This is a genomic window from Alteromonas marina, from assembly GCF_000808575.1.
Taxonomy (GTDB): domain Bacteria; phylum Pseudomonadota; class Gammaproteobacteria; order Enterobacterales; family Alteromonadaceae; genus Alteromonas; species Alteromonas marina_A.
Map to the genome: position 1 here is coordinate 57,672 of NZ_JWLW01000006.1, position 57,671 is coordinate 115,342.

Here is a 57,671-nt window from a genome sequence, read left to right on the forward strand (position 1 = left end):
ATCGCTAACTTTTTGCAACGCACATCGCGACAGCGCGACTATTCGGCCCGTGCCAACGGCTCCACCATTAAAGAACTCGACATCTTAGCTGACGCCGTTAATGTGATGCTGTTCCGTATGCAAGAATACATGCAAAAGCAACGGCAGGCTGAAGAGCAACATAGAAAACTCAATGCCAGCCTAGAAGATATGGTAAGTCAACGAACAACCGCCCTTAAGGATGCAAATCAGGAACTTATTCAAACGCTCGAAAAGCTACATCAGTTCCAGCGTCAAATCGTGCAGAACGAAAAGATGGCTTCTCTCGGTGACATGGTTGCCGGTGTCGCCCATGAAGTTAATACGCCAATAGGCTTAGGCGTAACTGCATCAACCATGATGTTAGACAGGTTAGCGGTTATTCATAAGGACTTTGAAAATAAAACGCTGAAAGCCAGTGCAATGAAACGCTTTTTGGATGAAAGTAACGAAAACCTCAACATTATTTACCGCAATTTGAACAGAGCAGCCGAACTTATTAGCAGTTTTAAGCAGGTTGCTGTAGATCAAACCTCAGAATCTAGTCGAAGTTTTTGCGTTGTACAGCTAGTTAATGAGATACTATTGTCATTGCAGCCTCGACTCAAAAAATTAAAACACAACATCAACGTAGATTGCGACCCTACCCTTAGCGTTGAAACGAAGGCTGGCCCAATAAATCAAATCTTGATTAATTTAATCATGAATTCGGTTATTCATGGGTTTGAAACCATGGATGAAGGCACAATTGATATTCGTGCCGAAATGGTGAGTAGCAATAAGCTCAAGCTTGTTTATACCGATAACGGAAAAGGCATTTCCCCAGAAATTCGCAAACGGATATTTGACCCCTTTGTCACCACAAAGCGCGGGCAAGGCGGTTCCGGATTGGGAATGCACTTGGTATACAACTTAGTAACGCAAGCCCTTAATGGTTCAATATCGATCACCAGTGAGGAAGGCAACGGCGTAGAATTTGTAATTATCTTCCCCGTTGTTAATGCGAAAACGTCAGAATAGTTGTATAAAGTATGAACTTTTCTTGATTTTTATTGGCTAACCCCAATACCTTAACAGTAAGAATATTCACAAGTTGCTTGCAATCAAGTACATGAATATTAAAATTTAACCAGTTAGTTGCTTAAATCGTATTTTAGAAAGAGTGTAGAACACCATGCAGACGCCAAATGTGTTAATTGTTGAAGATGAGGTGGTAACCCGTACCACGCTTAAGAGTTTATTTGAAGCGGAAGGGTATAATGTGTTTGAGGCCGAGAACGGTGATCAAATGCATGATTTCTTCGAGAATCACGCTATCAATTTGGTTATCATGGACATTAACCTACCGGGTAAAAATGGCCTTATTTTGGCACGTGAAGTACGTGACCGTAAAAACGTTGGGCTTATTTTCTTAACGGGTCGTGATAACGACGTTGACCGTATTCTAGGTCTTGAAATTGGCGCAGACGATTATCTGACTAAGCCTTTCAACCCTCGTGAATTGACTATTCGCGCGCGCAACTTACTGTCTCGTACTACAAACTCTTCAGAAGATGACGATTTACCAAGCCGTGTAAGCTTCAACGGCTGGACGCTTGACGGTGATAGCCGTTCATTGATTTCACCTAGCGGGAAAGAGTTCCGCCTACCACGCAGTGAATTCCGCGCTCTTCACCTTTTCTTAAGCAATCCAGGTAAGATCCTTACCCGTGAGCAGCTAATAATGGAAATGACGGGGCGTGAACTTCGTCCGAATGACCGTACGGTTGACGTAACGATTCGTCGTATTCGTAAGCACTTCGAATCAGATCCTTCAGATGAAGAATTGATTGTAACCATTCACGGTGAAGGTTACCGTTTCTGCGGTCAGGTTGACGGCTAAGACGTCGCCTGAACGAGTTTTGAATTAATGAAAAGCCGCTACTGTGTAGCGGCTTTTTTTATATGTAAACAATTCATCCCAATGACGGCATAACTAAGCTATGCCGTGAAATGTCACTTGAGATATCGAGAGCTAAATGATCTACTTCACACTGAGGATTAGCTGTCAGTAGCGCTAAAGCAAACTGAGTAGCGGTATTGCTTCTCTTCCAACAAGAATGCTTTATGTGTACTTGGGCTCCATGAATCATCGCCGCCTACGCCCATGTGAGCATGATCAATGTACACAAACACACAATCTTGAGGTGTTAAATCACAGGCGTGTTTTGCCTCGTCTAGCTGTGCTTGTCCATATTCGCTCACGTTAAAATAGAACTGTCCTTTTGCTTTCAGGCCGCTAACCTCAAGTTGTGTACAGCCACAGCGCAAGCCGTTGTCCGTTGGGAATATGTAGCACGTTTGCATCTCTTCTATAGGTAAGGTGTAGCGACCATAACGCGCTGCCGCTTTTCTGTCAGGGTAGTTCTCAAATGGCCCTAGTCCCTGCCAGGTAATCGACGTTGGCTTATCGGCTACAGGCACTGCCGTTTGTATACCAATTCGCGGCATAGGTGGTAAACCGTCATCCAAGAGCACTTCAACGTCTACCGATAGCTTGGCCTGTACATTTATGGTGTAAACCCACTTGGTTGCCGCTACCAGCTTTTCTGAATGGTGATAGTCAAATAACGATGTTATACGCACGTCTTGCGCGCCCTGCTCAACGTCTACGCCCGTGCAAGTGCGTGTCCACTTGCCAATTCCAGCACGACGCCAGCGAGACTCCCACGCATTTGGGTCTGGATTATCAACTTCGCTTACCCCAATGTCGTTATCTAGCGGCGCTCTGAAGAAGTTATCTTCTAGCGGCGCGGCAAGTGTTTCCTCCGCGCCTTGAAGCCACGAGGTTAATAGCCCGCTCTCACTATTAAAGCTAAATACGTTATTTTGCGCATGTACCTGCAACATCCCATCCTGAGCTTCAATTGATAGCTCACTAGTGCCGCTTGTTGTTTCGTTATCATTAAGAGAAAACGATACTATTCCACGCTTGTTGACTAGCGCTAACTGGGCGGTGTCCATAACATGCCCTGCTTTAGCCCACGAACAGTCATTCGCTAGTACCACATCAATATTTAAGTGGTAGTCAGCGCCTGCTTTAAACGTAATATCTGGGCTAAGACTGAGCGTTTGTGCTTGTTGTGGCGCTATGTCGATTTCGCATTCGCCCTTCGCCTCAGCAATCGGTTGTCCATTTTCTAGCACTTGCCAACGTAACAACTCGTTATCTGTGCGTCTAAATAAGTAATCGCTGCTTGCTGTAAGCTCAAACTTGTTGTCTTTCTCAACCAACGAAAAGCTTAAGTGCTGCTGACAATATTTAGCTTCTAATAAGTGCGGATGTGGCGTTCTGTCTGGAAATAACAGACCGTTTATACAGAATTGTCTGTCGTTTTCAGTATCGCCGAAGTCTCCGCCGTAAGCCCAGTATGCTTCGCCGCTATTAGTGTGCTTTACTAACCCTTGATCTACCCAGTCCCAAATAAAGCCACCTTGAAGGCGAGGATAAGCCTTAAACGCTTTCCAGTATTCATCAAAGCTACCCAAGCTATTGCCCATAGCATGCGCATATTCGCATAGAATAACGGGGCGGTTTTCCCCCGGCATCGACAACCATTTTTTAATGGCCCACTTAGGCACTGCATCGTCTTTAATGTCGGTATCAACCCGTGCGTACATTGGCGCAATAATGTCGGTAGCCGAAGTATCAGCGCCGCCGCCTTCGTACTGTACAGGGCGCGATGGGTCAAATGACTTTGCCCAGCCATACATTGCATCGTGGGTAGGGCCGTGACCAGACTCATTCCCCAACGACCAAATAATGATGCTGGGGTGGTTTTTGTCTCGCTCGACCATTTGCGTAAAGCGCGCCATGTAAGCGCCGGCCCAGAGCGGGTCGCGAGAAAGCCTTCCCATTGGGAACATACCGTGGGTTTCGATGTTAGCTTCATCCACCACATAAAGCCCGTATTCATCACAAAGCTCATACCAACGAGGGTGATTTGGATAATGAGCGGTACGTACGGCATTGAAGTTGTTTTGCTTTAACAACTTAATGTCTTCAAGCATGTCATCTTCATTGATTGCATGCCCTTTTGTTTGATGGTGTTCGTGACGGTTAACCCCACGAATTAGCACGGCTTTACCATTTACCAGTAACTGGCCGTTTTTCATTTCAATGTTTCTAAAGCCAACGTTATAGGCCTCAACATCAACGGCATTGCCATTCTCATCAATAAGTGAGACTACGATGCGGTACAGATTCGGTGTTTCAGCAGTCCAGTGTTTAGGTTCATTCACATGAAGCGTTTGAAAAACTACATCATCCCAACCGCCCTTTTCATCAATACGCTTATTGTTAGTGCCGGTAATGACTTGCTCGGTAACAGCGTTATCGCCATCAAAAAGCTGGATACCCACTTTGTAAGTAGAAGGCGCATTGATGGCGGTACGTACGGTTACTACTGCGTCGCGATAGCATGCGTCAAGGCTTGGCGTAACAAACACATCCTGAATGTGATGCTGAGGTTTGGTGACAAGATTTACGTCGCGGAAGATACCGCTAAGCCACCACATGTCCTGATCTTCTAAGTAGCTGCCGTCTGACCATCGGATCACCATTACCGCTAGTCGGTTTTCACCTTCGACCAAGTAGCCAGACAAATCGAATTCAGCCGGTAGTCGACTATCTTGGGAATAGCCCACATACTCGCCGTTGCACCACAAGTGAAACGCGCTATTTACCCCTTCAAAAACAATATGATTGCGCTGTTTTAACTCATCCTTGGTAACGTTGAACGTTGTTCGGTAGCAACCCGTTGGATTCTCGCTGGGTACCACTGGAGGGTTCACCGCGAAGGGATATTTAACGTTACAGTAAATCGGTTTGTCGTGACCTTGCAGCTGCCAATTAGAAGGTACCGCGATAGGCTGCCAATTAGCAGATTCATCATCACTTAATGTTTTAGAAAGCAGGCTTTCAGGTACGTTTGCTGGTGCCTCAAATAAACGGAAATCCCACTGACCGTTTAAACTACGCTTTTGCGCATTGGTATTGTGCAATGCGTCTTTTAGCGTTTTATATCCGTGATGTGGACTGTGGGCATTGATGCGATTCCTCTGAAATACAACCGGGTTTTGCCAATCGTTTTGAGCCACTACTTGCGCAACATTAAGCATGTCATATCCTTTACTTTTTCGTTAAGCGCAATGTAGCTAACTTTCATTAAATCCTTTATGCTCTAATCTTTCATATATTTATCCAAAACTATCATTTCACATTTATGCAACTTAGCTTTAGAGACATTGTAGACATAGGCCCCAAGTGCCTTGAACGCTTTATTGATAGTAGTAATGCGCCTGAAATCAGCGACCTGGAGATTGAACTAGCAGGATGCTCTAACTTATCAGGTGACTATACGGTAGGTCGCGTTTCGCCTCCTAACCACACCTTGTTTTACAGCATTCATGGACAAGGAAAATTTCGTGTCCCGTCAGGCGAGATGCAATTGGATGAAGGACAGCTAATTATTTTACCCGCTGGGCAAAGTTTTGAAGTCACAATAGTCAGTGAGCAATGGGATATAATTTGGGTCAACCTGGCAGACTCCGAACGCTGGACACCATTTAATAAGCTAGGTGCTGTGATAGTGGATAATGCCATGCTGGAAGGACTGCATCATGCAATGGAACTTTTGTATTTAGAGCGTGACGTCGAGAATCGAAATTCGGCGATGCAAGTTGTGTCTCGCTACCTGTACCGTATTATTGATGCGCCTTTGAGTGACGTACATACTCACGATGAGAAAGAACGACGCCAAGTAAGCAGACTACACAGCCTCTTTTCTGCGGTTGAAAAACAGCTTCAGTTTGATTGGGATATGGAAAGCTTAAGTGAGAAAGCGCATTATTCTGCCCCTCACCTTCATAGGCTGTGCTTACAAGTATTTGGGAGAAGCCCCAAACAGCACGTTATCCATTTGCGTATGACACGAGCCAAAAGCTTATTACTAAGCACGCAGTGGCCCGTATCTTATATCGCCAGTTATGTAGGCTACGCAAATGTATTTACGTTCTCGAAACGCTTTAAGAAGTCCACCGGGCTGTCTCCTTCAGCGTTTCGAGAAAGCGTAAACTAGCTGCCTGCTATCTTCATTTGGTCAATAAGCACAGAACCGGTCTGTACACTACCTCGCACATCTTTTTCAGCGCCAATTGCCACAATGCCTTTAAACATATCTTTCAGATTGCCAGCAATCGTTACCTCGTGAACTGGGTATTGGATGATGCCATTTTCAACCCAGTATCCCGCTGCGCCGCGCGAGTAATCGCCCGTCACACCGTTAACGCCCTGCCCCATCAGTTCGGTTACGAACAAACCTGTGCCCATTTCTTTAAGCAGCTCGGCGTCGCTATGACCCGTATCACCTACTAGCCAGTTATGAATACCACCAGCGTGGCCATTCGAGCGGGTGTTTAGTTTGCGTGACGAGTAGGTGGTATAAAGGTATGTAGCCAATTTACCCGCATCTACAATGGTCATGTCAGAACATGCCACGCCTTCGTTATCGAAGCTTGAGCTTGCTAAGCCGCCTTTAATAAACGGACGCTCTTCAATATTAAGCCATTCTGGGAAAACTTGTTTACCCAAGCTATCTAGCAAGAAGCTAGAGCGACGATAAAGGCTGCCGCCGCTGATAGCTCCAACGTAATGGCCAAATAAGCTAGATGCAATGTCACGGTGTAAAAGCACAGGCACGTTTGCCGTGTTGATTTTACGGGCGCCTAAACGGTCTACGGTAGCTTTAGCGGCTTCAATACCCACTGCACTTGCTGATTGCAGCAAAGACGCATTACGACTTACTGTGTAAGCGTAATCGCGCTGCATATCGTTATCTTGTGCGCCAATAACCATACAGCTTAGTGAATAACGACTGCTAGGATAACCGGCGTTAATTCCATGGGTGTTGCCGTAAACGCGCATACCTAGATTTGCGTTATACGACGCGCCATCTGAATTTGTAATGCGCGAGTCGTAATTCATTGCCGCCGTTTCGGCTTCAATAGCAGTTTTAATGGCCTTTTCAGTATCTAACTCTTCAGGGTGATACAGGTCTAAATCAGGGAATTCAGTGGCGATAAGGTCGGCATCGGCCAAACCTGTACAAGGATCTTCACTGGTATAGCGAGCAATATCTACGGCTTTTTCTACCGCGAGTGTTAGCGCCGCTTTGCTCAGATCTGCGGTAGACGCACTCCCCTTTCGCTTGCCTACGTATACGCTTATACCTAAGCCGCCGTCGTTGGTAAATTCAACGTTTTCAACTTCTTGCATACGTGACGAAACGGCGATGCCCTGCACTTTAGACATGCTGGCTTCGGCTTGTGTTGCGCCTTTAGAAAGGGCTAATTTCAGTACATCATCTACGACATTTTGAATGTCGGCTAACTGCTGCTCAATTTGCATAGTAAGTTTCGCTGTCTTAATTCGACTGTGATAGTTACAATTTAGCTAAAGTGTAACACTAATGAGTTTGAAATGAGTGATCAGAAATACAATTCTCCTGAAGATCCTTACTTCGAAGATGCGCAAGCAGATGAGTTCGAAGAGGAAGAATTAATCAGTAAAACTGAGCTGAAGCGTCAAGCCAAAGAACTTCACAAGCTAGGTGAAACCTTAGTTAACCTGACCGATGCTCACATAGCGACGATTCCAATGGATGAAGAGCTTGCTGACGCCGTAGCTATTGCGCGCAAAGTGAATAAGAAAAAAGACGGTTACCGCCGTCAGCTTCAGTTTATCGGCAAAGCTTTACGTCAAAGAGATACCGCCCCTATTGAAGAGGCGTTGGCTAAAATTACACATCAGCATCAGGCGAGCAATGCGGCCTTTCATGCACTAGAAAAAGCCCGTGAAGCCGTGATTGAAAAGGGCGACCCCGCTATTCAAAAGCTGATTGAAGCGCACCCTGAACTTGACCGCCAAAAGCTGCGCCAATTTCACCGCCAAATTAAGAAAGAGCGTGAAAAGAATGCGCCGCCTAAAGCATTCAGAGAGCTGTTTCAGTATTTGAAAGACGTTATTCACGAAGATTAATGGTCTACACTTCATTGATTCTCAACGTAAGTGCGTTATTCACCTGCAAAAAGGGGGAGTATGAAAATATTCTCTAACCCTAACGCAACACTGAAAAGCAAGTACGGTCAGTATCAAATTGCTGTGCTTGGTAGTATTGTTGGCGTGTCTGCTGAAGGCATTGCCGATGGCTCAGCCATTGAACGCTATGCGCGGGATATGATGGATGTGATTAACAGCTTTGGTGGCAGTCATTGGGCATTTTTAGGTTTTTTACACGGCTCCGCCCTTATGACGAAAGCCGGCGAAAAAGAACTGCAACGTTCAGTTGAGTGGCGTGCGAAGCATGGAATGGCGCTTGGAGCCTTAGTTATTGGCGATACTAGGGTACAACCTATAGTAAGAGCGCAATTTCAGAGAGTTTATGATAATGCAGGCCTTGAGCTGGGTATTTTTACCAACGAAGAAGATGCTATTGAGTGGTTGAACGAAAAAGGATTTGAAAGCTAGCCATGACTTATACCTGTTAGCATACAAAAAAGGTTGGAGCCTAGGCCCAACCTTTTTTAATTTTCCAGTATACAGGTTTGAGCTGAATTAAGCCGTACCACCCACGGTCAACTCGTCAATTTTAAGCGTGGGCTGACCTACACCCACCGGCACGCTTTGACCGTCTTTACCACATACACCAACGCCTTTATCTAGGGCAGTGTCATTTCCAATCATTGAGATTTTTTGCATAACCTCTGGACCGTTACCAATTAAGGTAGCCCCTTTTACTGGAGCGGTAATTTTACCGTTTTCAATTAAGTAGGCTTCCGCGCTAGAAAATACAAATTTTCCTGACGTAATGTCTACTTGTCCGCCAGCAAAGTTCGGCGCGTAAATACCTTTGTCGATAGACGCGATAATCTCCTGCGGATCATGTTGGCCTTCCAACATATAAGTATTCGTCATGCGGGGCATAGGCAAGTGCGCATAGGATTCACGACGACCGTTACCGGTAGGCGCAACGCCCATAAGCTTGGCGTTATGTTTATCCTGCATATAACCTTTCAAGATACCATCTTCAATAAGCACGTTGTGCGCTGTTGGTGTGCCTTCATCGTCTACCGACAACGAGCCACGACGGTCGTTTAATGTGCCATCGTCAACAACCGTCACGCCTTTTGCAGCAACGCGCTGACCAATACGGCCACTAAATGTTGATGCACCCTTACGGTTAAAGTCGCCTTCAAGACCGTGCCCTACCGCTTCGTGAAGTAATACGCCAGGCCAACCGTTACCTAATACTACAGGCATAGCGCCTGCCGGTGACGCCACAGCCTGCATGTTTACGCGTGCCATGTGGAGGGCATCTTCTGCCAACGTCTCGTAATACGGTTTGCCGTTTTCGTCTTGTTTAAAGAACGAGTAGGCATAACGACCACCAGCTCCAGCTGAACCACGTTCACGTCTATCGCCTTGTTCTAGCAATACCGAGCAGTTCAAGCGCACTAGCGGGCGAATATCAGTAGCTAACGTACCGTCACTGCCGGCAACTAAAATTTCTTCATACACGCCGCTTAAGCTCACCACTACCTGATTGGCAGACGGCTCTTGTTTGCGGATATAGGCATCTACTGCTTTTAAAAGCGAAATTTTCTCAGCGTCTTGCATCGCAAGAATAGGGTTATTTTCGCTGTATCGCGCTTGCACTGGTTTTTGTCCAAGCGAAGCAACTTGTTGTGACCCGCCGCTTGGCGCAATACCGCGGGCCGCTTTACACGCTTTAGTCAACGCTTCTTCGCTTATTTCGTCGGAATAAGCGAACCCTGTTTTCTCGCCGCTAATTGCACGCACGCCTACGCCGCGCTCTATGTTATAGCTGCCTTCTTTAATAATGCCGTCTTCCAACACCCAGCTTTCGTGCTGGCTTGACTGAAAATATAAATCGGCATAGTCGGTATCGTGACGATGAATAGTCGCTAAAGCACGCTCTAGCTTAGAGATATCTAGCCCTGAGTCAGATAATAAATGACGCTCAACAGATTTAGACAAAGTGACTCCTGAATCGGTTATGTTCGGCAACCGGCATATTCTGTTTAATGGTTTCTCTTTCTGCAATATCTACTTTTGCCGAAACTAACCCTACGTCGGTTTTGCGTTCGGCAAGGGTCTCCCCCCAAGGCGACAGTACAAGACTGTGACCGTATGTTTCACGGCCATTTGCATGCACACCACTTTGATTTGCAGCTACCACAAAGCACTGCTTTTCAATGGCTCTGGCTTGCAACAACGCATGCCAATGGGCTTCTCCGGTGCGCTGGGTAAAGGCCGCTGGCAACACCAGAATATCGATATCGCCCATTGCAGTAAATAACCCCGGAAAGCGTACATCATAGCACACCGCAAGACCAATATTGCCTATTGGCGTTTCAACAGTAACCACCTTGCTGCCCGCTTCGGTTGTCGCCGATTCACGATAACTGCCCGTATTGTCGTTAACCGATACATCGAACATGTGAATTTTTCGGTAGTCTGCCAACACATCACCATTAGGGCCAAACAGTATGCAGGCTGCGGAAAACTTCTCTGGGCTATTGGTTTTCACTGGAAACGTACCCGAAACCAGATAGCACTGGTATTGTGCAGCAAGCGCTGACAAACGTCGCTGAATTACGCCTTCGCCCTTTGTTTCTGCCACAGCAAGTTGGCCTTTGTCTTTACCGCCGAAATAAGCAAAACACTCTGGAAGCACAACTAAACTGTTTTTCTCAATCTTTGCCGATGCCATTTCGTTTGCAACGGTGTCGAGATTTTCTTCCACGCTTGGCGCAGATGTCATTTGTAATGCAACTAAATTAACCATCGATCACCTCCATTTTAAGCCTGCGTACGTCATCTTCCGTTAATGGCCTGTCTTGCGGGTTGGCCGGTACAGGCGCATTTTGCGCAGGTAAGCTGATGTCTTTGCTGTTGCGCTCAACTTCGTCGAACTTAGGATCTTTTATGGTGCCTGTAACGCGATAGTTCACATTCGAAATAACTTTCGCAGAGGTTAGCACCTGGTCTATGGCAAGAGCAGCGAGTGCAGTAGGCGGCGTAGCCAAGAAATACACTAAAAACGGTAAGTTCCCGGTTACGTTCGGTGCGAACGATACGTTGTAATTTAATCCACCAGTGTTGAGGTCGGTGAAGCCTGTGATCTCTATTTCACCAGCGCCGCCGTCAATTTCAGTATCGTCGGTATACGCTTTGCCATTAACAATACTTAACGTACCGCCCATATCGTCGTAGAAAAACCCCTTAGCAAAAACGTCTCGAAAATCGAGACTGAGCTTCCGCACTAACGAGTTCAAGCTAAACAGGGTAAAGATACGTGACCCCTTATCACTCAACTCAGTTAGATACCCATCTGACAGCGACCACTCAACATTACCGTTTAGCTGTTCAAACCCGAAATCCATCGGCGCATTTGGCCAGTTGATATCAAACGCCACGTTTGCGCTAGAATCTTTTATTCCTGATTCAACACCGTACTCTTTTAGCATCTGCCCAACGTCGGGAGACGTTAATGTTCCGTTTAACGCGCTTTGAATCTCGCCTCCCATGTGCTTCCAATAACCCGTTGCGGTAACGTTAGTTTCATCAGATTTCACTAGAAGCTGGCGAATGGCTAAACCATTCTCTTCCTTCGCGATGTCTAAGGTAACTTCACCTAAATCGATGCCGTGCACGCCACAGGACTGACAATAAAAATAAATGGGCGGTAGCGTATTTGGGTCAATATTGTAGGGCGACACGCCTTCCTCATTTGGCATTGCACTATTCGTAGCTAACTCAACGCCGCTCTCTGAGTCGGCTTTTGTCGTCCCCCCGGCTTCAGCAGGCTTCTCTAGTGATAAATAGTCGGCATTTATTTCAATGCCCTGCTCGTCTAAATCACTATTAATACGAATAGTGGCTCTTGCCTGAGGCGACGCTAAGTCTAGGATCCAATCTTTATTGCGTTCTGTTGCACTGAGCTGCGCATCTTTAATACTGTGGCCAGCAAAATTTAGCTTGTCGGCTTTGGCGAATATCCGCGAAGGAGTACCAAACAAATTCGCTTTTTTACTTTCGTTTGATTGGATACTCGATTGAGCATTTGTTTTTGCAACGGCGGTGCTGGTGTCTTTCCCTTTACCGGAAAGTAACATATTTATAGTGGTAAACCATTCTTGCACATCAGCTTGAGCTAGATTCGCACTGATACTAAAACCTGTACCAATGTTGGCTATATCGCTTTCGCCAAGTGCCAAGTGCGCACGTGAAAACTGCATTTCTTTGTGCGGTAGTACGCCATCAAAACGAATGTTATCACCAAGTGACGCCTCCACATTTGATGCTTTGCTATCGCCTTTACTGGTAATAAGCAGCGGTAAACTGCTGCCCGCTGGCGTATCGAAGGGAGCAGGCAATACACTTTGTGTCGCCGTTAAATCTGCAGTCAAATTGGCAGTATAATTAAACCCACTGTTTGAAAGCGACAGTTGGACTGTAGTGTTCCAATCACTTTCGCCGTCGATGTATTCGGTGAGATCCGTGTTCACATAGTTAGCGAGCGGGTGTACATGCCATCGCCCACCTAACTCTACATTTAGCTCGTATGTGTCGACCTGTCTACCGGATAGCGACAAGTTCACCGGCTGTTTAAGAAACTGCGCTTGAAGCCCACTTGCGTCTATATCGCCATTAACAAATGACACCTCTCCCGATGCCTTATCAAATAGCATATTTGTAGTCGCAACAAAAACGGGGTTATCCGACAAGTGCGCCGTTCCCGATGCCACCACATCTTTGCCTTTAAACGGGATATCAAGCTTTATGTCGGCAGATAGTGGCCCGTTAATTTGCACGTCTTCGTTAAGTACTTTTCCTAAAGATTTTTTGAGGGACGAATCCATCATTAACGCGGTTAGCGCGTCCCCAGTGCCAGTACCATTGGCATAAATAATCAGGCGAGCATCTGGACTAAAGCTTGGAATGGCAGCCGACATATCACTGATTTTCATACCGGCAAGCGTCGCACTAGGGCTCTCCATCACTAATGCATTATTCACAAAATACAAAGATAGGTCTAAGTTATTAAGTGCCGGCCAGTCTGGCGCAAAAAGAAAATCCCCCTGCTCAATATCGACATACGCCTGAAAAATGCCCGTGTTGTCGTCAAACGGGAAGTCACTCGTGCGACCGTGCCACAGCACGCGCGCATTTGCGATTTCACCTTTTCCTGTAAATGCACGAGTAAGGTATTTGTCGGTATTAGCCCCCATTAAAGAAGGGGGAAATAAACTGCTCACCTCATTTAGCGCCAATGGGCTTACATCCACATAAAGCGACATAAACCCTGTCGACGTATTCAGTTTAAACTGAGGGTGAAGAGTAACGGCATCACTATTAAGCAGCATATCGCTGCCTTTTACTACCCACTGCTTGTCTTCGCTATCTATCTGCTCTGGGTAAATATAAAACTGGGATTTAAATAAGTTTATATTGACGTCTTTCTTAATTACGCCGTTGGCACTTAGTAAGCTATCCGCGCTCTCTAAGTAGATAGCGCCATTATTTTTATACCAGAAAAAGTCTGCGTCTAGCGACGAAAGACCGGGTACCTTATCAGTTTTGTCCCACTGTAAATCTAGTACTTTAGCAGCTAAAGAAGGCTGGCCGTTGTGCCACTGAATCTGCAATGTCGCCAACTCGCCTTTTGGATTAAGCCCGCGTATTTCTTCTTCACTGGTATCATCCATGAAAAGCGGTAACAGCAGCAGAAAGGGGTTAATTTGCACTGGCTTTACGGTGTTTATCAGCGCATCACCATTTGCACTTATACTACCAATTAGGTCTGTTGTAAGGGTATCGTTGCTCGAATTAAGCACCAATTGATCCACTCGGACATTCCAGCCTCCCTGTCTGTTCTCATCGTTAGGCAACGCCTGGAGACTACCTCCGCTGATACCTGTTACCGTTTTCGCGCGGCCACTGCCCCACTCTAAAAGGCTTTCACTAAGCTCGGCTTGTACGCTTGTGACTTCACTTTGAGAAAAGTTAGTCCATACTTCAAAGTTTGCGCGGCTTTGCGCTAGTGGACGCTTGGTTTTGATGAGGTCGCTTACCCACGGAGAAATATCGAGCTCTTCTGCTTTGGCGTAGAACACGCCGTCAAAGTCTTCCCGCGTGCCCGTGATATCAATGATAAACGAGGCCGAGTTAGCCGCTAAATCTGCAACCTTAAGCTGACCTAAACCTTGGTGTCGCTCTTCATGGTTGTTCCACGATAAACTTTCAATATCAAATGAATTGGTTTCATTAAGATGAGTGACAGATACCACCCCGTCTTCTAACGAGAAGCTTTGAAGCTGCTCCAAAAACAGACGCTCTAGCGCATTTACTACAGGGAAGTTATTCTTATCGCCTCCAGAAAGGCGATCGGCGTCAATATCAAGCTTAAGACCACGTAGCTCGAAACGGGTGGATGAGATAAGTTGGTGGCGTAGCGATTCCCAAAAATCTAGCTCGACGTAGATTTGCCTGATATCCAATGCAACAGGGCTAGCATCGTTTTTAGCCAACGACACCGAATTGAGCACAATACTTGGACCATTGCGCTGCCAAACAGCATGCACACTTTGAATGGATAGGTTTACGCCATAACGCTCATTAATATAGTTTTCCAACAGGTGTTTGTTGTGCTCAATATGCGGCAGAGCATAGCGTGCAGCGCTTAAAACAAGCGCGAAAAGTACAAGCAATACGGCGAGTAGCAGCCAAAACTTTTTAAGTAGATAAGCGGCTACCGACGAAAAATTTGTCACATTTTGCCTTTGTATACGTTAATGCATTACATCATGACGACGTCGTACTTATCCTGATTGTACAATGTTTCTGTTTGAACCTTGATTTGTTTAGACACAAATACTTCCAGTTCTGCCAGCATATGAGACTCTTCACCCATTAAGGCTTCTGCCACTTTAGGTGAAGCGTAAACCACAAACTTGTCTGCGTCGTAGGCGCGATTCACCCGTACAATTTCACGCATAATTTCAAAGCAAATGGTTTCAATGGTTTTTACCGTGCCTCGCCCTTTACACACCGGGCATTCTCCGCACAATATATGCTCAATGCTTTCACGGGTGCGCTTACGGGTCATTTCAATTAGCCCTAGCGCAGTAAAACCGTGAATATTTATCTTGGCTCTGTCCTTGTTCGTCGCCACCTCTAATGAGTGTAAGACACGTCGTTTGTGGTCTGGTTCAATCATATCGATGAAGTCGATAAGGATCATCCCGCCCAAATTGCGCAATCTTAACTGACGGGCAATGGCCTGCGTCGCCTCAATATTGGTGTTAAAAATCGTTTCTTCTAAGTTCCGGTGGCCAACAAAAGCGCCCGTATTAATATCGATTGTGGTCATCGCTTCGGTCTGATCAATGATCAAGTAGCCGCCAGATTTTAAATCGACACGGCGTTCCAAGGCTCGCTGCGCCTCATTTTCCACATCGTATAAATCAAAAATAGGTCTATCACCCGGGTAGTATTCGAGCTTGCCGTTCATTTCAGGCACGTACTCTTTGGTGAACTGGTGAAGTTCGTTGAATGATAGTTTCGAGTCGATACGAATTCTGTCGAGCTCTGTACCAACAAAGTCGCGTAGCACTCGTCGTGCTAGCGGTAAGTCTTCATAAAGCACGTTCGACTTACGCTTTTTCATACGCGACTGAATTTTATCCCACAGCCTTCGCAAAAATGCTGCGTCGGACTGCAGTTCGTTTTTGCCCACGCCTTCAGCCGCAGTACGCAGAATGAAGCCACCGTTTTCATCACAAAACTCTTGCACCAGCGACTTTAAGCGCTCTCTTTCTGCTTCTTCTTCAATGCGTTGAGATACGCCTACGTGAGTCACCGAAGGCATAAATACAAGATAACGGCTGGGGATAGTAATGTCTGTGGTAAGGCGTGCGCCTTTGGTACCGATAGGATCTTTCACTACCTGAACCACAATATCTTGACCGTCTCGCACCAACTCGCGAATGTCTTGCTTTTGAATATGGCTTGCCGAGACTTCTTCAGCAATTTCATTGTGAATGACAATGTCAGATGCATGTAAGAAGGCGGCCTTTTCTAAACCGATATCAACAAATGCTGCCTGCATTCCCGGTAATACACGGCTAACTTTACCGCGATAGATATTGCCAACCAAACCGCGTTTGGTATGACGCTCTACGTGAATTTCTTGCAGTATTCCGTTTTCAATAAGCGCCACCCGTGACTCTGACGGGGTAACGTTAATAAGCAGTTCAGCACTCACGACACAACTCCAAATGCATTAAGTAATTGGCGGGTTTCGTACAGTGGTAGGCCTATTACGGCACTTGCACTGCCGTTAATGGAAACTACAAACTCACCACCAATACCTTGAATAGCGTAACTCCCTGCTTTGTCGGCAGGTTCTCCTGTTTCCCAGTATGCGTCAATTTGCTCATCCGTCAATGCTGCAAAAGTCACAGATGTGGCAATTACTTGAGTCTGTTGCTGAGCGTTATCAAGCACACAAATAGCGGTAAGGACGTCATGAGTTTTACCAGAAAGCATAGTGAGAATGCGCTTAGAATCTGCTTTATCTTCTGGCTTGCCAACACTTTGTCCGTTAAACGATATTAGCGTGTCGCTGGCCAGAATAACCTTGTCGTCGGTCATTGCCTGCTGATCCTCAAGGCATGCTTTCACCGCTTGGGCTTTTTCACTGGCAAGCCTTGCGACAAGCTCCTTCGGTGGCTCGTTGTCACGGGGCGACTCGTCAATATCGGCAGGCTGTATTGTATGGGCTATGTTCATTTGCTTGAGCAAAGCAGTGCGTCGTGGAGAGGCTGACGCTAACACTACCGATTTTGTCATTGGCTTACCTTTGGTTTAATCGAGAACGTGTTCGGGTTACGAAATTGAAAACTGTCTGCGCGTGCGTCGAAGCAGCCAAAATACCCACGGCCACAACACCATAGACGTTACAACGGGCCACAAATAATCAACCCGGAAATAAATATCAGTCAGCAGGTGCTGCACCCAAAATGTAAGTAAGTGATATAGCGCTGATAATAGACCGATAATAATGGCTTGCTGCCAAACGGAGTAATTTCTTAGTCTTTGGTAATTGGCCGCTAATATATAAACACAAATACTTAGGCCGAAACTATGAATACCCAACGTTGTGCCCACAAGCACATCCATAGCAACACCAGTTAAAAACGCCACACCCACATTCACTCTGTGAGGCAGTGCCATACTCCAGTAGGCAAGCACAACTAGCACCCAGTCAGGGCGGTATACATCTACTTGAGTGGGCAGTGGAACAATTTGCAATACAAGGGCGACTAGCAGGCTTATCCAAATAACGAGGTTACGTTTACGCATCTGAAGACTCTTCCTCGTTGTCTGCTGGCTTGCTTGCCTTTTCATCGGTGTCTAATTCAGGCTCACCTTCGGCGCCCCACAAAAGCAACAAATGCCGAAGCCTGTCTAAATTAGCTAACGGCGTAGCAATGACACGTGCAAAAGGGCGACTTTCATCTCTCACTACCTGCTTAACGGTGGCGACGGGATAGCCCTCCGGGAAAACCTTACCCAGGCCCGATGAAATAAGCGTATCGCCTTCTTGAATATCTACGCTGTGCGGTACATGCTCAAGGTATAATTCATTTAATGCACCGCTGCCGGTGGCAATAAAGCGAATATCGTTACGCAACGAACGAACTGGAATGGCGTGCGTAACATCAGCAATCAGAAGTACGCGACTATTGGTAGAGCCTACTTCCATAACTTGGCCCACAACGCCATTATCATCAATAACTGGCTGAGATAGATAAACCCCATCAATGGCCCCTTTATTGATAACAACCTGCTGGCTATATGGGTTTTTATCTACCGCCATTAGCTCAGCAACCATTTTCTTAGACGCTAGGCGCACGGGGGCTTGCAGCAGTTCGCGAAGCTGCGCATTTTCTTTGGCGATAACCTCAAACTGCTGAAGCTTTTCGCTCATAAGCAACAGCTGGTTATTCAGCTTTTGATTTTCCGCCAGTAACTGTTCTTGAGAGGTAAGGCGCTGGGCGCTCTCACTAAGCATCAATCCAGGAAGGTTAGCAATATACTGCAGCGGGCTCATTAAAGAGTTGAGGTACACTCGCGTCGATTTAAAGCCATCCATCTTGTGATCTACAAATATCAGAGTGACCGACAGCACAAGGGCCAGCGTAAGTCTGATATTTAAAGAAGGACCGCGAGTAAAAATAGTATCCATGATACAAATAAGGCAACCTTACGGTTGCCTTTCCTGTTTATTCGTAGCTAAACAGGTCGCCACCGTGAAGGTCAATCATGTCGAAAGCCTTACCACCGCCGCGTGCTACACAGGTTAACGGATCATCAGCAATAACTACTGGTATTCCTGTTTCTTCCATGAGTAGCCTATCTAGGTCTTTTAGAAGTGCACCACCGCCGGTGAGCACCATACCGCGTTCAGAGATATCAGAAGCGAGTTCTGGCGGCGACTGTTCTAGTGCCACCATTACAGCAGAAACGATACCTGTTAGCGGCTCTTGAAGGGCTTCAAGTATTTCATTTGAGTTTAGCGTAAACCCGCGAGGTACACCTTCAGCAAGGTTACGACCGCGCACTTCAATTTCGCGTACTTCTTCGCCCGGATATGCAGCACCAATTTCATGCTTGATACGTTCGGCTGTCGCTTCACCTATAAGTGAACCGAAATTACGGCGAATATAGTTAATGATAGCTTCATCGAACTTATCACCACCAATACGCACAGAAGATGAATAAACCACGCCGTTTAGTGAGATGATAGCAACTTCAGTGGTACCACCACCAATATCTACTACCATAGAACCTTGCGCTTCAGATACCGGCAAGCCCGCACCGATGGCCGCAGCCATAGGTTCATCAATAAGAAATACTTCTCGTGCACCAGCGCCAAGCGCTGACTCTTTGATTGCACGGCGCTCTACTTGGGTTGAACCACACGGCACACATACCAGTACACGAGGACTAGGGCGCAAGAAGTTATTGTCATGCACTTGTTTAATAAAGTGCTGAAGCATTTTTTCAGTCACGTAGAAGTCGGCAATAACACCATCTTTCATTGGACGGATGGCGCGAATGTTACCCGGCGTACGACCAAGCATTCGCTTAGCTTCTGCACCCACTGCGGCAACACTTTTAGGGCCTGCAGCGCGTTCTTGACGAATAGCTACTACTGAGGGCTCGTTTAGAACAATACCTTGGTCTTTTACATAAATCAGCGTGTTAGCTGTTCCGAGGTCGATGGACAGATCGTTAGAGAACATGCCTCGAAGCTTTTTAAACATGAAGTGTTTATTCCTGTTCCTGTGTTAACGCGTATTTGCAAAGGTGAGATGGCGACGCTTTAACGTGAAGTCGATATTTATCCGCACACTTTAACAATGGGGGCAATTTTGGGCAAGTAATGGTGTCACTTAGGGCCAAAATAACTACTTTAATAACAAGCAAAATTAGCGTCAGCCCCATATAGGCATAACATATACGCGCTAATCATTTGATTCCTACATTAGAACCATTAATGACCCCGTAAACATTAGAAGGTTCAAAAACAATTAGCTAAATATTCACACCTTTTTACAATGAGAACGCTACTGCTTGCTCTACCTGCAATGTCGTGAATAAAACCGTCAAACTGCCTTACTAGTTATTGATTTGTTCCCGCTTGTAAATGATGTTGTCGTTTCCTCTATAAACACCATAGGTTAGCGTGGCACTAGGCGGGTTGTCGGCTTCACCATCTTCATCCCAATCCCACAGCAACCATGCTTCGGGGGTATAAGTTAACGGATAATTACCCGCCCCATTTGGCGATGATAAGCGCATACCTTCGCCGGTGACGTACGCACCTTCACTTAGGGTTCCGTCTTCAGAAGAAACTAGCTCGCCTGAGACATCATTTATATTAGCGTGAGCAAAGTCTGTGCAGCTATCGTACGTGTTTATGCGCCACGTTTGACCATCCCAGTATTGAGTACGAAGGGGAAGCAATAAGGCTTCATCTGCACCGCCATAGTTGTTAATTAACGTAGCTCGGCCGTAGGCGAAGCTGATCGCATCACCAAAATCGTCAACACAGAAACCCGTGCAAGAAAGCCCATTAAAGTTTGCGCTCTCAATTTGTCCACTATCAGCCACTAGTGCAATAGATGCGTCCATATATGCTCCGTCGAGTGCTGTGCCACCCAAGCGGCTAAATGCTATATCATTGTCAGAAAAGGAAATTTGACCTGTAGCTCCGCTTTGAGGCCATGAGATCGTGTTTGTATTTTCTAAACGGTCTAACAAACTCCCGTCGTGCTCAACCTGTAAACCAAGGCTTGTTAGTTTGTCGAAGCCACCATAGTAGTTCACAGTGCGGCTGCCATTTTGGTTAAGGGCAGTAAGAGTAAAGCTAACCTCATTAATCGGTTGGTCAAAATAGTTAAACCCACCACTGGCAGTACATGCTGCCACCACGTTCCCTGTCAGTGAAAAATTCGAAGGCGCAAACCTTCCCACGTTATCGACTTGGCCCAATACCGTGGTGTTGTTCAAGTATGCACTTTGAGCTGCAATAGAAATGACACCCACTTCATCATAATTAACGGCCAAGTTAACTTTACCTTCATTATCAAAGTTAACGCTGTTGGTACTTAAAGACCCTGCTGTTCCCCCTGCTGGCAAGGTTTGTTGAGGCGTTAAGGAGACACTTCCTGAATAGTGTTCGGCTGTGTTGTTATTGGCTAAGTCAGCGAAATTATCTGGTACACCATCATTATTACTATCTTCGCCATCAACCCACTGCACAGTACGAAGACCTAGTACAAAGTTTTCACCCGTGCGCTTCAGCAGTGATCCACTCGCGTTAGTCGCATACCCGTTGGGATTGGTACTAGTGCCACTGTCATTTAAAATATCCATTGCAAAACCGAAAGGGCGAACCGTGAAGATATTTGAAGACCCTGATATTGCCGTCCTGTCAGTAATTGCTCCTGTGAGCGACAATTCACCTGCATCAGGATACTGCAACGTAAACTCAGCGCGAGCGTTTGCATCGAACTGTAGCGCGAATGTTTCAGCTGACAACCCCAGTTGATACGTGTTGCTATCATTAGAAAAGGCCAGCTTGTTCAAGCAATTGCTAGCGCTTGCACAGCTGTAGTTAAGGTCCACATCCACAATTTTGTTTTTTAAGAGTTCCGTATTGCCGCAGGCCTCGACAGCATAAGTTTTACTGTTAAAACCTTGATCAGATGGTTTGCCTGATAGTTGGGTTACGATGGTCGCGTTATTGTCGGTAAGATTCTTAAACACTAAACCATCATCTACAAAATCAATCTTACATCCTTCAATACCTACTTCTTTTCCGCCAATAAAGCAGCGAAGCTGAGATGATGGTGTTTCTCCTAGCGTTGCAAGCTTTGTATCGTTTCCTTTCAGGCTGTCTAGCGCTAACGAAATTTGTCCCGTAAAAGAGACGACATCGTTTCCGCTCCACTGGAAATTGGCGTTATTTTGAGGAGAGAGATTAACCGTTGAAGGTTGAGAATAAATGAGATCGCAATCCACATCTGCGCATGCTTTTAGTGTTATTTGTTTAGCCGCACAGCTACTGCCTTTATTATCAGCTAATTCATAGCGATAGTGATTGAGTACTTCGATAACCTCGCGACCACATATGCCGGGTATATTATTCGGTACTTCGTTCGCGGTTACTTTAAGAGGAGCGGGAATACCTGCCGTTGTTGAAGAAATAGATTCGATCCCTCCGCCGGCATTGAATCGCCCAACAAGGGTTTCATCACTAACATTAGCAAACGTCACCGTGCCTTTAGCAATAACTAGCGCTTTGGGGTTAGAACCATCAATAACTACGTCACCGTCTACATAAATCGCTAGGTAAGCACCATCAGAAACGGTAACGTTGACATTTGCCATAACGAAGCGGGTTGGCTCGCCAATTGGATTTGTACCTGGATCGGAAATATAGATGCGTGTAGGGGCTACGACGTTATAGTTGCCCGCTGCCATCAGCACATTCTGCCTGTTGAAGTAGTAATCTCCCGCTAAATTACCGGCGGTTATTTCGGGGCCGCTGTCATCAACTGTAATACTCGGTATTGCTCTGGCTTGTGACTCGGTCAGTGAGTCTGTGTTATTTACGGTACAGTCAACACCCGGCTCACCACATTTAGGGTAATCCGCTGTGCCAGCTGTCCCTCCGGGGATTAATTGAGTTGCACTTAGTACGCCGCTGTTTTCATCGATAATACGGCTATTCGCGGGAAGATTAATGGCCGAGCCGCCAAATGCTGCTACCGCGCCAGGAAATGCCACGTCACAGCTTGGCACCTCACCACTGAACACAAACTCTGATGTCATAGCCAGAATGCTTGCCTCTTCTTCGGCGTGATTACGCTCCGAGTCTAAACTTCGGTCTTCATCAACGCGAAGCCCTAATCTGTTTTTGTTTACTTGGCAGCTACGTAACCAGCCACCGTCTTGGCCGTTGCGACTAATCTTACTTGCAGCAACAAGTGGCGTTTGAGAATAATTGTTCTTAAAATTGTTGCGGAAACAGCCATCACTCCACCCCTGAATAAGTACATCTGCAAAGTCTGCCTCCCAGACCACTTCTACACCTTTATCGTCAAAGAACCTGCGATCAAACCCTTCTGTAGTGGCCATGTAAGCAACCGTTTCTGTGCGTGTTACCGGCTCATAATCGGTTTCTGACGCTTCCAAGGCGATATAGTATGAGGGCGCTTCATACTTAGCGGCAATAGTTAAAAATGGCAGTAAATACTCATTAGGAGGCTTTTTCCCGTTTACGTCTACTTGGTTATTCACGGTTTGAATAGAGTGAAAGAAAACCGGCTGTTCACCAAAATCTGTTTGTAACGGAACTTCTGCATATCGCGCATTTTCAGTACCCGGAACCAATGGCCCCGTTGGAATATACCAAGGCGAATTGGTAGAAGCTTGAATAGTAGTAGCATCTAGCTGCATTTTCCCTACCTCAACGATATCGCCGTCAGGAAATTCGTGAATGCCGTAGGCGATAGCCAGGTAATGCCCCCCCATAGTGATGTGGGGGCCATCCTCGCCAGAGGGTTCGAGTGGTAGCGCTTCAAAACCTGTTCTAGTGACGTTGCGAATCTTGACTATAGCAGGGTTACTCCCCTGATTAGTTGAAAGCATAAATACTGCGGGCGGCTCGTCGTACACTTGCGAAAAACTGATGGTTGTCCACTCTGCTTTGTTATAGGTGTTTTGAAGTTCGATAAATCGACCTTCGATTTGGGGAACTGCCAGCGCGGGTAGCGCTGAAATGGACAGCAAAAAAGTCCAAAAGAGTCGAACCAGAGATTTACGGTAAATCATTATTCTTCCTGCCTCACTTCAACAAGAACGCGTTTTGAGGTTTCGAGTTGGCCAGTGCTGCACTGCGCTTCGGCCCCTAACGCATAAACCCTGATTTCACCAGCGGCAACTTCAGGCTCCTCGACCTCGGTCTCCACCTCACAAGATAGCGTAATTACACAATTCTGCACATTAGCAGCATCTATAGTTACTGGTTGAGTAATTACGGCACACGCGGGGTTATTACCGTTAATGAGTCTAGAAATAGCGACTTCCATTCCGCTTTGGGCAGCTAAATAAGCTCGAGCACCGTAATATTCAATGGATTGCTGCCGTATGTTAGATGAAATTTGGTTGGATAAAGCTATACCTAGCCCTAAAAGAACAATGCTTATAATGATCGCAACAATCGTTGTAGAGCCTTTTTGACGAACAAGAGAGCCACGTAATCCAACTGTACGCTTGTCGCTGCGATTAACGTTTAATTGGCGTGTTTTGCTATGGCACATTAGGAAAATGCACCTCATGTACAACCGATATTTGTTCGTCATCACTGCTTTCTAACGTCATTCGTAGCTCAATTAAGCCATTTTGGCGTAAACCCGCGGTGACGACATTCGCGCTCCACGATGTTACGTTTGTTCCAAGCACGCCGGATGTAGCACCCTGTGTTCTAATCAAGCGCTCTCCTTGTGCTGTTGAGGTTCTACACACGGTGACTTGCGCTTCAGGAACAAAGAAGCGTTTCCCTGGGGAAGATTGTGTATTAGGGGCACTGAGTGTGAGATCATACTGATTATCACTAGTCGGCTCGGAAGCGGCATCAGCAATAGCGTCTATTGTTCGCCCGTTATCATTCACGCTCTGCGGATTTGTCGGGTAGATAACAAGAGTATCATTCACGCTCAACTGACTATTGAACACGACTACATGCATGGGATTATTAAACGCGTCGCCCACATAGGTTCCACTTTCTTTGATCGGGTAATAAGAAAGGCACCCTAAACTTGCGTCATATGAAACAGAGTTTGGCACCACATTACGCAGTTCCTTTTCCAGTCGCAAAATGATAAACCGCGCATCTGAAACAAGACGAGTACGCTCCGCGCCGGTTATATAGATTTGTGCACTTAACGAAATCACTTGCGCCACAGATACGCTAATTACACCTAAAATAGTGATCACCAAAATAAGCTCTATAAGTGTAAAACCGCGCTGGCACTGTGCTTTTGGTAGGGACATTAATAGCTCCCTCGATAAGCGCTAAAATTGTAGACTTGGCCGTCTGGAGCGGTAACGGCTATATCAATACGCTTGAAAGTTTGCCCATCAGTTGGCGTACTGTCATCTAAGTCACTGTCGTAATCTACCGTTACCGCAAAACCAAAATTGTTATAGTTTCCACCTACATTACCTACTACGTAGCCGTTGTAGTCGTCAACATCGTCATAGTCGTCTTCACTCGCCTCTTCAGGACCAAGTGTTGTTGAGCAATTTCCTTTAGTATTACAGGTTTCAAAAGGTGGGCTTCGGTCGCTGTTTTCATCATAAGAGCGGCTTAGAATATCGTTCATTAACGACTGACCTAACTTAGCCGCTTTTACTTGGCGAAATGGCTCCGCGGTTTGTTCAGCTTGAGGCACAATAAGCGACAACACAATAGTTAGGCTAATTGTGAACACTACTATACCAATTACCAACTCTAATAAGGTAAAGCCTTCACTGCGTTTTCTACGCGTAGGAAACATTGCGCTAGCACGCATAAATGGCTCCTTCACTTTGCAAACACATGGAAAAAGTACTTATTTGAATTTTGCAGATAGATGAGCAGGCAATATTGCTTGGTCGGCCGAATCCGTCAAACCGAATTTGCGAAAAACTATCGCCGTTTTCATCCGCAGTTTGAAAAGTGAAATCAGTATTAGAGGCATTGACAACTTGGTCGTCATCAAAAGTAGTGGAAAGAGCGTTTGCGCAGTCGTGCCCAGCGGGGGGAGCAATAACTGTATTCGTTATTTTTACACAACTGGTGTCTTGCACGTTTTGCATGGCACGAAACTGCATATTGCGCACAAGCTGAAGGGTTCTGTCGCGAAGCGCAATGGCTTCTTCGGTGTCGCTGCCAAGAAAGCGAGGGGCGGCGGTTACCGCCAGCACCCCAATAACCAATATGGTTATAATAAGTTCTACTAGTGTAAAACCGTTTTTCTTCACATTACTGGACGCAAGTGTTGACTGTGATTTCAGGACGTTCGCCTGCGGCTGTCGAGTTTGTATACACTACCGTACAACTAGCCGTTGTTGCCGTTGGAGGTGTGTTCAAATAATCCCCAAATCCAGTGTAATATACAAGAATAGAATCTGGGTCAGCAGTAATCAGAGCCGTTGCATACTCAGTCGTATCATAGTCAACGACATTGGTGATATTCGCTGCAACTTCAGCATTTGGGTATCCAAAAACCGTTGTTACAGAAGTTGTGGAATTCAGCACTACTGTACCAGTTGCGCCAGCTTGATCTTGAACTAATGCCTTACCATAAATAATGGATGAAGCAGACTCCAGAGAACCTGCAATACCTTCCAATACAGAGTCACGTGCATCATCTTGAAGGTTCAAAAACTTAGGTGCTGCGGTTACCGCTAGGATACCCAGCAATACAATAACAATGATTAACTCGATTAGGGTAAAACCCTGTTGTGTTGATACTTTTTGCATAATCAAACTTCCTGAGTATTAGTTAAAAAACAGTAACTTGGCCAGTGGCTGGGTTATAAGTAAAACCGTCGTATGTGGTACCGTCAGGTGTGCCGTCTGCTGGAGCTGAACTATTAGGCAACCCCATAGATTCAACTAGGTAGTAAACACAAAGCGTGTTTGCGCCGGAGTCATCTAAACGTACCGCGTATCTGAAGTCAGCTACAACCGTATCGTTCGTCGATGTGGTGTTGGTAGGTGCTGACTGCAGAATTAGGTCGAACGTGTTCTTACATTCGACATTGTTAACCGATGAAATGAGCGTATTTCCCGTTGGGCTGCCCGTGGGGTAACCAATGGTACCGTCTACGCCAACCGGCGTTTGGTCGTAGGTAACCAGTGTGCTGTTAGCACCACCGTTGTTACCACTTGGGCGGCCTTCCACTTCCCACTGCGCTCTTACAAGTCCAACTGCTGCAGCAAAACCACCAGCAACACCTTCAACGCTGGCTTCGCGAGCTTCGTCAGTAACATCGATAAAACGCGGCAGCGCAGTAGCCGCAAGCAAGCCCAAAATAATTACAACAATGATAAGCTCTATAAGCGTAAAGCCTTGCTGTCTCGTGTTCATACCTTCTCCTAGATTACAAAGTAAGCGCATAACTCCGACGCTTAGTTAACTTTTTCTTTCTCTTACCACACCGCTACCCGCGTTGTAGTCAAACCAAACCTTGTTTTGGATAGAAAATGCACATTGCAAATATCCATTTACGTATTTATCGCTTACCGATACGTTAGACGACATATCAAATTCTCTTAATGTCGCTAACGTGAACAAATATTCACACGCATTGCCTTGGTTCGCTTCAAGCCCTTCAGGCCAACCTTTTGCGTTTACGAATAGCTCCGCGGCTACTGCTTTTTGCTGTTTTTGCCTTATGCCGCCACTGGCATCAAAGTCAATTTCGTATATCAAAACTTTTGACTGCTTGGTCTTTATCCACTGTGCCCTAGCCAACATAACAACCCGTTGAAACTGAGCCACTGCGTTTTCTTTGTTAACTTTTTCAGCTTCTTCTATTATCGGCGTTGCGTGATAAACATACGTAGCAGCCACAACGGCAAGCAGCAAACCAATCACAATAAAGTTAAATAACCCTGCTTTAGTGCTAGCCACGTTTTACCCCATTAAAATGGCGCGAAACCCTTACCCGCCTTTTACCGCCGACATCATGTTCCACATTGGTGTAAAGATGCCGAGCGCCAGTATTAATACCATTACCGCTACAAAACCTATCAAAATAGGCTCAATTTTGGCCGTTAGGCTCTTAAGGTCGAAATCAACTTCACGTTCGTAATAGTCTGCGCTTTCTTCCAAAAGCGGCTCTAATCTACCGGTTTCCTCACCCACAGCTATCATCTGTAGTACAAGTGTAGAAAACAGTTCACTATTTTTCGAAACTCTCAGCAAACTCTCGCCTTTTTCTATGCCCTGACGCATTTCTTTAATGCGCATCTGCATATGAGCGTTATCTACGGCATCTGCGGTTAACGATAAGCCCGCGGTTAACGGCACACCTGCGCGCAAGATCATAGAAAAACTTCGGCTATATCTTGAAAGTAATGATCGCTCAATAATACTGCCCACAACAGGCAACTTTAGTTTAAATTTGTCCCATTTAAGTCGTCCATTAGTCGAATTAACGTATTGTTTAGCCGAAAAAATTATTCCAATTAATACGATTAAGATTAACCACCAATAGTTAACAAAGAAATTTGACGTGCCTATTAGCACGCGAGTCATGATGGGTAGTTCTGTGTCGAAACGCTCAAACATTTGAGTAAAAACGGGCACAACGAAAAGGTTTAAAATAAACATGGCAATAGCGAGCGCTATTAGGACAAACGTGGGGTATCGCAATGCCGATTTAATGCGCTTTCGCGTTTCTTGTTCACGCTCAAAATAAAGCGCCAGTTGCAAGAAAACATCGTCTAATTTACCGGTATTCTCTCCCACAACAACGACTGAGATAGTCAAGCGGGTAAAGATTTTTTCGTACTTGGTCATGGCGGAAGACAGGCTTCTACCCTGCTCAAGCTGGTCAGCGATATCTTTTAAAATTTCTTGAAAGCGCTTGTGTGAAGCATTTTCGCTTAATCCTCTTATTGCACGAATAATAGGAATACCGGCTTTTAACAACGAGTACATTTGGCGAGAAAAGATGATCATTTCATCCAGTCCCACTTTAGGCTCAAAGAGACTCCCTATGGCAAAGCCATCATTAGCTTTCTCGCCACTTGCCTTTTTAGTCTCTTGTATAGAAGTCGGTACGATGTTTTTAGACAGTAGTGCCTGCGCAGCGGCTTGTGCTGACGCTGCCTCAATAACCCCTTTTTGAGGGCCGCCTTGAGTCGATTTACCTGCATAAGTAAACTGAGGCATTAGTGATTCACCACCTCAGGAACAAACTCGGCGACTTTGAAGACCTCATCTAATGAGGTTTTGCCTTCAGCTGCATAATCAAGAGCCATATGAGAAAGTGGAACAAAGTCTTTGTTGGCCTTTGTCGCGTTAACAAACCCCTGCGTATCGTTATCTCGCAGCGCTTCCATCATGTCTTCGTTCATTTCCAAGAACTCAAAAACACCGATACGCCCTTTGTAACCTGTATGGTTACAGCTATTGCAACCTCTCCCTTTATAAAACGCTGCATTTGCTAGCTCTGGTTTTAAGAAACCTACCCATGCCTGCTCTTGCGCACTCGGTGGTCGCTCTTCTTTGCAGTTTTCACAAACCCGACGTACAAGACGCTGAGCCAAAACGCCACGTAGTGAGGTGGCAACGAGGTAGGGCGCTGCGCCCATATCGATAAGACGTATGGCACTGGTGACCGAGTCGTTTGTGTGAAGTGTACTTAGTACCAAGTGACCGGTTAGTGCGCCTCTGAGCCCTATCTCTACGGTTTCTTGGTCGCGCATCTCCCCCACCATGATAATGTCTGGGTCTTGACGTAACGTAGTACGCAAAATTGCAGCGAAATCGAGGCCTATTTTGGCATTCACTTGCACCTGGTTAATACGCGGTAGTCGATATTCGATAGGGTCTTCAGCGGTAATGATTTTTAAATCGGGTTTATTAAGTTCGCTTAGCGCGCCATAAAGCGTGGTGGTTTTACCTGACCCCGTAGGCCCGGTTACCAATATCATACCGTGGGGCCGGTTTATGGCGGCGCGAAATTTTTCAGCCATTGCATCAGGCATACCCGTTTGGTCTAACGTCAAAAGACCTGCGGATTGGTCTAATAAACGCATAACCACCGCTTCACCGTTAGCAACAGGCATAGTAGACACACGAACATCAAGCGTGTGCCCTTTCACTTTTATATTAAAACGCCCATCTTGGGGAATACGCTTTTCTGATATGTCCAAACCTGACATAAGCTTTAGTCTGAGCACCAGTGCCGAGGCTATTTTCACCTGGTTTAGCGTGTTTTCTTGCAATACACCGTCTACACGCTGCCTGATTCGCAGGATATTTTCATCCGGCTCGATATGTATATCAGAAGCTCGAACCTGAACAGCATCTTCAAATATAGAGTGAAGTAACTTAACCACTGTTGCATCAGAGGTTGTATCGTCGAGTGCAGAAAGCTCAAAGTCTGCTTCATCGGCGTATTCTTCGCCTAACTTTTCTGCAAATGACGCAATATCTTGGGTACGACGATACACGGTATCGAATGCTTCAAGCATTTGATGCTCTTGCACGATAGCTAGTTCAATTTTGCGAGGAGCGACTAACGGCCCAAGCTGATCAAGCCCGCCTAAGTCGGTGGGGTCGCTCATACCAAGCAGCACTTCTTCGTCGTCAGCTTCTAGCACTAGCGCACGATAGCGTCTTGCATAGGTTTCAGGGATAAGCTGCGCCTGCTCTGGATCTATTCGGCGCTGTGTTATATCCAAAAACGGAATATTGAGCTGCTGCGCAAGGAAGCGCAGAATTTGAGGCTCACTGATAAACCCTAGGTCAATAAGCGTATCACCTAGTTTACGTCCAGATGAACGCTGAGCCGAAAGTGCATTATCAAGCTGCTCGCTGGTGATAATATTTTCATGAACCAATAAGTCGCCGAGGCGCATCTTTAATCGAGGACGCATTAAGGTTGCTCCTGTAAATCATTTAGGCGTGAAGTGGCATATTGCGATGACGAAGAAGAGAGACCGCCTATCGCAAGCGCTCTAGAATAAGAAGAAATGGCCAAGCGCTTGTCTGCCAATGCATCGTAATTAACCCCGAGTGCCAGCCACCATTTTGCGTTGTTCGGTTGTAATGAGGTCATGGCGCTAAACGCCGAGATCGCTTGCTCTGGTTTGTTGATGGTTTGCGCAGAGGTCCCCTTCAAAATAAGATAATCAATACGTTTTTCAGCCAACGCCTTTACATCTAAGCCATCTGGCATCAGGTTTAGGGCTTCTTCGAAACGGTTTTCTTGCACTAAAATCTTGGCCATTAATTCTCGCCAAACCAGAGACTCTGGCCACATCACAACGCCTTCTGAAAGCACCTGTAACGCTTGTAGATTATTATTCTGCCCGAAATAAAGCGCGGCTAATTGTTTGCGAGCCTCGATGTTTTGTGGATAGGTAGACAGTGCAAGAGTAAAGCTTTTCTGGGCTTCGTCGAAAATGCCAAAATTATAGGCTTTTAGCCCCGCTTCCAAGTGAATAGCGCTTTGCTGCTGAGGTGATTTAGGGGCGATTTCCACCACTGGCTGGCGTGAGATTATGCTGCTTGACTCTGACGCGCTTGCGTCGTCATTTTCCTCTACGCTTATCTTATTGTCCGTCTGTGTGTGTGTACTTTTTTGAGTGGAGCGCAAGGCTGCCACTTCTGTCGAGCCTGCTTTTTTTGTCTCACCTATTGTCGTTTCGGCTGCAGTTGCCCCTCCATTTGACTTGGTATTTGAGTTTAAGCTTGAAGAGTTAGCAGTTTGCATACGCTGCCGATATTCTGCCTCATCGTCGATTGCAGTCTCGTCAATACTATTAAATACAATCTCGGCAACATCTGACGGCGTATTTTGATAAGCCATATCTTGCTCAGACAACGGCGTAGACTTCATGCCTTCTAACTGTTGCTCGGCACTACCGACATCTTGCTTGGAAGTACTTTCACTGCTAGTTGTGATGAACTCATTTTGCATTGAGCTTGCTGCTGTATTCGGTACATCGCCTTTTGTAACAGTATCAGCTCTCTTACTATCCACAGTCTCAGTCATACCGCTCAAAACCAGCCAAATAACTAGCCCTATTACAATGAGCGAAATGAGCGCTTTTGGCCAAAGCGAGCGATTTTCGACGTGAACTGTAGGCGGCAAGCCAAAATCTTCGGTCTGATTTCGCTCATCCAGAGATTTCAAAGTGTCGTTTAAAATGCTCATAAGCCCGGCGCTCCGTAAAGGTGCAGCGCACTCGCGACAGCAACCGCAGCTATGGATAAAATAACTATGCTTTGTCGGGGAACAAGCCTTCGCTTGCAGTCATCAGTGTCGAACACTGCATTTATTGTATGCTGCCAACTCGCAGCGCTTTTACCCTGACCGTAGGCTCGAAGAAGAATTTTGTGGCAAACAATGTTGACCAGCCGTGGGGTCCCTCGGGTGACTAATGCGATAAAAGCGCGTAGACCTTTAGGAATTAATTGCTCGCTGCCTCCGGCTGTTGTCAGTCTGTGCCCTATGTAATAGTCCACTTCTGCCGAGGTCATAGTGCGCAGCGTATACGAAAAACTAATGCGCTGACGGATTTGTCTAACTTTTGGATTTGATAAGTTAGCGTCTAATTCGGGCTGCCCGAACAGGACAATTTGAAGTAGCTTGCTTTTTTCTGTTTCTAAATTGCTAAACAAGCGCAGCATTTCAAGGGCATCCCAGCTTAATGATTGCGCTTCATCGATAATTAATACCGCTTGCCGACCCTCTTTTTTTAGCGCCAACAGCTTGGTCTCAATAGCGCTGTGTAACCCCTGCGCCGCCACATCGTTACTGATATCAATCCCTAATTCGTTAGCAAATGCTATACGAAGTTCATCCGGCGTCAGGTAGGGGTTAGGCAAGTAACAGGCGACAAATTTATCGGAAAGGTGGTTTATCAGTTTGCGGCACAACAGGGTTTTGCCCGTACCTACTTCACCGGTCACTTTAATAAAGCCTTCAGACATACTTAGCGCAGACAAAATGACTTTTAACGCTTCGTTATGCGGTGCCAGCGCACAAAAGAAATCCGTGTTCGGCGTGAGCGAAAACGGCATTTCTGTGAAGTGATAAAAGCCCTGATACATAATTAGTTTCTATACCACTGATCAAGCAAAGACTGAGTGCGAAGGCGCTGCTTTTCCCACGTATCTGGCTGTACCACAGAAGGGCGAATAAGAATAACCAATTCGCGCTTGCTCTGGGTTTTCGCTTTGTTCTTAAACGCATTACCGATAATAGGTATATCGCCTAATAACGGAGTTTTGGATTCTTGTTCGCTAGTAACCGTTTCCATTAAACCGCCTATCACCACAATTTCACCGTCGCGGGCACGGATCACGGTGTCAGACTCTCGAATATTACTTTGTGCAAGCGGTAACAAAATCTGCTGGTCGCCAACTTGGATAACCTTTGTCTGTTCCGCTGTTTCGGTTACAGACGGGTGAACATGCAAGATCACAGAACCACTTCTGTCTATTTGTGGTGTTACATCCAGCGCAATACCAGAGAAGAACGGCGTAAGTTCGATATCATTTTCATTTTCAGTCTGGGTCGCACTCTGATCTTCACTGGTCGAAACATCAGTAACGAAGTACTCGTCTTGCCCTACTTTAATCACGGCTTTCTGGTTGTTAGTGACTGTGACTCGCGGGTTACTTAGCATTTGCACATCCCCCTGGGTTTGAAGCATATTGATAACGCCGTCAAAGTCGCCTCTGGATATGCGTAACGTTGATACTCCCCCGATATCGGTAGAGATAGTATTGCCAATTGCATTTACTGCATTAATAGCGGGGTCTATACCGGCTGCGGTGTTTGCGGCAAAATTAGAAGCAAGCGCCCCACCGCTAAATCCAAAATTGAGGCTTCCTGTTAAGCCGCTTGCTATACGGTCCCATCGTACACCCTGTTGATAGCCATCGTTAAGTGTGACCTCAATAATACGTGCCTCAAGTACTACCTGGCGTTGCAGGCTTTCTTGGCTCTGATTCAAGAAATCTTTAACCACGGCAATTTCGCTTGGCAGCGCTCGAACCGTCACTAACCCGGCCTGCGGTGAAACCACAACCTGACGACCTTCAGTGGGTGAAACCAAAACTTTTAACGCTTCTTTTAAGTCACTCCAAAAATCGTTTTCACTGGTGGTTTGAATGTTTGAACCGTTTAGCTGCTGTATATTGTTACCGCCAAGACCACCTTGCCCACCAAAACCACCCTGACCGCCCAGAGCGTTGCCGCTGATATTGTTGTTACCGTTAATACCGCCGTTGTTACTGCCGTTATTTTGATCTTGCTCGCTAACCCCACCCGCTATAACGCTTACATTCGATACACCAAAACGCTTGATCATAAGGAAGTTTACCGGGATAGATTCTGTCTTTAATTGAGACGGCATAACCTGGATGACCTTACCTTCTAAAAATACATCCAGCGGATACATTCTAGAAATAATCGTAAGCACGTCATCAAGCGCTACGTCTTTAAGCGTTAAGCTGATTTGCCCTGACACAGCTGGGTGTACGGCCACGCTATAAGGCGTATCTTCTACCAGCGCATCGAAGAACGGACGAACATCTACATTGTTGGCAGATACTGCGAACATTTTCTGAGAGGTAGGAGCCGGTAGCGATTGATAACGCGCTACTTCTGACAGCAGTTCTTGGTTTAACTGTGGCGGAGGTGTGGGCTTACTAACTGGCACATTCTGCGAACGATTGAGTTCGTCGCGAATATGTGGCTTAACTTCCTCGCCAACACCATAGGTTTGACAACCCGCGATAACAAACGCCGCAGCTAGGACCAGTGCGTTAGAAATAAGGCTATTTTTTAATTTCATATGCATACATTCTTAGTATTTTCTGCTGACGACCGTCAGTTATAATCACGTGTTTAGGGTAAATTTTAGACACAGTGAACTCGTTGAGCGTGTCACCCTCTCGATAAGATTTGCCAGAGATAATTGCGCTGTACCCAGAGCTTCGTTTGAAAATTGACTGCAACGCCAACTCGCCATCAACAAGATTACTCTCGCTTGCACTTATTCCTTTGACCAGAGCAGGTTTGGTTGGGTCGACTGCAGCAACTGCAGGCGTTAAAGCACTCCCCATCACTACCAAACTTAGAACAACGAATTTCATAACGTTACCCATTCTCCTTAAAGCGAAATGAAAGTTGCATTATTACTTACTGTCGCTAACCCTAACGTAAGTGATGCATTGGGATACTCGTCAACGTTATAAGCAAAGTCAGTTACTATGACTTTTTCAGGTGCGGCTTGAAGACGCGCTAGATAACTGCGCAAATCGAAATAACTTCCTTCGATAATTAAGCGCATGTTATGGCGGTAAAACGATGTACTCTGCGATTCACCGTCACCAAATCGAATGATTTGAGTAGGCTCTACATTGAAGTTAACTAAACGTACGTTATTTTCTTCATTTAACAGTGTCATTAGCAGCTCAGGCATTCTGTCTGCAGCCACGAAACCTTCATTCAATGAAAGCAGTGCATTGTCGACTTCTAACAACGCTTTTCTTGCGCTATCCAGTTCCTGTTGCATACGCTGGGTGTAGTCAACGGTTAGTGCTTGTTGAATCGCGTCGCGTTGAATAACCAGTGCTTTGTATTCACTTTCTTTTCGAGTAAGGGTTTTATCTGCACCAGACATGCCATCTAGCGCGGGCGATATGCCGAACCAGAAAAACAAGTAAACAATAAGACCAAAGCTCACCCACAAGATAAGCTGCTTTTCTCTCTTTTCTAATGCAGAGAACTTATCAGAGAGCTGTTGATACTGATTCATCAGCTTCCCCTTCAAAATCGGTTGATAGTAAAAATTGCTTCACGCTTTCATCCCCGTCCACTTCGTCAAACTTCACTGACGAGAATGACTTGCCTTGGAAGAAAGGTGACTGCTGCAATTTTTTAAGCCAAACAGGTATCGACGACGGTGCTATCGTTTGCCCCGACAGGCGAATTTTCTGGGTGTCTATATTGATGCTAGTAAGCCAAAGATTTTGGTTGTGATAATCAGCTAAATCGTCCATCACTTCGCCATACTTGGTTGCGTCAAAAGACAGCTCTCCACTTTCTAAATAGGCAAGCAACTGCTTTCTGTTTTGAATCTTGGCATTCACTTGCTCAAGCTGCTGTTGCAGCGTTTTGGTATCTCGTTTTTTCTCTAGCGCATTATTAAGCGCTTTAATTTCGTTATTAATTTGAGTGGTTAACGCCGTTTGCTGCTGTATTTTTTCTTGCTTCGAGGTTAAAAGCACGTTTAAAGCAACAACAGTAATAAGCATTACGCCAAACGCTAAGCCGTTCACCCACAACACTTTTGATAAAGGTAAGCGCTCTTTTTTCGGCTTAAGAGACGGATGGTAAAGATTTATGGAACGTTTCACTGTGCATCCCTCGCGGCAACAAGCGCACTTGCCAAAGCAAAGTGACAAGTGGAGTCGACAACGTCAGCTAAATCAAGCTGCGGAACAAGTACATTCATTGCCGCAGGCTGGAAGGGCTTTAAACGTTCTATGACAGGTTCGCAATCGAACTGTGTTCTAAATAAGATCTCTTTAAGCGGCGGTTGTTTTAACTGTGATTCATAGAAATCCATTGAACGTTGGATTTCTAGACCAAGCATATCGCTTAACTGTGCTAAATCTTGTTGCGCATTGGCTTTGTTCACGAAGCCTCGTAAACGTCGCGATAACCAAATTGCACGAGAACGTACAATCATTAGAAACGGTTCGCTATTGGGCTCTTGAATAATCAGTAATCGCGCGTAATCATCGTCTGGCACCATTTCTGTTACCAAGACTTCTTTGGCATGAATATGGGTAAGCTTAACGTTTTTCGCTTTTTCCATACTTTGCACTAAAGCAGAAAGTGGCGACTTTTCGGCGGCAAATACATCAATTTTCTTTGCGCCAGTTCTTGTTTGTACCGGGTAATCAATATAGTCCAAGACCATATTGTCTGAGTCAAAAGGTACAAGTTCACCTAGCGTCCAAGGCAATGCGGTAGTGATATCCTCATCTGGTAAATCAGGCTTTTCTACCTGCACCATGTGATACATATCTTGCGAAAGTACTACAGACACCCGACACCCTTCTTTTTCAAAATCACGTAATGCGTTGCAAACTTGCTTTTCGAAAGGTTGGCGATTGTCAAAAGGAACAGAGGTTACAGAACTCAAAACATAGCCACTGTCGCCATGACTAATAGCGGTAATATGCAGTTCTTTCGCACTCACAGAAACACCTACTGTGGGCGATGCAACGTTCTTTTGAGATGAGAATAAGCCAGATAGCATATGTCTACTTAATTCGTTAGTGTCGAGTATTATCTTATTATCAACAATACCTTAAGGTGCCAGATTGTGACATGGCGCTAAGTCAAAAGTAGACTAATTATCTAAATAGAACAAATACCTACATAGGGGAATATTTATATTAATATGTATGGAATTGAAGACCTTATTAGTCTTTTAAAGGCGAAACTGAACCACTTGCTGGGTAATAGTCGAAGTAAGTTCCTTTGCTTAAGCTGTAGCGACACCAGTAGTTTTCTTCACTTACATCTAACTCTGCGTAATACTGTGCGTGAATTTTAAAGCCATCTACGCGAAGTGGAGACGCAACTACTGATTGCCAGATTTTTTCACACCCCGCATCAGACAAATCGGCTGTTGGCCATCCATTGTGGTTCATGCGCACTGGCGTCCGGTTTATTTCGCTGCCAGAGTCGTCATAGTGTATGAGCATGATCATTGTAGTAGGTTGACGGACTCGCCATTGCCAATGAGAGGAAACAACGTGACGTTTAAACGTATCGAACTGTTCTGTTAGCGCCTTTACCGTTGTATCTTCTTCACCGATGTGAAAAAAGTTTATTGCCAAGCCCAATGAAATGGCAAAAACCAATGCAATCGATGCTTTTATAAGGTTTTTAGTAGTATCTGAATCTTTTTTGTTTTTATTCATTTGTGCATCCTCAGCCTAAACTGAAGTAATAAATATCTATTTAGGGCCGGCTTTGTTCTCTGGATGCATTACATTAAGTTGATGTAACAACAAACAGGTGCCCAGCAACATTGCTAGGTTATCGGCATTTGAACGGAAAATTAAAATGTCTTAAAAGAATAGGTTAAATTCTACTAAAAGTAGGAGCTTATAACCTGTAATAGTAGGGTTGTGTTAGCCTACCTTTTGTAAAATTGTTACTCCCCAGAAATCGCTATCTTTCTCTTTTAGCTGCCAGCCTTTTTTTATCAATGCTTTTCGCGTGAAGTAGTTCGTCATACCATGTCCGAATAATACAACTCGAGGGTGCTTACTGCTTATATCATCGATATGCGTGGCAAGTTTTTCCACCCTTTGCTTTGCAAATTTGAAGCTTTCGAAGCGGCCTTTTGTTCCCATAAACCAAAGGGCCCTACTTAACAAAACCCAGTGCCAACTACGTAAAGTGAAAGGCAGCTTATAATAAGGAATATCCATTTCCTTTAGATATGGTAGCTCTTCATCTATTGAAGTTACGCCATAGTGAGCCGCGGTTAGCTTTGCTCTTAAGAGCGGACTCACGGCAATATAGCTATTATTAAGATGCGTTATTTGTTTTGGTTGACTGACGGGATCTAAGGGAGACTTATTGTAGTTACGCACCCAGTTTGCATACTCTGCCGCATTCACTTTTTCGTTGTGAGCAGAAAGTGGCTTCCCATGGCGAATAAAAACCACTTCTTTTGGCTTACTGCTGCTTAAAACATCCCTGTTCATTGTTACTTCACTTAATTCGAATTTGCGATTCTACAAACTGCTAATATTTGTTGTTGCACTAAATTTTTTAGACCTGTTGACAACATGGCCTCACAATTACCCTATTTGATAACAGGCCCAAAGTCACGATACTAGGCGCTAGCTAATACTGGATCGGCAGTTTGCCTTTCATTAGCAGACAAATTCACTTTCTGATCGATATATTGGGACAGCGCTACTTGCTGTTCTTCACTTAAACGCAAACCATGCTTGGTTCTGCGCCAAATAACATCTTCTAGTATACACGCCCATTCACACTCAATTAGATAGTCTACTTCGGCGCTATACATTCCCGCGCCAAAGTCTACGCCCATATCGTCAGCTGAAGCTTTCCCTTTGAGGAATTTGTAGCTTAATACTCCATATTGACGTGCATAACGCTCCGCAATGTTATCTTTTAGCCATGGAAATTCATTAGTCAGTTGCTTGACTAAGGCGCTTTGACTTTCAAATGCACCACCAGGCAGAGGCACTTCTTTTGTCCATGCTTTTTTAGCTTTCGGGAAACAAGTAACCAGCTTATCAACCGCATGCTCAGCTAGTTTCCTATAGGTCGTGATTTTCCCACCAAAAATGTTCAGCAGCACTGGCTTACCGGCTTCACCTTTGAGCTCAACTTTATAGTCTCGGGTTAGCTCCTGAGCGGAAGCATTCTTTTCTTCTAATAGTGGTCTAACACCACTGTAAGAATGAACGATGTCGCTTCGGGTAACTTTTGACTTAAAGTACGTGTTTACCACCTCAATTAGATAATCAGTTTCCTCGTCTGAAATTGCAGCGTCTGATGGATTGCCTTTAAAGTCCTCATCGGTAGTTCCTACTAACGAAAAGTCCCCTTCATAAGGAATAACAAATACAATGCGCCCGTCTTTATTTTGAAGAATGTATGCTTCATCGGTATCGTAAAGTTTGGGAACAATAAAGTGGCTTCCTTTCACCATACGCATAGCATTTGGGTTGTTAACATTTACTAATCTATCTAAGAACGATACCGCCCAAGGGCCTGCAGCATTCACAATAGACTTCGCTTTTACGGTAAACGTTTTCCCTTTTGCCGTTTTAAGTTCAATACTCCACAGATCATCTTGTTTCTCGGCTTTTACACATTCAGTGCGAGTATAAATTTGTGCCCCTTGCTCTTGTGCAGCTAACGCATTAAGTACCACTAAACGTGCATCGTCAACCCAGCCGTCAGAATATTCAAAACAGGTTGTAATATCGCTAACCAGTGGGCCTTCGCTCGTGGTAGAAAGCTTACGCGAACGTGGCAGCATGTTACGTTTCGCTAAAGAGTCATATAGAAATAATCCGATTCGAATCATCCACGCTGGGCGTAGGTGCTTTTGATGTGGCAGGCGAAAGCGCAGCGGCCACATGATATGGGGTGCCTTTTTAAGCAACACTTCCCTTTCCGCTAATGCCTCTTTTACTAGGCGGAATTCATAATGTTCCAGATATCTAAGACCACCATGAATAAGCTTACTACTTGAAGAAGACGTTGCACCGCCCAAATCGCCCTTTTCACACAACGCTACTGAAAGGCCGCGCCCCGCCGCGTCAAGCGCTACGCCAACGCCATTGACGCCGCCGCCGACAACCAAAACGTCGACTGTTTTTTCAGATTCATTGTTGTGACTCATAGTTTGCCTCTGCTGCTCTTAACATTTGCTTGCACTTTATTGCTGACCATTTGACAACCAAAAGGAAAACATGTCAACACAAAACGAACATTATCGAACATTAAAGAAAATTAAATACCCACACCGTTCGCTATTTTTGTTTAGGCAAGTGGGCACCAAGGCGAGTAATGATGGACATGGTTCGTATCTGGAAACTTACCGTTTGATAAAAATGTTATGTAGATGGGTAATGCGAGGGTTAGTCAGATAACTTGCGTGTATATAAATAGGTTTAAACTATCGGCCCCAAATAAGAATAGGCGAAGTTACGGTGTGGTTATGACCACGTCAGTTAATGCACACGAAGGTAAACAATCACGCTTTTACAAAAGTGATGTTATTTTCTTTAATAATTTTACTTATGCTAGCTGGCGGCGTTTTATCACAAACCAAGCAATCTACTTGTGAAATATGGCCTTGTTCAACCATAGCGCGACGTTCGAATTTGCTGTAGTCGGCCGCAAGAATAACGTGTTGAGTATGTTCTAAAATAGCTTGGGAAACTTTCACTTCTCTGAAGTCAAAGTCTAATAAAGCACCGTCTGAACTTATGCCACTTATACCAATTATGCCGTAGTCCATTCGAAACTGACTGATAAAGTCACAGGTTGCTTCACCAATTATACCGCCGTCTCGATAACGAACTTCTCCCGCCGCGATGATGACCGAGAAGTCTTCTTTGGCAGATAAAATAGTCGCCACATGTATATTGTTCGTTACAACATGTAGGTTTTTGTGGTTCAGCAACTTAGTTGCGATAAGTTCGGTAGTCGTACCGATGTTGATAAATAAAGACGCCCCATCAGGTATCATTGCCGCAACCGCTTCAGCAATTTTTTCTTTTACTTCACTATTTTGCGTTTTACGTTCTTGATAGGGTGTGTTTTCCCAACTTCGATTTAAACCCGCGCCGCCGTGATAACGACTGACTACACCAGCACCAGCCAATTGATTTAAATCTCTTCGAATTGTCTGAGGTGTAACGTCGCAAGCACTTACCAAATCATCAATAGACATAAAGCCCTGTTGCTTTATTAGCCCAACAATTTTTTCGTGTCGTTGCGTTTGGTTCATCACACATCCTCAAAGTAAAAATCGATATTGATTATACGTGCTTAAAGGAGAAGTTCCCACGATAAAACGAAAAGCAAATGTTCGTTTTCGAAAATATGCCGTTGTTAAACATCTGTAAATGATGCAAACTCTATGAAAAATCATCTTCAGGAGTGACCTTATGGGACAACATATTCTTGCCATTGACCAAGGCACAACAAGCTCTCGCAGCATCATTTTTTCTCCAAAGGGCAGTATAGACGCTATTGCACAGCAGGAATTCTCTCAAAAATATCCGAAAGATGGCTGGGTTGAGCATGATCCAGAGGAAATTTGGGAAAGCGTTGTCTCTACCCTCAAAGAAGTTTTCAATAAATGCTCATTAACACCATCAGATATCGCAGCCGTTGGTATCACTAACCAGCGCGAAACAACCTTAGTGTGGAATAAAAACACTGGCGAGCCTGTCTACCCGGCTATCGTTTGGCAAGACAGACGCACAGCCCAGCTTTGTCGTGATTTAAGCGAAGACGAAGAGCTCGTTTCACACATTACTGAATCGACAGGGCTTCTATTAGACCCTTATTTCTCTGCCACTAAAGTAGCTTGGATATTAGACAATGTAGAAGGTGCAAGACAGCAAGCCGAGGACGGAGAGCTGCTGTTTGGAACCGTAGACACGTTCCTTATATGGCGCTTAACGGGTGGTGAGTCACACAAAACTGATGCCACCAATGCCTCGCGTACAATGCTGTTCGACATCAATAACCAATGCTGGGATGAGAAGTTACTAGATAAATTCAATATCCCACGCTCAATGCTACCCGAGGTGATGGACTGTGCGGCTGACTTTGGTGTAATGAAAGAAGACATCATAGGTAGAGCTATTCCTATCCAAGGCGTAGCAGGCGACCAGCAAGCAGCATTAGTAGGCCAAGCGTGCTTTGAAAAAGGCATGGCCAAGAGCACCTACGGTACCGGCTGTTTTATGATATTGAACACTGGTGACGCCCCTTTGCAATCGAAAAACCGATTACTCACCACCGTTGGGTATCGTTTAAACGGCAAAACGACTTATGCGCTTGAAGGCAGTATTTTTATGGCCGGCGCAACCGTTCAATGGCTCAGAGATGGCCTGAAGCTTATCGACGATGCCGCCGAATCGGAGGCACTTGCACAGCGAGCAAGACAAGATAACGGCGTGTTCCTTGTCCCGGCATTTACTGGTTTAGGCGCACCTTATTGGGATCCAGATGCCCGTGGCGCAATTTTAGGTTTAACCCGCGACACAGGCATTAGCGAAATCGTTGCTGCGGGACTTCAGTCTGTCTGCTACCAGACTAAGGACTTGCAAAAAGCAATGGAAAGCGATGGCGCTCGCCCCACAACTATCCGTGTAGATGGCGGTATGTCGCGTAATGATTGGGTTATGGGCTTTCTTTCAGACATCTTGGGCGCTGAAGTAGAGCGCCCTGAGATTACGGAAACCACCGCTCTTGGTGCTGCCTTCTTAGCAGGATTACAGGCTGGTGTCTTCAATTCAATCGACGATTTAACCCAGTGTTGGAAGAGTGATAGCGTTTTCACTCCGAGGTTGACCAAGCAAGAACGTGATCAAGCCTATGATGGTTGGAAAGCCGCCGTCGACCGTATCCGCTGCAGCTAATTTTCCTTTATTTTTCTGATTGTTAATAAAGTGCGGCTATAGACCGCACTTTTTTTATACAAAAAAATTTTTTATAACATTGTAATTACATTGTCATTTTGTGCTAGTATTGGATCCAAGGTAAACGTTTCACCTTTTACCTTAAATCAGAAACGCTATATTTTTCATAAAGTTACAAATAATAATCACGAAAATATAACGTTAAATGTGTAAAAGTATTGTTAATAAGCTTGATCCGCACATACTAAAAACGTAATTTAAGTGCAAAGTACGTTAAAACGTAGCCTACTCACGGAGAAAACACAGTGACACATAAAATTAACACATCACAGTTAGGCCCTATCGCGAAACGCTCACTTTTAGGTGTTGCTATCGCCTCTGCCCTACACGCCCCTATTTCACTGGCACAGGAAGCAACTACTGCTACTGATAAAGAAGTGGAAGTTATCGAAGTTAAAGGTTTTACCAGCTCTCTGAAAGCATCAATGCTAGATAAGAAAGCATCTGATGTTGTTTACGACGGTATTACGGCTGAAGACCTAGGTAAATTTCCAGACCAAAACGTAGCTGAATCACTACAAAGAATTACTGGTGTTGCCATTGATCGTTCAGGTGGTGAAGGTCAATTTATTACTGTGCGTGGTTTCGGCCCAGATTTTAACACCGTACTTGTTAACGGCCGCCAAATTGCTACAGAAAACCAAGGTCGTGCTTTTAGTTTCGATACGCTTCCAGCTGAACTTATTAGCGGTGCAAAAGTTTACAAGAGCCCTCTCGCTTCTATGCAAGAAGGTGGTATCGGTTCAACCGTAGAAATCACAACTGCTCGCCCATTCGCATTTGACGGCTTCAAGGCCGTTGCGAGTGTAAAAGGCATGTACGAAGACCTTTCTGAAGAAACAACGCCGCAAGTGTCTGGCTTAATTACCAATACCTTTATGGATGGTAAATTAGGTGTGTTAGCTGCTGCATCATTTCAACAGCGTAAGCTACAAACAAACATGCTAGAAACGCGCTACTGGCGTCCAGGGGTAGACATTACTGATCGTTCAGAACTGGACAACCCTGAATACGAAGACAATGCACAATACAGAAATGTATACGTTCCACAGAACTTTGACCAAATCGTTGATTTAGTCGATCGCGAAAGAACATCTGGTAACCTTGTTGTTCAGTACGCTCCTAACGATGACATGACGCTTACCTTAGATGGCCTTTACTCTAAGTTTGAAGTTGACTCAGACGCGCACAGTGTTGGTCATTGGTTCACAGACAGTAACCTCGACAACATGTCTTTCAACGATAATGGCAGCCTAACTGGTGTAACAAGTACTATTGTAGAAGGTGCTGGTGGTGCGACTGACTTTATTCGCCGCCGCTTTGGTCGAGATGTTGAAATCCAAGCATTCGGTGCAAACTTTGAATGGTTAGTAAACGACAACTTAACTGCAAACATTGATATCTCAACTTCAACTGCCGAAGACAGCAGTGGTGGCGACAACTTCTTCACTGTTGTGGGTTACAACAATGAATACAGTGTAGACTTCACAGGTGCTACCCCATCATTGACTGTTGCCGGTGGTGATGCCGCTTTGCAAACACCGTCGCTAGGCCGCATGCACTATAACGAACGCAACGGTTTTGACACGGAAGATACCATCAGTGAGTACCGTGCAGACTTCACGTGGGTACCTGATTCAGACAATGCATTCCACAAAGCAGATTTTGGTATCTACTACCAAGATCGTGAAAAATCTAATACTCGTCTATTCGCTTCAGGATGTAACGTTTATTGCGGCTACAATTTTGACTTCCCTGATGAACTTTTAAGTGTATTTACTGCACAAAACTACTTCGGCGGTGTGCCTAATCAGTGGCTTACCTACGACCCTGAAGCGTTCTTTGACTTCGCAACGTCTGATGCAGCGGTGCAGCAAATTGCTGACGCTACAGGTCAATCATTCGATGATGTTCGCGCAGCGATTGACGCAACAAATATCGGCAACCCTCAGCCAAGTAATGATTCATTCGTAGTGAGCGAAGAAGTATTAAGTGCATACGCACAGTTCTACTTTGCAACTGAAATTTCAGACATGCCACTTGATGTTAACTTTGGTTTCCGTTACAGCGAAACAGATACATCAGTAGATGGTACAGTTCAGGTTTTACAGGACCTTCAGCCTATTCCTGGCGATGACTCAGACTTCAATGCAGTATTCGAAGACGATGGCGAAGGCAAACCGATTAATGCCACCAATAGTTATTCAAGTCTTCTGCCTAATCTTAACGTTAAATTGCAGTTGACCGACGATTTGTACTTGAGATATGCATACTCGGAAACGTTGACTCGCCCAATGATGGACGACTTAGTACCTGTATTTAACGTAACGGTCTCACGCCCTGGAAACCTACAGGCTACTGAAGGCAATACAGAGCTCCAGCCATATAAATCTACCGGCTGGGATGTGTCACTAGAGTGGTATTATGATGACACGAGCTATTTGTCAGCAGCTGTTTTTAATAAAGAAGTTGAAGACTTTATTTCTGGCCAGCTTTTCGAAGAAAGCCAATTCTTAGAAAGCGGCGAGTATGTATTTACTGTACTTCGTCCTAGCAATGGCGATACGCTTGAAGTTGAAGGCTTAGAGCTTGCTTGGTTGCATACACTTGAAAGCGGCTTCGGTATTCAAGCTAACGCTACTATCGTTAATTCGGATGCAGAGTTTAGTCTACCAGGCTTAGGAAACTCACAAAACATTACATTGTTCTACGAAAAAGATGCGTTCCAAGCGCGTGTTGCACTGAACAATCGTGAAACCTTTATGCAAGAAGCCATAAGCACTCTTGGTGGTACTGAGCCTCGTTTCACTGAGACTTACACCCAAGTTGATATGAGTGTAAGTTACGATGTAACTGAGTCTCTTACGGTATTCTTCGAAGGCATTAACATTACTGACGAAGAGCTAACGCGTCGCGGTCGCTTATCAGAACATTTCGTTCAACAAGTTGCTGACGGTGCTCGTTACGCTGTTGGTGTTCGTGCTAGCTTCTAATAACAACTAGTCTATCAAGGGGGCGGTGTTGCCCCCTTTTGTCTTTATTCTGCTGAGGAGTTTTTCGTGTCAGGCAGCTTAACCCAACTTGTCGTTTTTATTTTCATCACCGCACTTATCGGGCTTCTTACCTATTTAAAGTGTCGCGGTCATGGGCATAGTAAAGCCAACGAAAACAAAGAATATTTCTTAGCTGGCGGCGGACTAACATGGATATACGTCGCGGGCTCAATAACGTTAACTAATTTAAGTACCGATCAACTTGTAGGGATGAACGGTAACCAAATGGCACTGCTTGCGTGGTGGGAATTTGCCGCGGTGGCGGGCCTAATCATTCTCGCGCGAGTTTTTCTTCCCGTCTATTATCATTATCAGTGCACCACAACCACCGAATTGCTGGAAATGCGCTATAACAACAAGCATATAAGAGCACTAATAGGCCTTCTTTTCTTCCTAGGTAGCAGCCTTATTTTCATGCCTGCCGTAATCTACACCGGCTCGCTTTTCATGATTAACATGTTCAATGTAGACATTCCACTTATGTATGTTGCCACCGCTTTTGCATTGATTGGTGCCTTCTACGCTATCTTTGGTGGGCTTCGCGCGGTTGCAGTTTCAGATACCTATTCTGGCGTATTGCTTTTGACTATGGCGATTGTTGTTGTCGTTCTTGCACTATTCGCAATCGATTTTGATTTCTCGGGCATACCTGCCGAACGCTTAACCCTAATTGGTGATAATGATTCACCTCTACCATGGCACACGTTATTAACCGGTATGGTGTTTATCCAGACTTTCTACTGGAGTACGAATCAGGTAATCACTCAGCGCGCCATGGCTGCACCTAATTTAAAAGAAGCACAGAAAGGCGTATACGCTGCAGCGATCATCCGCTTTATCGTTGTTCCTACCATTATCGTAGTTCCAGGTATCATTTCGTATAAGCTGTACGGCGATATCAACGATGCCGCTTACGGTACGTTGGTAGGTGATGTTTTACCTAGCTGGCTATCAGGTGTATTTGCAGCGGCCCTCGCTGCAGCAGTACTCACTACTTACAACAGTAACCTCAACTCTGCGACTGCACTTTATGTCTGCGATATACACGAGGCGTATTTTCAGAAGAAGCCAAACGTTGCGCGCTTAAGCGGCTTTGTGACCGCGGCGCTTACTATTGTATCGCTAGTTATGGTTCCTGTGTACGCGCAAGCAGAAAGCATCATCAACTTGCTTCAACAACTTTTCGGGTTGTTAAGTATGCCTATTCTTTCCATCTTTATTGTTGGATTACTATTTAATAACGTAAACGCCAATGCGGGAATAGCGGCAGTTGTCTTTGGTGTGGGTCTATACGCTTTCTTTAGCTTTGTACACGCTCCTTTCGGCCTGCACTACATTCACCTGATGTTGGTCACATTGGTTTGCTGTATTGCCCTCGCCCTTGTCTTAAATCGGGTTGTATTTAAGCAAAAGGCAGAATGGCGCGGTCGTTTGATAGAGAGCGAAGAAGCACACGGCTAATAAGGTCCGCCATATATTGGCTGGTTCAGATAACTAGGATTACTACGGTTGTGGCGGAGCAAAAGTACGGTTTGTTGCGTATTTTTGTTCCGCCACACGCTGTGAAGTAGATGAAAGCAGAGAGAAGACTCTGTAAGCGTGATTGAAACAGATTTAATCACTCGACGACCATGCAAGAAAGCAGGTATTAAGCTCGATAAACCGTTGTAAAACCATAAAACCGTACGGATGTTCCTTCTGTACTTTTCAGTCATCTTTTCTTTTAACAACATGCGCTATAAACATCTAGGCATGTAAAATGAGGTTTTTATGTCGTCACTCACATCATTCGTTCGTTTGTCGAACGAGAAAGCCACATTAATATTCGACTGCCAGGGTCGTATGCCCAAAGTCATTTACTATGGTGCGCCATTAAGTGACAGTACAACACCAGAAATGCTGAGCGTTTTAAACACCCGTCAAGAAGCCAAATGCGCACCCGTAATTGAACCGCCGATTACGTTGGTACCGACTCACGGTGACGGCTGGACGGGTCAGCCAGGTCTTGAAGTGTCGGGCGATGCCGACCAGTGGTCAGCAGGCTTTAGCCTGACCGAAATAAATGAAGATGCACAGTCTGTTGCTTTCGTAAGCGAAGACGCTCGCCGCGGTATGCGTCTTATCACAACTGTTGAGCTCGATAACAAAACGAGCGTAGTAAAATACGTTTCTCGTCTCGAAAACAGTGGCGAAACACCGCTCAATTTAGGCTATTTGAATGCCGCTAGCCTGCCCTTGCCTACGTCCGTAAGCAAAATTAAAACATTTGAAGGCCGCTGGTCAGCAGAGTTTCAAACCAAAGATCACGACCTCTTCTTTGGAAGTTATGTACGTGAAAATCGCCGAGGCAAAACATCTCACGACACCTTCCCTGGCCTGATTGCATTCCCTCAAGGCACGGGTGAACTTAACGGTGAGTGCTATGGTTATCACCTTGGCGCTTCTGCAAACCACAAGCTTCGCGCTGAGCTAATGGCTGATGGCAGAAGCTATGTGCAGTTTGGTGAGTTATTATTTCCAGGTGAAGTGGTACTTAACGCTGGCGAAAGCTATACATCCCCCGTGCTTTACACAGGCTATGGCTGTGAAGGTTTCTCTTCGCTATCACAACAGTTCCATAACTTCATTCGCAGCAACGTGCTAAACCACAGTGCTGAATCGAAGCCTCGCCCAGTACACTACAACACCTGGGAAGGTATTTATTTCGATCATAACGAAGACGAACTTAAAGCCTTAGCCGATAAGGTTGCACCACTGGGCATTGAGCGCTTTGTGTTAGATGATGGTTGGTTTAAAGGGCGCAGAAACGACAAGGCTGGGCTTGGCGACTGGTTTGTTGATGAAGCTATCTATCCTAAAGGACTAGACGGGCTCATTGACCATGTTACTGGCCTTGGCATGGAATTCGGTATTTGGTTTGAGCCAGAGATGGTAAACCCCGACAGCGACCTTTACCGCGCCCATCCTGAGTGGGCGCTGCAAACCGAGAATAACCCTCACGTTCCTTTCAGAAATCAGTACGTATTGGATTTAACCAACCCTGAAGTGGTTGAGTACCTTTATAAAGTGATTACTGATGTACTAAAGGCGTACCCCAAAATCAGCTACATCAAATGGGACATGAACCGCGACGTAAACCACCCCGGCAACCTTCACGGTAAACCTGCGATGCATGGTCAAATGGCTGCGCTTTACAGCTTAATAGACCGCGTTAAGGCAGCGAAGCCAGGCATTGAGATAGAAAGCTGTTGTTCAGGAGGCGGCCGTGTAGATTTAGGTATTTTGCCACACACAGATCGTTTCTGGACGTCGGATTCTAACGACGCACTAGACCGTTTGTATATTCAGCGTGGTTGTTCTTATTTCTTCCCGTCTGAAGTAATGGGCGCACACGTTGGCCCGCGCGACTGCCATATAACGGGTAGACACTTACCTATTGAGATTCGCTCGGCAGTAGCCTTGTTTGGCCATATGGGTATAGAGATGGACCCACGTGAACTTACCGACCACGAGCAAAGCGTGCTTACCGACGCTATTTCACTTTACAAAAAGTATCGTCATATCACCCACGGCGGCGACCTTTTCCGCATGGACGATGACGGCATGAACGTAAAATTTGGTTATGTGTCTAAAGACAAGCAAGAAGGTATTTTTGCATATAACAGCGTTATGGAAACTGTTCGTACTACGCCAAACCGCTTCTACTTTGCAGGCCTTGATGCTAACAAACAATACACCATTGAGCGTGTATGGCCCGAAAAGCTAAAAGAATACACCCCGTCTATTTTGCAACAAACTGAAGGGCAAGTATTCTCTGGCGAAGTATTGATGAAATACGGTATGCAGCTGCCGGTGCTCTTCCCACAAACTGCATTGATTTATACCGTTAAAGCGGTGTAGAGCTAGAAGCTAAAGCGAGCTTAGCGGTGTTACGCCGCAGCTCGCTTTTTCAAAGCCTTTTTGATTTTTTTAAGAACCTTCGCAAAACGCTCGTCTTTTTCTTCTGTCATTGTGTTTACAACGCGCTGCGCTTCATCAATCTGACCAGCATTGAGCAGCAATTCAGCCAACCGCAATTGTGCCCAACTAGGTGTAGGTAGGCTCTCTGTATCAATAGCCGTAGTTTCATAGTTTTGTAGATAGTCTTTTAAAGCTTTTATACCTAATTCTGTGTACTCACCACTTTCAACAGCCACTTGCCCCAAACGATACTTTCCATACATAAGGCTAATTTTTCGCTTCTGATAAATGTCCCAAGCATCATTCTCGGCTTTTGTTACCTCTGTTAATTCAATATCTGTGAGTGGCGACAATATCTCGAACGAAGAGTCGTATTGCTCATCAGACAAATAGAAGCTTCCAAGTTCAACACGAGCGCGAATTTGGGTTTGCTCGTCGTCTATCAGAGACGCAAATATTGCCTTTGCTTTTGTCTCTTGTTCCTCTTCCAGATAGACTCGGGCAAGAGCAAATTGACCTTCGGTTTTGTCTAGAGCTGCAATTTTTTGGGTAAGGTTCATGGCTTCATCCATATCCCCTCCAGCAATAGATGGCGCCATTAAGTGAAATTGCATTAAGGCTTGGTAAACCTCAACATTTTCGGGAGCAATCTCGACGGCCTTCTCTAAACTTTTTTTCGCTTTCTTTGCATAACCCAGAGCAGAAAAAATGCTACTTGAAGCCTGTGCGCCCATTACACTTGCGTGTGTATGGTATGCCCTGTAGTCATCGCTATATTTTAGAATAAATTGCTCAGCCGCCTCTTCGGCATCGTCCAAATCGATATTCATCAACGCAGAAATCAACATATTATGCTGTTCAGGTGATTTGTTTTTCACATCATCAAGAACATCTACCACATGGGCGAAATCTCCTTGCTTAAAGGATGCTTTTAATAGCTCTACGTCGTTGCTGTTTTCAGCAACTATGCCTTGTTTTACGGTATTCGCTTCCGCATAAGCAGAGGGTTGGACAGCAACAAAAGAACAGGCACAAAGCACTGAAGTAACTAACTTACGCATTCTCATTTCACTTCCTTATGATGTTAATGATGAGTTCGATTGATTGTTATAGTAAATGAAGGTACTGACGAAAACATAAATGTTTAAGCATATACATTATGCCACTATTGAATTAGATACAGCGGAAATATGTAACAAGAATTAAAAAGGGTGCTTAAGCACCCTTTTATAACGCATTACTTACTTTGCATCTCCAAGCCTAACGCCCAGCGGTCATCAAACCCTTTCCAAGGCTCTGGCTTTTTGCCATCTACGGGTACTTGGGCACTACTGCCACTCACGTTCAGGTATTCACAATCATCTTTTAAACCTTTCACATGGCAGTTCATAAGCGCAAGCGCAAAGTGCTCGTTCATAGCATTAAGCTTTTGCACTTCCCATGCAGGTTCGATGTAACTTCCCAGATCAAACTCACTGCCATAGGCTTCTTTAGGTGCAGGGTGAGGCGCAACGTTATGACGTGCATTCTTCACGGTCAGTAGCTTAGATTCTTTACTGCCGGTGTTATCAAACAACCACTTAATACCATCGTAGCCAGAAATATCGTCGTTATCACCAGCAACATAGAGAACAGGAACTTTGATATTGTTTAGCGACTGAACATCAAAAAGCTGATGTTGCCCGCCCCATGGCGCAAGAGCTAACGCTGCTTTCCAAGCTGGCAGTGTTTCTTCGCTAAGGGCCTTGCCACCTGCGCAGGTGTTAAGCGCTTCTTTTATCAACGCTACCGCTTTAGGATCTTGTGTTCCAGTGAAGGTTGCAGCGGTTTGGTCGTTAAAAGCATAGCATCCTCCTACCGTGCTAACTGCGCCGTAGCCCCCCATCGAATAGCCGATAATACCTGCTTTGCTCCCATCCACACTCTCTTTAAAAAAGGTATTTTCGCTGATGCTGTTGAAAGTAAAAACTTGGTCACGCGAGCGATTTAGTAACGTGCTTGGAAAGCCTGAATACGGGTTTTCTGCAAAATTAACATCTTTGTTTGTGGAATCTGTGTGGTCGATTGCCGCTACAACATAACCGTGAGACGCAAGGTGTTCGCCTAAATAAAACATAAGGGTACGGTAACCGGTATAACCATGAGAAATAACAATTACCGGAAAATCAGTGTCAGCGTTGGCAATAGGGGCATCACGGCTTGCATCGGCTTGTACCTCAAACACTTGACCACTTCTTGTCTCATTAATGTATGTGGTCTTTTGAGCAGAGCTTGCTGCGGGATACCAAATTTCCAAAGTAAGTGATCGCTCGACTTCATTGCCAGCAATGTCTTTGACTTTAACAGGGTAAGCCGCTTCGACTGTTTTTACGCCAACGTCATAGTTACCTTTCTCACTTAACGATGGCATTACGTCGGCTGGAAACGGCTTATAAAGCGTTTGAGCAGCTGATACCGAAGGAGATATGGCCGCGGTCGCTGAAACCAGAACAGCACCGCCAAAAAGCAGGGATAACGTTTTCATAATTTGGATAATTTTCTCGTTATTAACAGGCAAATTTATAATACCTCGTCACGGGTATCGCACAAGCCAAACACTATTATTATTGTTGATTAAGAAGAATAAGGGGAGGTAATAAAATAGGCTGCTTTACGCATGAATTGTCGTGAAAGTAATGGTAAAACGTAAAACCTTGAAAGCCTTCAGTTTGAAAGGTATTGCTTCCACCTTTCATCAAAAAGTGGTTTAAGAAATAAAGGGTATCCATCTGCCACAAAGTTAATGTCTCTTAAGGTTTGGCTTTTCATAGGCGTGGATGTAATGTGAGTTAGCGCGCTGTCTAGATCACTCGTTACCGCTTGTCCTAGCTCACTCTTAGAACACAGTAAGCGCTTTGTTCCTCTTAGCTGCTGGGACAGTTCACTGATTTGATAAACATTAAGCGCATCGAGTTCTTCTTCTGGTAATGCTGAAAGCTCGCGGTGCCCTACATAGCCAAAGTCTATTCTTCCACTTTCCAGTAGGGCAATGGTGTGCATGCCTAAGTCTTTGCCTAACCCATTTAAACGAACCACATTGTTTTTTGTAGCCCATTGCTCAACAGTATCGGCGTATACGTTATTCACATCGTTGTAGAGTACCGTTCTCAAATTATGCTGAAGCAAAGCGCGTAAAGAAATGGACTCAAAATACCCCTGCGTTGGCTGAGACTGCGCGGTATCTAATTCATTTTTCAATGAAGGCTGAAGCGCTTTTCTTGCAACAATGAGTAGCGGTAAGTTTATAGAGGTTGGCTGGGAGTAATATCCCCACTCAGCGCGTTCTTCTTGGTAAGCGGCTCCATAAAAACAATACACTTTTTGTGCGGATTGTTGATGCTGTACCATCGACCATGCGCGTTTAACCGGATAAGCTTCAAATTGGTGGTCGTAGTTATGCAGGTGTGTAGAGAGGTACGCCATGACGTCATAGATCGGCCCTGAAGTGATACTGACACCACTGCCTTCAATTCCAAGCTCGGGTGGGCGCAACCATACTACTGTAGGCTTTTTGGAGGCGCAGCTTTCCCCTTCACATTCGCCGTCTGTTTGCGCAAACAACACGCTGCTTTTAAGACACAACAAAACAAAAGCCACCAAGGTTACTACTACTGACACTGCAAAAACCCAACCTTTTACACGTAATTCTTAAAGCTCACTCATCGCGTTTATGGGAAAACAACAATGGGAATATGATGAAATTATTTTAAGGTAATCGGGGGAAGAATGGCGGGCACCAATCTCATAATTGGGCGAACTTAGCTCAAAAAAAGAGCCGCTATTAAAGCGGCTCTTAGAATATTTTCAACACGTGAACTGTTTTTGCTTAGAACGGAATGTCATCGTCGAAGTCAAAATCTGGCTCAGCCATTGGTGGGTTCTTTGGCTGACCTTGATTGCCACCCTGAGGCGCTTGATTGTAGCCACCACCTTGGTTTGAGTTGTAGCCGCCCTGCTGACCACCACCTTGCTGTGGCGCTTGGTTATAGCCGCCCTGCGCTGGAGCTTGATTGTAACCACCTTGGTTGTTTTGAGGACGTTGGTAACCACCGTTACCGCCGCCACCTTCACCACCGCGACCACCAAGCATTTGCATTTGGTCTACGATAATTTCAGTGGTGTATCTATCTTGGCCTTGTTGATCTTGCCACTTACGCGTCTGCAATTTACCTTCAACATAAATTTGCGAGCCCTTTTTCAGGTACTCTCCGGCAATTTCTGCTAAGCGACGGTACATTGTAAGGCGGTGCCACTCAGTGCGCTCTTGAACCTGACCCTGTTGGTCTTTCCAGCTTTCGCTAGTTGCTAGGCTTAAGTTCGCAACGGCGTTTCCGTTAGGCATGTATCTAACTTCAGGATCATTGCCAAGGTTTCCAACAAGAATAACCTTATTAACGCCTTTCGTTGCCATTGATGTCTCCTGTAACGTTTTTAGTGGCTTGCTGTATAACTCTTCTTAGTAAGACATCAGCAAGCGCGAAAGTTCATCGAATATTAGCCAGTTAGTATACCGTATTTTATGAGGGAAAATTGAAGTTTTTCGCCACAGGTTTACGTTACTAACTGCAACACGTTCTAGAACTTAACAAAATTTATTGTCAGCGTCTTCTGAACTTTCGCGTTGTTTTTAGCTAATTTTAGCAAGGGCGTTGCGATTAAAAACGCCCTTCCTTGTCTGCTACCACCACGTAATGTAAAACGCCGCTGTAAGGATAACTACAGCGATAGATGCTACATTAAATCCGCTTGTGGTTTTGAACTGCACTTCGTTTAGGTCGACAGCGTTTTCACTGACACCTTTTTTCTCTAGCAGAGAAACAACCACAGCTAAAGCGACACAAAGCAGGAACACAAGACCAACACGGTCAATAAACGGCAGTTCAGGCCAGAATTGTCTAAACACAATGCTTAAAACAAATGAGCCTAATGCGGCCAATAGACCACCGTTTGCTGTGGTTTTCTTCCAGAACATACCTAAAACGAACAATGCGCAGATACCTGGTGTAAAGAAGCCCGTGAATTCCTGGATATACTGGAATGCTTGATCGAAATTACCCAACAGCGGCTTGGCCACCACCATAGCAATGATAAGCGCGACCAAGCTTACGATACGACCCACTTTCACATAATGCTGCTGCGACTCGTTTGGACGCTTATCTTTATAAAGGTCCATGGTAAAAATAGTAGAAACGCTATTTGTCATCGACGCTAGCGAGGACACAATCGCCGCCACCAAGGCTGCGAAGATAATACCTTTAAGGCCAACAGGCATCAGCGTCATTAGGCTTGGGTATGCTTGGTCCGGTTTTGCTAAGTCTGGCACAATTAGCACTGCTGCAATCCCTGGCAATACAACAATTAGCGGCATTAGCAGTTTTAGGAAAGCTGCAAACGCAATACCTTTTTGCGCTTCTTGAACGCTCTTTGCCGCCAACGTGCGCTGAATGATGTACTGGTTAAAGCCCCAATACGACAGGTTCATGATCCACATACCGCCAATCAATACAGAAATGCCCGGCAAGTCCATATAGTGCGCGTTGTCTTTTGACAAAATCATGTCGAATTTCTCAGGGAGCTTGTTAGTAAGGTCAACAAAACCTTGGATGGCACCATTGCCGTCGCTGATTAGGTTTAACGCCGTATACGACAGGAACAAGCCACCAATAACCAACAACACGACTTGAATAATGTCGGTGAGTGCTACCGCTTTCAAACCGCCGTAAAGTGAATAGGTTAACGAGAAAAGGCCTAAGAACATCATGCCGTAAACCATATCAACACCCGCGATGGTATTGATGGCCAATGCACCTAGCCACAGCACAGCAGTTAGGTTTACAAAAACATAAACACCTAGCCAGAATATTGCCATTACCTTGCGAACGCGATGATCATATCGCTGCTCAAGAAATTGAGGCATGGTGTAAATTTTATGCTTAAGAAAGATAGGTAAGAAGAACTTGCCGACAATAAGCAGCGTAATGGCGGCCATCCACTCATAAGACGCAATGGCAAGCCCCAACTGGTAACCTGACCCCGACATGCCGATGATTTGTTCGGCAGAAATATTGGCAGCGATGAGTGATGCGCCAATTGCCCACCATGGCAAGCTTGAGCCCGCTAGAAAGTAATCATTTGTGTCTTTTTGATGACCCTGCTTTTCGCGAGAAACCCACCACGCAATTCCGACAAGCGCGACGACGTATACCACGAACAACGTGATATCTATTAATGCTAATTTCATAGTTTTTCCCAAAGTTCTTATTTTGGGTGCGGCGATTGTTATGCAGGGTACACAGGTGAAAAATTGTTTTTATTATTATATTGGTTGTTGCCACACCAGTGTCACGTTATTAAAACGCGTTTCGCAAAGCACAATAAATCATAAATGGGTGAAAAACTCACCGTTAAACTTATCGCGTTATTGCGGGTAGTATTAGTATCACACTTTGTTTACTTTTTTTAACTAGAAATGTGCACTTTTTGTAAAAAAAAGCCGCAACCAATGGATGCGGCTTAAGGGACACAAACAATTCTAAAGAATAGGATTGTTTAGAAAGGGGAGAGGTTTGTGCATAAAGGCTGTATTTAAATCGATAATTAGGCGAACGCGCCCTGTGTAGCCGTACACACATAAATGTCAGCACTGTACCCTGTTTCATCAGAGTACTTGTCGGCCACGACTTGCTTCACCGCTTCAACTTTGTCGGTAGGTACAAGGGCCACTACGCAGCCGCCGAATCCACCGCCAGTCATGCGAACACCACCCGATTTACCCAGCACTTCACCAATGATCTCAACCAAGTAATCGATTGGGCGAACGGTAATTTCAAAGTCATCACGCATGGAGATGTGAGATTGCGCCATGGCTTCACTAACCGTTTCGATGTCGCCAGCTTTTAATGCTTGGCTTGCTGCCAGTGTTCTAGCGTTTTCGGTAACAATATGCTTCGCGCGGCGATAAACCACCTCTGGCATATGTGCTTTAGCGCCTTCTAGCATTTCCATAGTTGCTTCGCGTAACGATGACACACCCAATAACGACGCGCCTTGTTCACACTGCTGACGACGCAAGTTGTATTCACTGTCAACCAAACCACGTTTAACATTCGAATTGATGATAACGATTTGATGCGAGTCTGGTAGTGGTGAATGCTCAATGGCTAGCGACTGGCAATCAAGCAGCATTGCCATGCCTTCATTACCCATAGCAGAGATTAACTGATCCATAATTCCGCATGAGCAGCCTACGAACGTATTCTCTGCTTTCTGGCCTAACAGTGCAGCCTGTACGCCATCGAGGGGCAACTCATACAGCGCGCTTAACGCTTTTAGTATAGCCACTTCAAAAGATGCCGAAGAGCTTAACCCAGCACCTTGTGGCACATTGCCCGTAACCAATAAGTTAGCGCCGCCAAAATCTGGCATGGCCTCTTTAAGTACTTTCACTACGCCGCGAACATAGTTTGCCCACCCTTGTTCTTCGTCATAGTTAATGTCTGACAACGAAAACTGGTTTTGCTGATTTTCGTAATCCATCGCGGTAACCACGATGTCATTATCTGCGCGCTTTGTTGCCGCAACCCACGTTCCAAAGTTGATTGCAGCCGGAAATACGAACCCTTCGTTATAATCGGTATGCTCACCAATAATGTTCACTCGACCCGGCGCATGTGCGATTAACGCTGGCGCCTCGCCGTAATGCGTTTCAAAATTAGAAGAAAGTACTTGATTATCCATTCGCATTCTCACGTTTCTTATAGTGCACTGTGGATAGTGCTTTTAATCTGTCTGCCGCTTGTTCAGGGGTCAAATCTCGCTGTGCCTCTGCCATCATTTCGTACCCAACCATAAACTTGCGTACACTTG

General features: G+C 45.3%; 47 protein-coding genes (2 of these 47 cut by a window edge). 9 read left to right on the plus strand and 38 right to left on the minus strand.

Translation table 11 applies throughout. The features are described 5' to 3' along the window. Positions 1-1,038: the 3' portion of a sensor histidine kinase gene (locus RJ41_RS04015; RefSeq protein ID WP_039217264.1), read on the plus strand. It extends 609 nt beyond the left edge of the window; 1,038 of the gene's 1,647 nt are visible here — the last part of the coding sequence; its start codon lies beyond the left edge, outside the window; its stop codon occupies positions 1,036-1,038. A 154-nt stretch (positions 1,039-1,192) separates the two neighbouring features. Beyond that, complete coding sequence (gene arcA, locus RJ41_RS04020) at positions 1,193-1,900, plus strand: two-component system response regulator ArcA (RefSeq protein ID WP_014947922.1); 708 nt, start codon at positions 1,193-1,195, stop codon at positions 1,898-1,900. 158 nt (positions 1,901-2,058) lie between these two features. Here arcA and RJ41_RS04025 read toward each other — a convergent pair whose 3' ends face one another. Further along, a complete protein-coding gene (locus tag RJ41_RS04025) occupies positions 2,059-5,178 on the minus strand; it encodes a beta-galactosidase (protein WP_039217267.1) in 3,120 nt (1,039 codons plus the stop codon). A 104-nt stretch (positions 5,179-5,282) separates the two neighbouring features. On the opposite strand from RJ41_RS04025, the gene RJ41_RS04030 reads away from it, so the two are divergent. After that, the gene (locus tag RJ41_RS04030) at positions 5,283-6,137 is read left to right on the plus strand and encodes an AraC family transcriptional regulator (RefSeq protein ID WP_039217269.1); all 855 of its coding nucleotides are present in this window, start codon (positions 5,283-5,285) and stop codon (positions 6,135-6,137) included. Here RJ41_RS04030 and pmbA read toward each other — a convergent pair. Next, on the minus strand, positions 6,134-7,465 hold the full coding sequence (pmbA, locus tag RJ41_RS04035) for a metalloprotease PmbA (RefSeq protein ID WP_039217271.1): 1,332 nt from the start codon (positions 7,463-7,465) through the stop codon (positions 6,134-6,136). The genes RJ41_RS04030 and pmbA overlap by 4 nt on opposite strands. A 72-nt stretch (positions 7,466-7,537) precedes the next feature. Between pmbA and yjgA the strand changes: the two genes are divergently transcribed. Both yjgA and RJ41_RS04045 read left to right on the plus strand, forming a co-directional pair. After that, complete coding sequence (gene yjgA, locus RJ41_RS04040) at positions 7,538-8,095, plus strand: ribosome biogenesis factor YjgA (RefSeq protein WP_039217274.1); 558 nt, start codon at positions 7,538-7,540, stop codon at positions 8,093-8,095. Between the two features lie 60 nt (positions 8,096-8,155). Beyond that, positions 8,156-8,584 (plus strand): hypothetical protein, encoded by a 429-nt coding sequence (locus RJ41_RS04045; RefSeq protein WP_039217277.1) that lies wholly within the window; start codon positions 8,156-8,158, stop codon positions 8,582-8,584. A gap of 87 nt (positions 8,585-8,671) precedes the next feature. Here the strand turns inward: RJ41_RS04045 and tldD are convergent, their stop codons facing one another. From tldD to RJ41_RS04190, 29 genes are all read right to left on the minus strand, one after another. Continuing rightward, complete coding sequence (gene tldD / locus RJ41_RS04050) at positions 8,672-10,114, minus strand: metalloprotease TldD (RefSeq protein WP_039217280.1); 1,443 nt, start codon at positions 10,112-10,114, stop codon at positions 8,672-8,674. Continuing rightward, positions 10,107-10,925, minus strand: coding sequence for a carbon-nitrogen hydrolase family protein (locus tag RJ41_RS04055; protein WP_039217283.1), 819 nt, complete (start codon positions 10,923-10,925; stop codon positions 10,107-10,109). The genes tldD and RJ41_RS04055 overlap by 8 nt, the downstream gene beginning before the upstream one ends. Further along, positions 10,918-14,913 carry a YhdP family protein gene (locus tag RJ41_RS04060; protein WP_039217285.1) on the minus strand — a complete coding sequence of 1,332 codons (3,996 nt, stop codon included), beginning with the start codon at positions 14,911-14,913 and terminating at the stop codon, positions 10,918-10,920. Before RJ41_RS04060 ends, RJ41_RS04055 begins: the two co-directional genes overlap by 8 nt. 26 nt (positions 14,914-14,939) lie before the next feature. Continuing rightward, on the minus strand, positions 14,940-16,406 hold the full coding sequence (gene rng / locus RJ41_RS04065; RefSeq protein WP_014947913.1) for a ribonuclease G: 1,467 nt from the start codon (positions 16,404-16,406) through the stop codon (positions 14,940-14,942). Further along, positions 16,403-16,993: a Maf family protein gene (locus RJ41_RS04070; protein ID WP_039217290.1), complete on the minus strand. Its 591-nt coding sequence runs from the start codon at positions 16,991-16,993 to the stop codon at positions 16,403-16,405. Before RJ41_RS04070 ends, rng begins: the two co-directional genes overlap by 4 nt. 36 nt (positions 16,994-17,029) lie before the next feature. Further along, positions 17,030-17,506: a rod shape-determining protein MreD gene (mreD, locus tag RJ41_RS04075; protein WP_039217293.1), complete on the minus strand. Its 477-nt coding sequence runs from the start codon at positions 17,504-17,506 to the stop codon at positions 17,030-17,032. Beyond that, positions 17,499-18,392, minus strand: coding sequence for a rod shape-determining protein MreC (mreC, locus tag RJ41_RS04080; protein ID WP_039217296.1), 894 nt, complete (start codon positions 18,390-18,392; stop codon positions 17,499-17,501). The genes mreD and mreC overlap by 8 nt, the downstream gene beginning before the upstream one ends. A 37-nt stretch (positions 18,393-18,429) precedes the next feature. Then, positions 18,430-19,473, minus strand: coding sequence for a rod shape-determining protein (locus RJ41_RS04085; RefSeq protein WP_012516782.1), 1,044 nt, complete (start codon positions 19,471-19,473; stop codon positions 18,430-18,432). A gap of 355 nt (positions 19,474-19,828) precedes the next feature. Continuing rightward, complete coding sequence (locus RJ41_RS04090) at positions 19,829-23,551, minus strand: H-type lectin domain-containing protein (protein WP_039217317.1); 3,723 nt, start codon at positions 23,549-23,551, stop codon at positions 19,829-19,831. Continuing rightward, a complete protein-coding gene (locus RJ41_RS04095; protein WP_039217319.1) occupies positions 23,551-24,039 on the minus strand; it encodes a hypothetical protein in 489 nt (162 codons plus the stop codon). Before RJ41_RS04095 ends, RJ41_RS04090 begins: the two co-directional genes overlap by 1 nt. After that, positions 24,029-24,772, minus strand: coding sequence for a PulJ/GspJ family protein (locus RJ41_RS04100; protein WP_039217322.1), 744 nt, complete (start codon positions 24,770-24,772; stop codon positions 24,029-24,031). Before RJ41_RS04100 ends, RJ41_RS04095 begins: the two co-directional genes overlap by 11 nt. After that, positions 24,772-25,293 carry a type IV pilus modification PilV family protein gene (locus tag RJ41_RS04105; protein WP_039217325.1) on the minus strand — a complete coding sequence of 174 codons (522 nt, stop codon included), beginning with the start codon at positions 25,291-25,293 and terminating at the stop codon, positions 24,772-24,774. Before RJ41_RS04105 ends, RJ41_RS04100 begins: the two co-directional genes overlap by 1 nt. Further along, on the minus strand, positions 25,283-25,744 hold the full coding sequence (locus tag RJ41_RS04110) for a type II secretion system protein (RefSeq protein WP_039217328.1): 462 nt from the start codon (positions 25,742-25,744) through the stop codon (positions 25,283-25,285). The genes RJ41_RS04105 and RJ41_RS04110 overlap by 11 nt, the downstream gene beginning before the upstream one ends. 1 nt (position 25,745) lies before the next feature. Beyond that, on the minus strand, positions 25,746-26,246 hold the full coding sequence (locus tag RJ41_RS04115; protein ID WP_039217331.1) for a prepilin-type N-terminal cleavage/methylation domain-containing protein: 501 nt from the start codon (positions 26,244-26,246) through the stop codon (positions 25,746-25,748). A 22-nt stretch (positions 26,247-26,268) separates the two neighbouring features. Continuing rightward, on the minus strand, positions 26,269-26,856 hold the full coding sequence (locus tag RJ41_RS04120) for a prepilin-type N-terminal cleavage/methylation domain-containing protein (RefSeq protein WP_039217333.1): 588 nt from the start codon (positions 26,854-26,856) through the stop codon (positions 26,269-26,271). A gap of 45 nt (positions 26,857-26,901) precedes the next feature. Continuing rightward, positions 26,902-27,402, minus strand: a complete 501-nt coding sequence (locus tag RJ41_RS04125) for a hypothetical protein (RefSeq protein WP_039217337.1) — start codon at positions 27,400-27,402, stop codon at positions 26,902-26,904. 30 nt (positions 27,403-27,432) lie between these two features. Beyond that, a complete protein-coding gene (locus RJ41_RS04130; protein WP_039217340.1) occupies positions 27,433-28,668 on the minus strand; it encodes a type II secretion system F family protein in 1,236 nt (411 codons plus the stop codon). After that, positions 28,668-30,380 (minus strand): GspE/PulE family protein, encoded by a 1,713-nt coding sequence (locus tag RJ41_RS04135; RefSeq protein ID WP_039217343.1) that lies wholly within the window; start codon positions 30,378-30,380, stop codon positions 28,668-28,670. Before RJ41_RS04135 ends, RJ41_RS04130 begins: the two co-directional genes overlap by 1 nt. After that, positions 30,380-31,663, minus strand: coding sequence for a tetratricopeptide repeat protein (locus RJ41_RS04140; RefSeq protein WP_039217345.1), 1,284 nt, complete (start codon positions 31,661-31,663; stop codon positions 30,380-30,382). Before RJ41_RS04140 ends, RJ41_RS04135 begins: the two co-directional genes overlap by 1 nt. Beyond that, positions 31,660-32,562 (minus strand): ExeA family protein, encoded by a 903-nt coding sequence (locus tag RJ41_RS04145; RefSeq protein WP_039217348.1) that lies wholly within the window; start codon positions 32,560-32,562, stop codon positions 31,660-31,662. The genes RJ41_RS04140 and RJ41_RS04145 overlap by 4 nt, the downstream gene beginning before the upstream one ends. Before the next feature lie 2 nt (positions 32,563-32,564). After that, entirely contained in the window at positions 32,565-34,313 is a 1,749-nt protein-coding gene (gene mshL, locus RJ41_RS04150) for a pilus (MSHA type) biogenesis protein MshL (RefSeq protein WP_039217350.1), read from the minus strand. Continuing rightward, on the minus strand, positions 34,297-34,614 hold the full coding sequence (locus tag RJ41_RS04155; protein ID WP_240485725.1) for an agglutinin biogenesis protein MshK: 318 nt from the start codon (positions 34,612-34,614) through the stop codon (positions 34,297-34,299). Before RJ41_RS04155 ends, mshL begins: the two co-directional genes overlap by 17 nt. 17 nt (positions 34,615-34,631) lie before the next feature. Beyond that, complete coding sequence (locus RJ41_RS04160; protein WP_039217356.1) at positions 34,632-35,279, minus strand: type II secretion system protein M; 648 nt, start codon at positions 35,277-35,279, stop codon at positions 34,632-34,634. Continuing rightward, positions 35,254-35,880 (minus strand): PilN domain-containing protein, encoded by a 627-nt coding sequence (locus RJ41_RS04165; RefSeq protein WP_039217359.1) that lies wholly within the window; start codon positions 35,878-35,880, stop codon positions 35,254-35,256. Before RJ41_RS04165 ends, RJ41_RS04160 begins: the two co-directional genes overlap by 26 nt. Then, positions 35,877-36,791 carry a hypothetical protein gene (locus RJ41_RS04170; protein ID WP_039217362.1) on the minus strand — a complete coding sequence of 305 codons (915 nt, stop codon included), beginning with the start codon at positions 36,789-36,791 and terminating at the stop codon, positions 35,877-35,879. Before RJ41_RS04170 ends, RJ41_RS04165 begins: the two co-directional genes overlap by 4 nt. 166 nt (positions 36,792-36,957) lie before the next feature. Continuing rightward, positions 36,958-37,461 carry a hypothetical protein gene (locus RJ41_RS04175; protein WP_039217365.1) on the minus strand — a complete coding sequence of 168 codons (504 nt, stop codon included), beginning with the start codon at positions 37,459-37,461 and terminating at the stop codon, positions 36,958-36,960. Between the two features lie 213 nt (positions 37,462-37,674). After that, the gene (locus RJ41_RS04180) at positions 37,675-38,256 is read right to left on the minus strand and encodes a phosphoglycerate mutase family protein (RefSeq protein ID WP_039217368.1); all 582 of its coding nucleotides are present in this window, start codon (positions 38,254-38,256) and stop codon (positions 37,675-37,677) included. Between the two features lie 131 nt (positions 38,257-38,387). After that, a complete protein-coding gene (glpD, locus tag RJ41_RS04185; RefSeq protein ID WP_039217370.1) occupies positions 38,388-39,935 on the minus strand; it encodes a glycerol-3-phosphate dehydrogenase in 1,548 nt (515 codons plus the stop codon). Positions 39,936-40,289: 354 nt separating this feature from the next. Then, the gene (locus RJ41_RS04190; RefSeq protein ID WP_039217371.1) at positions 40,290-41,048 is read right to left on the minus strand and encodes a DeoR/GlpR family transcriptional regulator; all 759 of its coding nucleotides are present in this window, start codon (positions 41,046-41,048) and stop codon (positions 40,290-40,292) included. Positions 41,049-41,208: 160 nt separating this feature from the next. On the opposite strand from RJ41_RS04190, the gene glpK reads away from it, so the two are divergent. From glpK to RJ41_RS04210, 4 genes are all read left to right on the plus strand, one after another. After that, the gene (glpK, locus tag RJ41_RS04195) at positions 41,209-42,693 is read left to right on the plus strand and encodes a glycerol kinase GlpK (RefSeq protein WP_039217373.1); all 1,485 of its coding nucleotides are present in this window, start codon (positions 41,209-41,211) and stop codon (positions 42,691-42,693) included. Between the two features lie 305 nt (positions 42,694-42,998). Beyond that, positions 42,999-45,746: a TonB-dependent receptor gene (locus RJ41_RS04200; protein WP_052235393.1), complete on the plus strand. Its 2,748-nt coding sequence runs from the start codon at positions 42,999-43,001 to the stop codon at positions 45,744-45,746. Positions 45,747-45,812: 66 nt separating this feature from the next. Then, the gene (locus tag RJ41_RS04205) at positions 45,813-47,267 is read left to right on the plus strand and encodes an SLC5 family protein (protein WP_039217377.1); all 1,455 of its coding nucleotides are present in this window, start codon (positions 45,813-45,815) and stop codon (positions 47,265-47,267) included. Positions 47,268-47,576: 309 nt separating this feature from the next. Then, entirely contained in the window at positions 47,577-49,706 is a 2,130-nt protein-coding gene (locus RJ41_RS04210) for an alpha-galactosidase (RefSeq protein ID WP_039217380.1), read from the plus strand. A 29-nt stretch (positions 49,707-49,735) separates the two neighbouring features. On the opposite strand, the gene RJ41_RS04215 is transcribed toward RJ41_RS04210, so the two are convergent. The 7 genes from RJ41_RS04215 to RJ41_RS04245 form a co-directional block, all read right to left on the minus strand. Continuing rightward, positions 49,736-50,833, minus strand: a complete 1,098-nt coding sequence (locus tag RJ41_RS04215) for a tetratricopeptide repeat protein (RefSeq protein ID WP_039217384.1) — start codon at positions 50,831-50,833, stop codon at positions 49,736-49,738. A 170-nt stretch (positions 50,834-51,003) separates the two neighbouring features. After that, entirely contained in the window at positions 51,004-52,290 is a 1,287-nt protein-coding gene (locus RJ41_RS04220) for an alpha/beta hydrolase family protein (protein ID WP_205622700.1), read from the minus strand. A gap of 179 nt (positions 52,291-52,469) precedes the next feature. Continuing rightward, the gene (locus tag RJ41_RS04225; RefSeq protein ID WP_039217390.1) at positions 52,470-53,423 is read right to left on the minus strand and encodes a hypothetical protein; all 954 of its coding nucleotides are present in this window, start codon (positions 53,421-53,423) and stop codon (positions 52,470-52,472) included. A gap of 208 nt (positions 53,424-53,631) precedes the next feature. Beyond that, the gene (locus tag RJ41_RS04230) at positions 53,632-54,216 is read right to left on the minus strand and encodes a single-stranded DNA-binding protein (RefSeq protein WP_039217393.1); all 585 of its coding nucleotides are present in this window, start codon (positions 54,214-54,216) and stop codon (positions 53,632-53,634) included. Positions 54,217-54,483: 267 nt separating this feature from the next. Next, complete coding sequence (locus RJ41_RS04235; protein ID WP_039217395.1) at positions 54,484-56,046, minus strand: sodium/sugar symporter; 1,563 nt, start codon at positions 56,044-56,046, stop codon at positions 54,484-54,486. A gap of 356 nt (positions 56,047-56,402) precedes the next feature. After that, on the minus strand, positions 56,403-57,542 hold the full coding sequence (gene galK, locus RJ41_RS04240) for a galactokinase (protein WP_039217399.1): 1,140 nt from the start codon (positions 57,540-57,542) through the stop codon (positions 56,403-56,405). Next, positions 57,535-57,671, minus strand: partial view of a UDP-glucose--hexose-1-phosphate uridylyltransferase gene (locus tag RJ41_RS04245; RefSeq protein WP_039217401.1) — the end only. It continues 919 nt past the right edge of the window; only the last 137 of its 1,056 coding nucleotides appear in the window; its start codon lies beyond the right edge, outside the window — the gene reads right to left on this strand; its stop codon occupies positions 57,535-57,537. Before RJ41_RS04245 ends, galK begins: the two co-directional genes overlap by 8 nt.

What these genes read in the sequence shown, in the direction of transcription:
- RJ41_RS04055 (WP_039217283.1), bottom strand. Translation starts at nt 10,925, where the DNA reads ATGGTTAATTTAGTTGCATTACAAATGACATCTGCGCCAAGCGTGGAA.
- glpK (WP_039217373.1), top strand. Translation starts at nt 41,209, where the DNA reads ATGGGACAACATATTCTTGCCATTGACCAAGGCACAACAAGCTCTCGC.
- RJ41_RS04160 (WP_039217356.1), bottom strand. Translation starts at nt 35,279, where the DNA reads ATGAATCAGTATCAACAGCTCTCTGATAAGTTCTCTGCATTAGAAAAG.
- RJ41_RS04145 (WP_039217348.1), bottom strand. Translation starts at nt 32,562, where the DNA reads ATGTATCAGGGCTTTTATCACTTCACAGAAATGCCGTTTTCGCTCACG.
- RJ41_RS04140 (WP_039217345.1), bottom strand. Translation starts at nt 31,663, where the DNA reads ATGAGCATTTTAAACGACACTTTGAAATCTCTGGATGAGCGAAATCAG.
- RJ41_RS04025 (WP_039217267.1), bottom strand. Translation starts at nt 5,178, where the DNA reads ATGCTTAATGTTGCGCAAGTAGTGGCTCAAAACGATTGGCAAAACCCG.
- RJ41_RS04155 (WP_240485725.1), bottom strand. Translation starts at nt 34,614, where the DNA reads ATGAAATTCGTTGTTCTAAGTTTGGTAGTGATGGGGAGTGCTTTAACG.
- yjgA (WP_039217274.1), top strand. Translation starts at nt 7,538, where the DNA reads ATGAGTGATCAGAAATACAATTCTCCTGAAGATCCTTACTTCGAAGAT.
- RJ41_RS04135 (WP_039217343.1), bottom strand. Translation starts at nt 30,380, where the DNA reads ATGCGTCCTCGATTAAAGATGCGCCTCGGCGACTTATTGGTTCATGAA.
- RJ41_RS04235 (WP_039217395.1), bottom strand. Translation starts at nt 56,046, where the DNA reads ATGAAATTAGCATTAATAGATATCACGTTGTTCGTGGTATACGTCGTC.
- RJ41_RS04230 (WP_039217393.1), bottom strand. Translation starts at nt 54,216, where the DNA reads ATGGCAACGAAAGGCGTTAATAAGGTTATTCTTGTTGGAAACCTTGGC.
- RJ41_RS04045 (WP_039217277.1), top strand. Translation starts at nt 8,156, where the DNA reads ATGAAAATATTCTCTAACCCTAACGCAACACTGAAAAGCAAGTACGGT.
- mshL (WP_039217350.1), bottom strand. Translation starts at nt 34,313, where the DNA reads ATGAAATTAAAAAATAGCCTTATTTCTAACGCACTGGTCCTAGCTGCG.
- galK (WP_039217399.1), bottom strand. Translation starts at nt 57,542, where the DNA reads ATGGATAATCAAGTACTTTCTTCTAATTTTGAAACGCATTACGGCGAG.
- RJ41_RS04190 (WP_039217371.1), bottom strand. Translation starts at nt 41,048, where the DNA reads ATGAACCAAACGCAACGACACGAAAAAATTGTTGGGCTAATAAAGCAA.
- pmbA (WP_039217271.1), bottom strand. Translation starts at nt 7,465, where the DNA reads ATGCAAATTGAGCAGCAGTTAGCCGACATTCAAAATGTCGTAGATGAT.
- RJ41_RS04175 (WP_039217365.1), bottom strand. Translation starts at nt 37,461, where the DNA reads ATGAATAAAAACAAAAAAGATTCAGATACTACTAAAAACCTTATAAAA.
- RJ41_RS04215 (WP_039217384.1), bottom strand. Translation starts at nt 50,833, where the DNA reads ATGAGAATGCGTAAGTTAGTTACTTCAGTGCTTTGTGCCTGTTCTTTT.
- RJ41_RS04170 (WP_039217362.1), bottom strand. Translation starts at nt 36,791, where the DNA reads ATGCTATCTGGCTTATTCTCATCTCAAAAGAACGTTGCATCGCCCACA.
- mreC (WP_039217296.1), bottom strand. Translation starts at nt 18,392, where the DNA reads ATGGATACTATTTTTACTCGCGGTCCTTCTTTAAATATCAGACTTACG.
- RJ41_RS04220 (WP_205622700.1), bottom strand. Translation starts at nt 52,290, where the DNA reads ATGAAAACGTTATCCCTGCTTTTTGGCGGTGCTGTTCTGGTTTCAGCG.
- RJ41_RS04100 (WP_039217322.1), bottom strand. Translation starts at nt 24,772, where the DNA reads ATGTCCCTACCAAAAGCACAGTGCCAGCGCGGTTTTACACTTATAGAG.
- RJ41_RS04105 (WP_039217325.1), bottom strand. Translation starts at nt 25,293, where the DNA reads ATGCGTGCTAGCGCAATGTTTCCTACGCGTAGAAAACGCAGTGAAGGC.
- RJ41_RS04070 (WP_039217290.1), bottom strand. Translation starts at nt 16,993, where the DNA reads ATGACAAAATCGGTAGTGTTAGCGTCAGCCTCTCCACGACGCACTGCT.
- RJ41_RS04090 (WP_039217317.1), bottom strand. Translation starts at nt 23,551, where the DNA reads ATGATTTACCGTAAATCTCTGGTTCGACTCTTTTGGACTTTTTTGCTG.
- arcA (WP_014947922.1), top strand. Translation starts at nt 1,193, where the DNA reads ATGCAGACGCCAAATGTGTTAATTGTTGAAGATGAGGTGGTAACCCGT.
- mreD (WP_039217293.1), bottom strand. Translation starts at nt 17,506, where the DNA reads ATGCGTAAACGTAACCTCGTTATTTGGATAAGCCTGCTAGTCGCCCTT.
- RJ41_RS04030 (WP_039217269.1), top strand. Translation starts at nt 5,283, where the DNA reads ATGCAACTTAGCTTTAGAGACATTGTAGACATAGGCCCCAAGTGCCTT.
- RJ41_RS04180 (WP_039217368.1), bottom strand. Translation starts at nt 38,256, where the DNA reads ATGAACAGGGATGTTTTAAGCAGCAGTAAGCCAAAAGAAGTGGTTTTT.
- RJ41_RS04130 (WP_039217340.1), bottom strand. Translation starts at nt 28,668, where the DNA reads ATGCCTCAGTTTACTTATGCAGGTAAATCGACTCAAGGCGGCCCTCAA.
- RJ41_RS04115 (WP_039217331.1), bottom strand. Translation starts at nt 26,246, where the DNA reads ATGCAAAAAGTATCAACACAACAGGGTTTTACCCTAATCGAGTTAATC.
- RJ41_RS04095 (WP_039217319.1), bottom strand. Translation starts at nt 24,039, where the DNA reads ATGTGCCATAGCAAAACACGCCAATTAAACGTTAATCGCAGCGACAAG.
- RJ41_RS04085 (WP_012516782.1), bottom strand. Translation starts at nt 19,473, where the DNA reads ATGTTTAAAAAGCTTCGAGGCATGTTCTCTAACGATCTGTCCATCGAC.
- glpD (WP_039217370.1), bottom strand. Translation starts at nt 39,935, where the DNA reads ATGAGTCACAACAATGAATCTGAAAAAACAGTCGACGTTTTGGTTGTC.
- RJ41_RS04210 (WP_039217380.1), top strand. Translation starts at nt 47,577, where the DNA reads ATGTCGTCACTCACATCATTCGTTCGTTTGTCGAACGAGAAAGCCACA.
- RJ41_RS04120 (WP_039217333.1), bottom strand. Translation starts at nt 26,856, where the DNA reads ATGAACACGAGACAGCAAGGCTTTACGCTTATAGAGCTTATCATTGTT.